The organism is Tepidamorphus sp. 3E244 (assembly GCF_046159835.1).
In the GTDB taxonomy this organism is placed as follows: domain Bacteria; phylum Pseudomonadota; class Alphaproteobacteria; order Rhizobiales; family Tepidamorphaceae; genus JACKJK01.
Map to the genome: position 1 here is coordinate 579,024 of NZ_JBJXCY010000001.1, position 57,671 is coordinate 636,694.

39 protein-coding genes, 1 pseudogene and 1 riboswitch (2 of these 41 cut by a window edge) are annotated in these 57,671 nt (G+C 65.0%); of the genes and pseudogenes, 30 read left to right on the forward strand and 10 right to left on the reverse strand.

Annotated features, from left to right (window positions below; all coding sequences use genetic code 11):
• The 3 genes in view from ACKTEK_RS02740 to ACKTEK_RS02750 are tightly spaced (at most 14 nt apart) and all read left to right on the forward strand, a layout consistent with a single transcriptional unit that may run on beyond the window.
• Window positions 1-18, forward strand: the end of a protein-coding gene (locus ACKTEK_RS02740; RefSeq protein ID WP_409163704.1) for a TAXI family TRAP transporter solute-binding subunit. 981 nt of this gene lie to the left of the window's left edge; only the last 18 of its 999 coding nucleotides appear in the window; its start codon lies beyond the left edge, outside the window; the stop codon is at window positions 16-18.
• A 14-nt stretch (window positions 19-32) separates the two neighbouring features.
• Window positions 33-1,955 (forward strand): TRAP transporter permease, encoded by a 1,923-nt coding sequence (locus ACKTEK_RS02745; RefSeq protein WP_409163705.1) that lies wholly within the window; start codon window positions 33-35, stop codon window positions 1,953-1,955.
• 1 nt (window position 1,956) lies between these two features.
• Window positions 1,957-2,457 carry a TIGR02444 family protein gene (locus tag ACKTEK_RS02750; RefSeq protein ID WP_409163706.1) on the forward strand — a complete coding sequence of 167 codons (501 nt, stop codon included), beginning with the start codon at window positions 1,957-1,959 and terminating at the stop codon, window positions 2,455-2,457.
• On the opposite strand, the gene ACKTEK_RS02755 is transcribed toward ACKTEK_RS02750, so the two are convergent.
• Entirely contained in the window at window positions 2,454-3,038 is a 585-nt protein-coding gene (locus ACKTEK_RS02755; protein ID WP_409163707.1) for a UbiX family flavin prenyltransferase, read from the reverse strand. The genes ACKTEK_RS02750 and ACKTEK_RS02755 overlap by 4 nt on opposite strands.
• Window positions 3,039-3,136: 98 nt before the next feature.
• Window positions 3,137-4,063, reverse strand: a complete 927-nt coding sequence (locus ACKTEK_RS02760) for a LysR family transcriptional regulator (protein ID WP_409163708.1) — start codon at window positions 4,061-4,063, stop codon at window positions 3,137-3,139.
• A gap of 260 nt (window positions 4,064-4,323) precedes the next feature.
• Between ACKTEK_RS02760 and metH the strand changes: the two are divergent.
• Window positions 4,324-8,098: pseudogene (gene metH / locus ACKTEK_RS02765) on the forward strand (methionine synthase).
• A 20-nt stretch (window positions 8,099-8,118) separates the two neighbouring features.
• Here metH and ACKTEK_RS02770 read toward each other — a convergent pair.
• A complete protein-coding gene (locus tag ACKTEK_RS02770; RefSeq protein ID WP_409163709.1) occupies window positions 8,119-8,430 on the reverse strand; it encodes a hypothetical protein in 312 nt (103 codons plus the stop codon).
• 117 nt (window positions 8,431-8,547) lie between these two features.
• Window positions 8,548-8,754: riboswitch (cobalamin riboswitch) on the reverse strand.
• Window positions 8,755-8,951: 197 nt separating this feature from the next.
• On the opposite strand from ACKTEK_RS02770, the gene ACKTEK_RS02775 reads away from it, so the two are divergent.
• Together ACKTEK_RS02775 and ACKTEK_RS02780 are read left to right on the forward strand one after the other, a co-directional pair.
• A complete protein-coding gene (locus ACKTEK_RS02775) occupies window positions 8,952-11,156 on the forward strand; it encodes a cytochrome P450 (protein ID WP_409163710.1) in 2,205 nt (734 codons plus the stop codon).
• 90 nt (window positions 11,157-11,246) lie between these two features.
• The gene (locus ACKTEK_RS02780) at window positions 11,247-11,957 is read left to right on the forward strand and encodes a GntR family transcriptional regulator (protein WP_409163711.1); all 711 of its coding nucleotides are present in this window, start codon (window positions 11,247-11,249) and stop codon (window positions 11,955-11,957) included.
• Between the two features lie 3 nt (window positions 11,958-11,960).
• On the opposite strand, the gene ACKTEK_RS02785 is transcribed toward ACKTEK_RS02780, so the two are convergent.
• A complete protein-coding gene (locus tag ACKTEK_RS02785) occupies window positions 11,961-12,383 on the reverse strand; it encodes a nuclear transport factor 2 family protein (RefSeq protein ID WP_409163712.1) in 423 nt (140 codons plus the stop codon).
• A 229-nt stretch (window positions 12,384-12,612) separates the two neighbouring features.
• Between ACKTEK_RS02785 and ACKTEK_RS02790 the strand changes: the two genes are divergently transcribed.
• The 8 genes from ACKTEK_RS02790 (at window position 12,613) to ACKTEK_RS02825 (ending at window position 24,649) form a co-directional block, all read left to right on the forward strand.
• On the forward strand, window positions 12,613-13,791 hold the full coding sequence (locus tag ACKTEK_RS02790; RefSeq protein ID WP_409164877.1) for an ABC transporter substrate-binding protein: 1,179 nt from the start codon (window positions 12,613-12,615) through the stop codon (window positions 13,789-13,791).
• A 105-nt stretch (window positions 13,792-13,896) separates the two neighbouring features.
• Entirely contained in the window at window positions 13,897-14,766 is an 870-nt protein-coding gene (locus ACKTEK_RS02795) for a branched-chain amino acid ABC transporter permease (RefSeq protein ID WP_409164878.1), read from the forward strand.
• Window positions 14,767-14,772: 6 nt separating this feature from the next.
• A complete protein-coding gene (locus tag ACKTEK_RS02800; protein ID WP_409163713.1) occupies window positions 14,773-17,304 on the forward strand; it encodes an ATP-binding cassette domain-containing protein in 2,532 nt (843 codons plus the stop codon).
• A 3-nt stretch (window positions 17,305-17,307) separates the two neighbouring features.
• Window positions 17,308-18,558 (forward strand): amidohydrolase family protein, encoded by a 1,251-nt coding sequence (locus ACKTEK_RS02805; protein WP_409163714.1) that lies wholly within the window; start codon window positions 17,308-17,310, stop codon window positions 18,556-18,558.
• Window positions 18,559-19,140: 582 nt separating this feature from the next.
• Window positions 19,141-20,751, forward strand: a complete 1,611-nt coding sequence (locus tag ACKTEK_RS02810; RefSeq protein WP_409163715.1) for an ABC transporter substrate-binding protein — start codon at window positions 19,141-19,143, stop codon at window positions 20,749-20,751.
• A gap of 194 nt (window positions 20,752-20,945) precedes the next feature.
• Window positions 20,946-21,902 (forward strand): ABC transporter permease, encoded by a 957-nt coding sequence (locus ACKTEK_RS02815; protein ID WP_409163716.1) that lies wholly within the window; start codon window positions 20,946-20,948, stop codon window positions 21,900-21,902.
• A 12-nt stretch (window positions 21,903-21,914) separates the two neighbouring features.
• Window positions 21,915-22,976, forward strand: a complete 1,062-nt coding sequence (locus ACKTEK_RS02820; RefSeq protein ID WP_409163717.1) for an ABC transporter permease — start codon at window positions 21,915-21,917, stop codon at window positions 22,974-22,976.
• A gap of 5 nt (window positions 22,977-22,981) precedes the next feature.
• Window positions 22,982-24,649, forward strand: coding sequence for an ABC transporter ATP-binding protein (locus ACKTEK_RS02825; RefSeq protein WP_409163718.1), 1,668 nt, complete (start codon window positions 22,982-22,984; stop codon window positions 24,647-24,649).
• Between the two features lie 411 nt (window positions 24,650-25,060).
• On the opposite strand, the gene ACKTEK_RS02830 is transcribed toward ACKTEK_RS02825, so the two are convergent.
• The 3 genes from ACKTEK_RS02830 to ACKTEK_RS02840 are packed head-to-tail and all read right to left on the reverse strand — an operon-like array spanning window position 25,061 to window position 27,911.
• Window positions 25,061-25,942 carry a DMT family transporter gene (locus ACKTEK_RS02830; RefSeq protein ID WP_409163719.1) on the reverse strand — a complete coding sequence of 294 codons (882 nt, stop codon included), beginning with the start codon at window positions 25,940-25,942 and terminating at the stop codon, window positions 25,061-25,063.
• Window positions 25,939-27,003 (reverse strand): 3-hydroxyacyl-CoA dehydrogenase NAD-binding domain-containing protein, encoded by a 1,065-nt coding sequence (locus tag ACKTEK_RS02835; RefSeq protein WP_409163720.1) that lies wholly within the window; start codon window positions 27,001-27,003, stop codon window positions 25,939-25,941. Before ACKTEK_RS02835 ends, ACKTEK_RS02830 begins: the two co-directional genes overlap by 4 nt.
• Window positions 27,000-27,911 (reverse strand): 3-keto-5-aminohexanoate cleavage protein, encoded by a 912-nt coding sequence (locus ACKTEK_RS02840; RefSeq protein WP_409163721.1) that lies wholly within the window; start codon window positions 27,909-27,911, stop codon window positions 27,000-27,002. The genes ACKTEK_RS02835 and ACKTEK_RS02840 overlap by 4 nt, the downstream gene beginning before the upstream one ends.
• 227 nt (window positions 27,912-28,138) lie before the next feature.
• Here ACKTEK_RS02840 and ACKTEK_RS02845 point away from each other — a divergent pair, with 227 nt between their 5' ends.
• The 7 genes from ACKTEK_RS02845 to ACKTEK_RS02875 all read left to right on the forward strand — a co-directional run bounded on the left by ACKTEK_RS02845 (window position 28,139) and on the right by ACKTEK_RS02875 (window position 33,761).
• Complete coding sequence (locus tag ACKTEK_RS02845) at window positions 28,139-29,410, forward strand: flavin-containing monooxygenase (protein ID WP_409163722.1); 1,272 nt, start codon at window positions 28,139-28,141, stop codon at window positions 29,408-29,410.
• A gap of 12 nt (window positions 29,411-29,422) precedes the next feature.
• A complete protein-coding gene (locus tag ACKTEK_RS02850; protein WP_409163723.1) occupies window positions 29,423-29,842 on the forward strand; it encodes a RidA family protein in 420 nt (139 codons plus the stop codon).
• A gap of 9 nt (window positions 29,843-29,851) precedes the next feature.
• On the forward strand, window positions 29,852-30,523 hold the full coding sequence (locus tag ACKTEK_RS02855; RefSeq protein WP_409163724.1) for a DUF1028 domain-containing protein: 672 nt from the start codon (window positions 29,852-29,854) through the stop codon (window positions 30,521-30,523).
• Complete coding sequence (gene argE / locus ACKTEK_RS02860) at window positions 30,520-31,698, forward strand: acetylornithine deacetylase (RefSeq protein WP_409163725.1); 1,179 nt, start codon at window positions 30,520-30,522, stop codon at window positions 31,696-31,698. Before ACKTEK_RS02855 ends, argE begins: the two co-directional genes overlap by 4 nt.
• A 107-nt stretch (window positions 31,699-31,805) precedes the next feature.
• Window positions 31,806-32,960 carry an iron-containing alcohol dehydrogenase gene (locus ACKTEK_RS02865; RefSeq protein WP_409163726.1) on the forward strand — a complete coding sequence of 385 codons (1,155 nt, stop codon included), beginning with the start codon at window positions 31,806-31,808 and terminating at the stop codon, window positions 32,958-32,960.
• A complete protein-coding gene (locus ACKTEK_RS02870) occupies window positions 32,960-33,400 on the forward strand; it encodes an acyl-CoA thioesterase (protein WP_409163727.1) in 441 nt (146 codons plus the stop codon). The genes ACKTEK_RS02865 and ACKTEK_RS02870 overlap by 1 nt, the downstream gene beginning before the upstream one ends.
• Window positions 33,401-33,464: 64 nt before the next feature.
• Window positions 33,465-33,761: a TM2 domain-containing protein gene (locus ACKTEK_RS02875; protein WP_409163728.1), complete on the forward strand. Its 297-nt coding sequence runs from the start codon at window positions 33,465-33,467 to the stop codon at window positions 33,759-33,761.
• A 9-nt stretch (window positions 33,762-33,770) separates the two neighbouring features.
• On the opposite strand, the gene ACKTEK_RS02880 is transcribed toward ACKTEK_RS02875, so the two are convergent.
• Window positions 33,771-35,999, reverse strand: coding sequence for a CHASE2 domain-containing protein (locus ACKTEK_RS02880; RefSeq protein ID WP_409163729.1), 2,229 nt, complete (start codon window positions 35,997-35,999; stop codon window positions 33,771-33,773).
• 32 nt (window positions 36,000-36,031) lie between these two features.
• A complete protein-coding gene (locus ACKTEK_RS02885) occupies window positions 36,032-46,225 on the reverse strand; it encodes a LamG-like jellyroll fold domain-containing protein (RefSeq protein ID WP_409163730.1) in 10,194 nt (3,397 codons plus the stop codon).
• Window positions 46,226-46,744: 519 nt separating this feature from the next.
• On the opposite strand from ACKTEK_RS02885, the gene ACKTEK_RS02890 reads away from it, so the two are divergent.
• The 7 genes from ACKTEK_RS02890 (at window position 46,745) to ACKTEK_RS02920 (ending at window position 55,895) form a co-directional block, all read left to right on the forward strand.
• Window positions 46,745-48,133 (forward strand): TolC family outer membrane protein, encoded by a 1,389-nt coding sequence (locus ACKTEK_RS02890; RefSeq protein WP_409163731.1) that lies wholly within the window; start codon window positions 46,745-46,747, stop codon window positions 48,131-48,133.
• A gap of 130 nt (window positions 48,134-48,263) precedes the next feature.
• The gene (locus ACKTEK_RS02895) at window positions 48,264-50,492 is read left to right on the forward strand and encodes a type I secretion system permease/ATPase (RefSeq protein ID WP_409163732.1); all 2,229 of its coding nucleotides are present in this window, start codon (window positions 48,264-48,266) and stop codon (window positions 50,490-50,492) included.
• Window positions 50,489-51,808: an HlyD family type I secretion periplasmic adaptor subunit gene (locus tag ACKTEK_RS02900; RefSeq protein WP_409163733.1), complete on the forward strand. Its 1,320-nt coding sequence runs from the start codon at window positions 50,489-50,491 to the stop codon at window positions 51,806-51,808. Before ACKTEK_RS02895 ends, ACKTEK_RS02900 begins: the two co-directional genes overlap by 4 nt.
• A 78-nt stretch (window positions 51,809-51,886) precedes the next feature.
• Window positions 51,887-53,533, forward strand: coding sequence for a thiamine pyrophosphate-binding protein (locus ACKTEK_RS02905; protein ID WP_409163734.1), 1,647 nt, complete (start codon window positions 51,887-51,889; stop codon window positions 53,531-53,533).
• Between the two features lie 54 nt (window positions 53,534-53,587).
• The gene (locus ACKTEK_RS02910; RefSeq protein WP_409163735.1) at window positions 53,588-54,352 is read left to right on the forward strand and encodes a hypothetical protein; all 765 of its coding nucleotides are present in this window, start codon (window positions 53,588-53,590) and stop codon (window positions 54,350-54,352) included.
• 62 nt (window positions 54,353-54,414) lie between these two features.
• Complete coding sequence (locus tag ACKTEK_RS02915) at window positions 54,415-54,813, forward strand: hypothetical protein (RefSeq protein WP_409163736.1); 399 nt, start codon at window positions 54,415-54,417, stop codon at window positions 54,811-54,813.
• 59 nt (window positions 54,814-54,872) lie between these two features.
• Window positions 54,873-55,895 carry an asparaginase gene (locus tag ACKTEK_RS02920; protein WP_409163737.1) on the forward strand — a complete coding sequence of 341 codons (1,023 nt, stop codon included), beginning with the start codon at window positions 54,873-54,875 and terminating at the stop codon, window positions 55,893-55,895.
• 4 nt (window positions 55,896-55,899) lie between these two features.
• Here the strand turns inward: ACKTEK_RS02920 and ACKTEK_RS02925 are convergent, their stop codons facing one another.
• Complete coding sequence (locus ACKTEK_RS02925) at window positions 55,900-56,274, reverse strand: hypothetical protein (RefSeq protein WP_409163738.1); 375 nt, start codon at window positions 56,272-56,274, stop codon at window positions 55,900-55,902.
• A gap of 86 nt (window positions 56,275-56,360) precedes the next feature.
• On the opposite strand from ACKTEK_RS02925, the gene ACKTEK_RS02930 reads away from it, so the two are divergent.
• Entirely contained in the window at window positions 56,361-56,927 is a 567-nt protein-coding gene (locus tag ACKTEK_RS02930) for a hypothetical protein (RefSeq protein WP_409163739.1), read from the forward strand.
• A 109-nt stretch (window positions 56,928-57,036) separates the two neighbouring features.
• Window positions 57,037-57,671: the 5' portion of an acetyl-CoA acetyltransferase gene (locus ACKTEK_RS02935; RefSeq protein ID WP_409163740.1), read on the forward strand. It continues 532 nt past the right edge of the window; the window shows 635 of its 1,167 coding nt (coding positions 1-635); it begins with the start codon at window positions 57,037-57,039; the stop codon falls past the right edge of the window.

A 57,671-nucleotide genomic window follows, 5' to 3' on the forward strand; every position in this document is an offset into this window, starting at 1 on the left:
CGTGGCTGGATCGAGTAAGGCTCCAGTCCAACATGAGTGAAGCCGTGGAACCCTTGCAGTCCGCGCCGAAAAGCGTTCGGGAACGGTGGGTTGATCTCGCCGTTCCCGTCGCGATTCTGGCCATCGCCTGGAGCCTTCTCCAGGTTGCCTTCTCGCTGTACCCGTCCATTGACACGATGACCCAGCGCGCCACGCACGTGGTGTTCGCGATTTCCGTCGGCCTTGCGGGCCTTGCGGCGCGCGAGCAGGGCATCCGCAAATGGGTTGACTACCTGCTCTGTGTGGTTGCGCTGGCGCCCGGCATCTTCATCGCGTTCAACGCCGACTTCCTGATGCAGGACCGCATCGTTGGCCTCGATGACGTGCGCCCGCAGGACTATGCCTTCGGCCTGCTGCTGCTGGCGCTGCTGTTCTATGCCGCCTACCGCCTTCTGGGCGTGGGTCTCGCCGTCTTTGCGGCCATCTTCGTCGTCTATTTCTTCGCCGGCCCCTACCTGCCCGGCGACCTTGCCCATCGCTACACCGGCATCGAGCGTTTTATCGACGCGCAGTTCCTCTCGCTCAACGGCATCTTCGGCGTGCCGGTCGGCGTTTCGGTCACGACCGTCTTCTATTTCATCCTCTTTGCCGCGATCTATGACGTGTTCGGCGGAGGCCGCATGATCATCGACCTGGCGCTGGCGCTGACCGGCCGTCGTGTTGGCGGTCCGGCCAAGTCCGCCGTGCTCGCCTCCGGCCTGCTTGGCAGCGTGTCGGGCAGCGCGGTCGCCAATGTCATGAGCACCGGCATCTTCACAATCCCGCTCATGCGCCAGAGCGGCTACAACGCGCGGTTCGCAGGCGGTGTCGAGGCAGCGGCCTCCACCGGTGCGCAGCTCGTGCCGCCGGTCATGGGGGCTGCGGCCTTCATCATGGCCGACTTCCTGCGCATCCCGTACCAGACCATCGTGTTCGCAGCGATTGCGCCTGCCATCGCCTACTACTTCGCGCTGCTGCTGATGGTGGACCTTGAAGCACGCCGACGCGGTGTCTCCGTCGACAACATCGCGCAGGTCCCCGTCCGCCAGGTGTTGCTGGAGCGCGGCCATCTCTTGCTGCCGCTCGGCTGGCTGGCGTTTCGCATCGTCGGCGGATTCCCGGTCGAGATCGCAGCCATCGAGGCATCCGCCGGAACCATCGTGCTGGGCATGCTGCGCGGCGTCACCCGGCAACCAATCGTCGCGCTTTTCGAGGCACTCGCCGTCACCGCGCAACGCGCCGTCACCGTGGCACTGCCCTGCGCGCTGGCCGGTGTCGTCGTCGCCGTGATTTCCTTCACGGGACTGGGTACGAAGTTCACCAGCCTGATGATCGCGATCTCCGGCGGCAGCGTGCCGATCCTGCTGGTTCTCACCATGCTGGCGAGCCTTGTGCTTGGCGCCGGGATGCCCACCACCTCGGCCTACATCATGGCCGCCGTGCTGCTTGTCCCGAGCCTCTCGGCCCTGAATGTGGAGCCGCTGGTCGCGCACTTCTTCGTGTTCTACTTCGCCATCCTCTCCATGGTGACGCCGCCCGTTGCGCTTGCGGCCTACGCGGCCGCGGCGATCACCGGAGAGTCGGCCTCCGAAACCGGCTGGCGGGCCTTCGCGCTGTCGCTGCCCGGGTTCATCATTCCCTTCGTCGCCATCGTGCATCCGGGCATCCTGCTGCTCGGCACACCGCTCGACACGGTGACGGGCATGGTCAACATCTGCGCCGGGCTGTTCGGTGTCGCGGTCGCCGTCATCGGCTGGCTGTTGCGCCCGCTCGGCAAGCTGGAGCGTCTCGGCTTCGCGGCCATCGGCATCTTCAACGTGCTGCCGGGCTTGTGGGTCACCATCGCGGGAATGGCTGTGCTGGTGCTCGCCATCGCGGCCGTGTGGGCAACACGCGGCAACACCGAGCCGGCGCGCGAAGCAGGCGCGGGCGAGTGAGATGAGCGCAGCGGACCTGTGGCGCTTTTCACTCGACCGCTACGGGCGCGATGGCGTACAGCCGCTCTGTCTCAGGCTGCAGGACGAGCACCGCGCCGACATCAATCTCGTGCTGTTTGCACTGTGGACGGGCAGCCAGCAACTGGCCATTTCCGGGCAGCAGGCGGCTGGCGAGATCACGGAAGCGGTCGCTGACTGGCACGCGCAAGCGGTTGTACCGCTGCGCGGTGTGCGCCGCTCGCTAAAGAACCGGGACTTCCCCGATCCAGAAGCGCGTGACGCCCTGCGCGCCGCAATCCAGAAGAGCGAGATCGAGGCCGAACGGCTCGAACAAGTGCTGCTGCAAGCGCTGTTCGATGCGCAGCGCGACCGGCTCTTCACGGCTTCGACGGCCGACCCCGATGCGGTGATGGCAGCGAATGCGATGCTATTCTGCAAGCCGGACCCTGACGGCAACGACGCTGAAAGCCTCGTCGCCGATCTCGTGACGCGCTGCCGCTAGGCGTTCGTCCCGCCGTCGTCCTTCCAACGGTGGACGGTGCCGGTATCCAGCCCGAACTGGTCCATGGCGCGGCCAAGCGTGTGACCGATCATGTCGTCGAGCGATTGCGGGTTGGCATAGAAGGCCGGGACGGGCGGCGCGATGACCGCCCCCATTTCTGACAGGTTCGCCAGCGTGCGCAGGTGGCCCAGGTGCAGCGGCGATTCCCGCACCATCAGCAGCAGCTTGCGCTGCTCCTTCAGCACCACGTCGGCGGCGCGCGTCAGCAGCGTCGAGGTGACGCCCGTCGCGATTTCCGATGCGGTGCGTATCGAGCAGGGCGCGATGATCATGCCGCGCGTGACGAACGACCCGCTGGAGATCGACGCGCCGATGTCCTCCTGTTTGTAGCAGGTGTCGGCCAGCGCCTTGATGTCGGCGATCTTCCAGCGCGTCTCGTGGGCGACGGTGATCTCCGCCGAACGCGACATGACGAGATGCGTCTCGATATCCAAGCCTTTGAGGAGTTCGAGAAGCCGGATTCCGTAGATCACGCCGGAGGCGCCGGATATGCCCACGATGATGCGGTCGGGTTTCGTCATTCGGACCTCTGGTTGCAGCTCACAATGTCCGCCGCCTGGAGCCGGTGCACAAGAAACATGACGCGATGCCCGCTATCGCGTGTCGCTATGGACAAGCGTCATCGCGCAGCGCCTTCGAGGCTCATGCCGAGGTCATGCAGCGCGTCGATCATCCGCTCGCGCACTTCGTCCACGAGCAACTGCGCGGCTGTCGTCAGCGGCCGGTTCGGGTGGGTGACGTAGACGAGCCGGCGGGGAATGCGCGGTGTGATCTGGCGGGCGGTGAGCTGCCCCTTGGCCAGCATCCGGTGCATGGCGATGGGCGGCAGGATCGTGAAGTATTCGGTCGAGCGCACGAGGTCCTCGATGGTCTTGATCTCGTCGACCTCGATCTGGGGCGAAAGCGACACCTGCTGGGCAGCGGCTGCCCGGTCGATGATGTGCCGCAGCCCGTGGCGCTGGGTCGGCATCACGAGGGAGACCTCGCCGAGCGCCTCCAGCGTGACCGGGCCGCGAAACCGTTTCGCGTTCTTCGTCGAACCGATCAGCGCCAGGTCTTCCGTCACGATGTCGGTCATGTCGCGCTTGTTCACCTGCGGCGCGGCGTTGACGATGACCACGTCGAGTTCGCCGCTGTTGAGCATGTCGGTCAACTCGGTCGTGTATCCGCCGGTCGCGCGCACGGTGACCTCGGGAAACTTGCGCGAGAAGCTGCGTAGCGTTTCGCCCAGCGCGTTGTGGACCACGGAGGACACGACGCCGATGGCCACGCTGCCGCTGACGACACCGGACTCGTTCATGATGTTGCGGCGCGCCGTTTCCATGTCCTGGAGGATCGTCGAGAAGTAGCCATAGGCTTCCTCGCCGGCGCGCGTTGCGACCATGCCCTTGGGCGTGCGCTGGAACAGCTTCCGGCCAAGCTCATCCTCGAGCTTCGACACCTGCTGGCTCAACGCCGGCTGCACGACGTTCAGTCGCTGCGCCGCCCTGGTGACCGAACCCTGTTCGTAGACGGCGACGAAATACTGGATCTGCCGCAATTCCATGACCGGCCTCCCTTGGATGAAGCCATAACGGATCGCAATAGGTTTGAGCAAGTGGGGAAGCGCCGCGCAATGCCTAAGCGGATACGGCACGTGCCGGAAGGCAAGAGGCGACGGGAAGCCAGCTTCTCGCATAAGGATATAAACATTTCTTTATATAGATGTTGACATGACGCGCGGCGGTGCGATTTGGTGCCGTACCGATCGTACATTCAGCAAGATCAACGGGACGCCCGGCCGGATGCGGACGTGGCGAAAGGCACATGCAGCAACGAAACCTGCCCAAAAGCCCCGCCTTCGAGGCGCTGGGCAAGGCAGCCGCCGAGCGGATACTGGTCCTCGACGGCGCGATGGGCACGCAGATCCAGAACCTCGCGCTCGACGAGGAGGCGTTCCAGGGCAAGGGCGGGCGCGAATGCGAGCACAAGTCCGACTTGCCCCAGAAGGGCAACAACGACCTGCTGATCCTGACGCAGCCCGACGCGGTTGAGGAAATCCACTACAACTACGCCATCGCCGGGTCCGACATCGTGGAGACGAACACGTTCTCCTCCACCGTCATCGCGCAGGCCGACTACGGGCTGGAAGCCGCCGTGCACGACCTCAACGTGGAAGGCGCGCGCGTCGCCCGCCGTGCCATGGACCGGGCCACGAAGGAAGATGGCCGGCAGCGCTGGGTCGCGGGCGCCGTCGGGCCGACGAACCGCACCGCCTCCATCAGCCCCGACGTCAACGATCCGGGCTACCGCGCCGTGACCTTCGACCAGTTGCGCGAGGCCTATGGCCAGCAGGTGCGCGGTCTGATCGAGGGCGGGTCCGACCTGATCCTGATCGAGACCATCTTCGATACCCTGAACGCAAAAGCTGCGCTGTTTGCCTGTTTCGAAGCCTTCGAGAACGCCGGCCAGCGCCTTCCCATCATGATTTCCGGCACCATCACGGATGCCTCGGGCCGCACGCTGTCGGGCCAGACGCCGACCGCCTTCTGGTACTCGGTGCGCCATGCGCGCCCCTTCACCATCGGGCTGAACTGCGCGCTGGGGGCGAGCGCCATGCGCCCGCATCTGGCCGAACTCGCCAGCGTCGCAGATACGCTCGTCTGCGCCTATCCCAATGCCGGGCTGCCCAATGCCTTCGGCGCCTATGACGAGGGGCCGGAAGAAACGGCGAAGCAGGTGGAGACCTTTGCGCGCGAAGGGCTGGTCAATGTCGTTGGCGGCTGCTGCGGCACCACGCCGGAACACATCCGCGCCATTGCCGAACATGTCGAGGGCCACGCACCGCGCCGCATATCGGCGGGCGAGGAACGGGAGGCGGCCAATGCGTAAACCGCTGCTTCGCCTCTCCGGCCTTGAACCCTTCGTCCTGACGCAGGACATCCCCTTTGTGAATGTCGGCGAGCGGACGAACGTCACCGGCTCGGCGCGCTTCCGCAAGCTGATCACCAACCGCGACTATGCAGCCGCCCTCGACGTCGCCCGCGACCAGGTCGAGAACGGCGCGCAGATCATCGACGTCAACATGGACGAGGGGTTGATCGACTCCGCCCAGGCCATGGTCGAGTTCCTCAACCTCGTCGCCGTCGAACCCGATATCGCGCGCGTCCCGGTCATGATCGACAGTTCCAAGTGGGAAGTGATCGAGGCCGGCCTTCGGTGCGTGCAGGGCAAGTCGGTGGTGAACTCCATCTCGATGAAGGAAGGCGAGGAAGCCTTCCTGCACCAAGCCGGGCTTTGCCTCGCCTATGGTGCGGCGGTGGTCGTCATGGCGTTCGACGAGCAGGGGCAGGCCGACAGCTTCGAGCGCAAGACGGAAATCTGCGCCCGCGCCTACAAGATCCTGACCGAGCAGGTCGGCTTCCCGCCCGAGGACATCATCTTCGATCCCAATATCTTCGCGGTCGCGACCGGTATCGAGGAACACGACAATTACGGCGTGGACTTCATCGAGGCGACGCGCTGGATCCGCGAGAACCTGCCGCACTGCCACGTGTCGGGTGGTGTCTCGAACCTGTCCTTCAGCTTTCGTGGCAACGATCCCGTGCGCGAGGCGATGCACGCGGTGTTCCTCTACCACGCCATCAATGCCGGCATGGACATGGGCATCGTCAACGCTGGTCAGCTTGCGGTCTACGACCAGATAGACCCGGACCTGCGCGAGGCCTGCGAGGACGTCGTCCTCAATCGGCAGCCGAAATCCGGCGGCACCGCCACCGAGAACCTGCTGGAACTGGCCGAGCGGTTTCGCGGCGACAAGCGCGAGGAAAAGAAGCGCGATCTCAAGTGGCGCGAATGGCCGGTCGAGAAGCGTCTGGAGCATGCGCTCGTCAACGGCATCACCGAATTCGTGGAGGCAGACACCGAGGAAGCGCGGCTTGCCGCCGACAAGCCGCTGGAGGTCATCGAAGGCCCGCTGATGGCGGGCATGAACGTGGTCGGCGACCTGTTCGGCGCGGGCAAGATGTTCCTGCCGCAGGTGGTGAAATCCGCCCGCGTGATGAAGCAGGCGGTCAGCGTGCTGCTGCCATACATGGAAGCGGAAAAGAGCGGCGGGCGCGATACCGCGGGCCGCGTCCTGATGGCGACCGTGAAGGGCGACGTCCACGATATCGGCAAGAACATCGTCGGCGTCGTGCTGGCCTGCAACAACTACGAGATCATCGACCTTGGCGTCATGGTTCCGCCGCAGAAGATCCTCGAGGAAGCCAAGGCGCAGAACGTCGACGTGATCGGTCTCTCCGGTCTCATCACGCCCTCGCTCGACGAGATGGCGCATCTGGCCGCAGAGATGGAGCGCGAGGGCTTCGACATTCCGCTGCTGATCGGCGGTGCGACGACCTCGAAGGTCCACACGGCGGTGAAGATCGCGCCGCGCTATACCCGCAGCCAGGCGGTCTACGTCACAGATGCCAGTCGCGCGGTGGGTGTGGTGTCCTCGCTGATGAGTGCCAACCAGCGCGTCACCTATATCGAGAATATCCGCAAGGAATACGCGGAAGTCGCTGACCGCCACGAGCGCAACGAGCAGGCCAAGTCGCGTCTGCCGCTTGCGGCTGCTCGCAAGAATGCCTTTCAGGCCGACTGGAGCGACTACGAGGCGAAGGAGCCTGCCTTCACAGGCACCCGCGTCATCGAGGACTGGGACCTCGCCGAGATCGCGCGCTACATCGACTGGACGCCGTTCTTCCGCACCTGGGAACTGAAGGGCGTCTATCCGCGCATCCTCGAAGACGAGAAGTATGGTGAGGCCGCGCGCAACCTGTTCTCCGACGCTCGCTCCATGCTTCAGCGCATCATCGGGGAGAAGTGGTTCGGGCCGCGTGCGGTGGCAGGCTTCTGGCCCGCCAACCGGGTGGGGGACGATATCCGCCTCTACAAGGATGCCTCGCGAGCCGAGACGCTGGAAACGCTCCACACGCTTCGCCAGCAGACCTCCAAGCGCAAGAACAGCCCCAATGTCGCGCTGGCCGATTTCCTCGCGCCTGAAGGCACGCCGGACTGGATCGGCGGCTTCGTCGTCACGGCAGGGCCGGAAGAAATCGGGATCGCCGAAAAGTTCGAGAAGGCTGGCAACGACTACGACTCGATCATGGTCAAGGCGCTGGCCGACCGCTTCGCCGAGGCGATGGCGGAGATGTTGCACCAGCGCGTGCGCCGCGAGTTCTGGGGTTACGCGCCGGACGAGCGCTTCACGCCGGAGGAACTGATCGCCGAACCCTACCGCGGCATTCGCCCGGCACCGGGCTACCCGGCCCAGCCGGACCACACCGAGAAGACGACGCTGTTCCGCCTGCTCGATGCCAAGGCGAAGACCGGAGTCGAACTGACCGAGAGCATGGCCATGTGGCCGGGGTCATCGGTGTCCGGCCTCTATATCGGCCACCCGGATGCGTACTATTTCGGCGTCGCCAAGGTGGAGCGCGACCAGGTTGAGGACTATGCCGCCCGCAAGGGCATGGACGTGGAAGAAGCCGAGCGCTGGCTTGCCCCCATCCTCAACTATCGGCCCGACGGCGGCACCAAGGCCGCCGCCGAGTAGGTTTCACGTCGACGTCTGAACTAATGGCAGCTTCGCCAGGCGCGGCGCGCCTGTGCGCCGCCGCGCCGTTGGCGTGTCGGCAGCCGGATCGGCAGCCCGTACACCGGCGTCTTCGTCGCGGCGAGAAGCAGGTCGCAGAACGCAGCGATGGCCGGTGAGCCTTGCGCCAGCGGTCGCGCGACCGCGTAGGCATCGAGCGCCTCGCTGCGGTGATCGGCCTTTGCCGGGCGTCCGGCGAGCCATTGCAGGAACCCCAGTTGCGCCATCTCCTGAGCGCGCTCCGGCGTAACCGGGCCTATGTCGAGTTGTGAGATCGTGCGTCGTAGAAACATCGCGCCCTCCGCGCTTGCGGCGGGGCTTGCAGGAAACGGCGATGTCGGCAGGCCGGTCAGGTCCATCCGCGTCTCCGCTCCGGGGGCACCCCGCCCGGTTCAAGGTGACTGCGGCGCGAGGCTCGCGCCGGAGATGGCAGGTCTCCTGACTTGCGGGTCGCAGCTTTCCTGAACCTTCCCGGGCTTGTGGCCCAGTGGTGAATATCAGGATCGCTCACCGCTCACAGTTGCGGGGGCAGTCACGGAATTGGGCATGTCGCCCGCACCGCGTTCCCTTTTCAGCCGGCTCAACAAGAACCGGACACCATCGCCGGTGAAGCTCTCACGATTCAGCGACGATTGTCCACGTCAATCCGCCGATGGGCAGAGGGTGGTTGCGTCAAATGCAACTGGTGCCGTTCCGACACTTCCACTAGTGTCCCGGCCCGGCAGGGCATGCGGCCGTGAACCGCGATCAGTGCTGCGTGTCACAAGTTGCGTTCTCCAGGTCTTGCAAGGGTGCCGATCGCGTGTCGCCGGAATTGCCCCCCTGTTCTGTGGTCATCATCACCCACAACTACGGCCAGTACCTTCGCCGGGCGATCGACTCGGTCCTGTCGCAGGACTTCGACGGCTTCGAGCTGATCGTCGTGGACGATGGCTCACAGGACGACACCGCCGTGATTGCCGCGTCCTATGGCGAGCGGATCCGCTTTCATCGCCAGGACCATGCCGGCCCGTTTGCCGCGGCCCGCGCCGGTGTCCACATGGCGCACGCACCGTGGATCGTCTTCGTTGATGCCGATGACCGGCTGCGCCCCGGGGCGCTGGCCAACCTGCACGAGACCGCACAAGCCAACCCCGACTGCGCTCTCGTTCTCGGGCGCATTTGCGCGATTGACGAACGGTCGGGGACCTCTGCCGAAGAACCGACACCGCGACTGTCCGGTGACCCGCTCACCGATTTCGCGAACTTCGCCTCTGGGCGGTTGCGGGCACCCGTCGCCGGCGGACTGATCGATGCGGAGCTGCTGAAAGCCTTCGACCGGAGCGACGACGACTTCCCCACCAGCATGGACCTCGCGATCCTCGGGCTCGGCCTGCTGCGCGGCGCCGTGCTTTGCCCGCACGTCACGCTCGACGTCTTCGCGCATGAAGGACGGCTGCGGGAGAACGTCGACTACATTCACGCGTCCGGCCTCAAACTTGCGGACGTGCTGTTCGATCCGGCCATTCTGCCGCCCGAGGCGATGGCTCGGCGCGACGACTTTGTCGGCTTCCTGGAGCGTGAGCGCAGCCGCGCCTACCACCGAGCCGGTTGGCATTCGCTCGCCTGGCGCAGCTACCTGCGGGCAGTGCGCGCCACACCGCGCATTTTGCTGTCGTGGCGCCAGTTGCGCCGCTTTCTCGTCAGCCTCGCGCGTGCAGCCATGGGCGCGGGCGAGGGGCCGGTGACGCATCTGCCCCGGCATCCATTCTTGGGACACATGCGCGCGTTCCACGCGAACCCGGTTCGCTTCAGCGGCAAGTCGCTGGCGAATTCCAATCGCGCCGTGCGTCTCGACCTGCAACGGCGCAGCTACCTGTTGAAACGGCCGAGCGACATCCGCCACGTGCTGGCGAACGAGACGAAGGCTTTCCAGCCCGCCGGCATCACGTCGACCACCTTTGCAGGCGCGTTGCTGGGCACCGGCTATCCGCGACGCGATACGGTTCGCGCGCAACTCGCTTCGGCCTTTGCGCCGCGCGATATCGCGGGCTACGGCACGCTCGTCGAAGACGTGTTGATGGACCACTTCGGGGGCTTTGCGGGCGGTGACGTGGCGGACGTCGTGACGCGCATTCGCGCGGCCAATATCGCGATTGCCGGCGGCATTGTCTTCGGCAGCCGGTCCGCGGAGAAGCTCGCGCGGCTTGATGACCTGACGTCGAAATCGAACAGTTACGGCGTGCGCATTCTCCGGTCGGCGATTCCTCTGCCGCATTGGATACCGACGCGGGCGCGCCGTGTGATCGCAGCCAACGAACGCCAGTTGGACCGGCTGTTTGAAAGCTTCGCCGAGGAAGCTGACGGCTCGCAACCGCTTTCGTTCATGGAGCGCATGATTGCCCAGGCGGATGAGGGCGGGGCACTGAGCCGGCGTGATATCGGCCGGGAATGCGTGATGCTGTATCAGGCAGCCTGCGAGCCGGTGGCGGTCACGATGGCAATCGCGCTGCACAGGCTGGGAACGAACCCCGATCTGCAGGCGCAGATCGTGGAGGAGATCGAAAACGCCGGGACGCCGGGTGAATACGGCGGCCGCGACACCAAGACCCTGACGCGGCTGAACCGTTTCCTCGAAGAGGTCCACCGCCTGCATCCAGCGGAGTGGATGCTGACCCGCTCGGCCCGCAGCGATGAACGCCTGCCGAGCGGCCTGCTCGTGCGCTCCGGCGACCATGTGCTGATCGACCTGATCTCGCTGCATACGGACCCGGATAATTTCGAAGACCCGCTGCGGTTCGATCCGGACCGCTTCGAACATGGCGGTATCCGATCCGGCGGCAGTTACATGCCCTTCGGTGGCGGGCCGTCGAAATGTCTCGGCCAGGCGCTCGCCCGGATCATCCTGTCACGCGCGCTGGTGTTCATCCTGCGGCGCTGGAAGCTCGAGTCGCTCACAGATGACATCGACGTGGGCAGCCCGAACTGTTTCTCGACGGCGATCCTCTCGCCGGTGCCGATGCGCTGGCACGCACGCTAGGTCGCGTTTGCGAAGCGCCCAATGTTTGTGCGCCACCGCGGGCCAACCAACAGGTGCGAAGCGGGGCAAGTCTCGTCTATAAGGCGATTCATGAACCCCGCGCCTGCCAGCCAGAACCGATCCGAGAAGATTTGCTCCGCCCTTCGCTCGGCGATCCTCGAGCGTGTGCTTCTGCCGGGCATGAAGTTGCCGGAGGATTCGCTCGGCGAACGCTTCGGCGCGAGCCGCACGCTGGTTCGCCAGGCGCTGGAGCGACTCGCCGCCGAAGGGCTGGTGGAGCTGCGCCGCAACCGGGGTGCGTCGGTTGCCACGCCGAGCATGGAAGAAGCCCGGGACCTGTTCGAATTGCGCTGCCAGATCGAGGATCTCGTGGTGATCCGTATTGCGGAGAGCTTCTCGGCCGAACAGAAGGCCGAACTGGAAGCCCACATCGCCCGCGAGATTGCCGCCGAAGGGCAAAGCGAGCCGGTGTCGATCCGGCTGGCCACCGAGTTCCATATTCTCATGGCGAAGTTGACCGGAAGCCCGGTGCTGCTGCGTTATGTCGAGGAGATCGCCTATCGCTGCGGGCTGACGCTGGCGATGTTCGCGCGGCCGCATTCCACTGATTGCGGTATCCAGGAGCACAAGGAAATCGTTGCGGCGCTGGAATCCGGCAACACGGCCAAGGCGCAGAAGCTGATGCGCTCGCACTTGGCGGCCGTTGCCGACCGCGCGCTCATCAAGCAGGCGGAGGCCAGCGCGCATGTCTATCTCGATGCGCTGGAGCCCTACGCCCGTCCGATCCGGCTGGACGAGTAGCGCCTAGGCCACGATCCCGCGCATTTCCAGGATGCGTTCGGCGCTGTCGTTCCACACGTCCATCTCGACGATCTTGCCGTCCTGCACGAGAAACCGGTCGATGTACCGGTTGCCCTCGAAGGGGGTGCCGTCCGGCCATTCGCCGTAGAGCGTGCCGACGCTGTAGACGACGGTGCCGTCGTCGCAATGAGCGACGTCGAAGCGGTCCATCCGCTTCTTGACCCACTTGTAGCGCATGCCGTTAAACTGTGCGGGTCCGGTGGGATGGCTGAAGACGCGCCCGCCGGTGAAGGTGATCTTCACGCCCTGCGCCATGTAGGTCGCGGCTCGTTCCGGGTCCGGCACCATGGACGCTTCAAGGTAGGCGCGCACGGTTTCCGCGTCCGGGGAAAGTTCGCTCGCCGTCACGGCTGTATCCACGGCCATGTTCATACCTCCGCATCTTGATTGACTGTCGTCTCAGAAAGCACGCCGGGCACAAGATTGCATGCAATTATTTTATGCAATAATTGCATGCAATCTGGTCAATGCCGTGGGATGATGGTGGCGCGCAAATAGTCAAACCATTGAACGGACAAGACTTTTGATTCTGGCACGGCCATTGCAGCGAAGAACTCGCCGCTTGGACCCACCGCAGATCCTCAAGGAGACGCAGATGCTAGAACTTGCCCGCACCCGAAACGTCACACGGCGCCTTGTGCTTGCCGCCGCGATGACGCTTCCCTTCGCAGCCTCCATCCCCGCCCATGCCCAGGAGACCGTCAAGATCGGTCTCGTCGCAGCCCTCAGCGGCCAGTCCGCGAAGTCGGGCGAGGCCATCACGCGCGGCCTGACGCTCGCCATCGACAAGATCAATGCCGAGGGCGGTGTTCTCGGAAAGCAAGTCGAACTCGTCAGCCGTGACGACGAGAGCAACCCGGGCAAGGGCCTTGTCGCTGCCCGCGAACTGGTACAGCGCGAAGGCGTCGCTGCCCTGATCGGTGGTCTCGACACGCCGGTTTCGCTCGCAATCGTCCCCTTCGTGAACCAGGAAAAGGTCGTTTTCGTCGGTCCGTGGGCCGCCGGTACGCCGATCACCAAGAACGGCGCCGAGGAGAACTACGTCTTCCGCGTCTCCGCCGTGGACGAGTATGTCGACGAAGCCATCACCGAGTATCTCGTCACCAAGTACGGTGCGAAGAAGCCGGGCCTCATCCTCATCAACAACCCGTGGGGTGAATCCAATGAGCGCGGCCTGACCAAGGCGCTCGAAAAGCGCGGCATGGAACATGCCGGCATCGAGAAGTTCGAGAGCAACGATGTCGATGTCGTCCCGCAGCTAACTCGCCTGAAGGAAGCCGGCGCGGACTCGCTCTTTCTCGTCGCCAACGTCGCCCCGTCCGCGCAGGTCGTGAAGTCGCTCGACCGCATGGGTTGGGACGTGCCGATCTCCTCGCATTGGGGTCCTGCCGGTGGCCGCTTTACCGAGCTGGCCGGCCCGAGTGGCGAGAAGGTGCACTTCATCCAGACCTTCCTCTTCACAGAGGAAAGCGACCCGCTCTTCGTGACGCTCAAGGAGAAGTTCCCGGAGATCAAGACGCTCGCCGACGTGACGCCCGCGACCGGCATCGCCAATGCCTATGACGCCATGTTGCTTCTGGCGGCCGCCATCGAAAAGGCCGGTTCAACCGACGGCCCGGCCATACGCGAGGCCATGTATGAGGTCTCCGGCATCGAAGGCGTCATCAAGACCTACGACAAGCCGTTCACCCCGGACGACCAGGATGCGCTTGGACCGGAAGACTACACCTTCGCCCACTTCGTGGACGGCCAGATCATCCCGCTCGGCGAGTAACCGCGCCTGACACAAGACACTGCGGCGGCCGCGCGCCGCCGCAGACCCTATTTTGAAGTCTCGATTTTTGAAGCCTCACGCAGGAAGCCGGAACGCCCCATGACCCTGCTCGTCGTCGCGATCATCACAGGCATCGGCCTTGGAAGCATGTACGGGCTCATCGCGCTCGGTTTCCAGATCACCTATTCGGTGTCCTCCACCGTCAACTTCGCGCAGGGTAGCGTTGTCATGCTCGGCGCGGTGCTGGGCTTCATCTTCTGCCAGCGCTGGGGCCTGCCGGTCATCGTCGGCTACCCGCTGGCGATCCTGTGCTGCGGACTGTTCGGCGTGCTGGTCGAACTCGTGCTCGTGCGCCCCTTCGTCATGCGCGGCTCGGAAGCCTGGCTGATGGCGACGGTCGCCGGCGGCATCTTCCTCGACAACGCCGCGCTGTTCACCTTCGGCAACGAACCGCGCAGCCTGTCCTCGCCGCTGACGGGCACCACCTGGAACATCCTCGGCACCGGCGTCTATCCCCAGCAGGTGCTCATCCCCTTCGCGGCCATCGGCGTCGCCGTGCTGCTGCACCTGCTGTTCCGCCACACCCGGCAGGGCAGGGCGCTGCTCGCCGTGGTGCAGAACCGGCAGGCCGCGCGCCTCATGGGCATCAACACCAACCTCATGGTCTCCGGCTCCTTCGCCATTTCCTCCATGCTGGCGGGATTCGCCGGGCTGCTGATCGCGCCGCTCTTTTCCGTGCACTCCGACATGGGAACCCTGTTCGGCTTGAAGGCCTTCGCGGTCGCCATCCTCGGCGGCATGACGTCGGCCTCCGGCGTGATGATCGCGGGCTTTCTCTATGGTTTGGTGGAAGCCTTCGTGACGACCTATCTCGGCTCGTCCTTCACCTATATCGCCGTCTTCGCGCTGGTGATCGTCGTGCTCACCATCAAGCCCGGCGGCCTGTTCGGCCGGCCCGGCCTGAAGAAGGTCTGACGCGCCGTGGCAAAGCTTCTCTCCAATCGCGCCCGGCTGGTCGACCTCGTCATCCTTCTCGGCACCCTCGCCGGCATCTGGCTTGTGCTGACGACCGGCGGCTACACCCACTTCATCATTGGGCTGGTGGCCATCACCGCCATCGCCTGCATCGGCCTCAACGTACTTTACGGCCTCACCGGGCTGATCTCGCTGGGCCAGGTCGGCTTCCTTGCCATCGGGGCCTACGCGACCGCCATCCTGACGCTGAACGGTGTGTCCTACTGGCTGGCCGCGCCCATCGCGGTGCTGCTGTCGGCGTTCGCCGGCTGCCTGCTGGCGGTGCCTGCGGTGCGCATGGCGGGGCCGTTCCTTGCCATGGTGACCATCGCCTTCGCCTTCATCGTGGAGCACACGGCCATCGAGTGGCGCTCGCTCACCGGCGGGCAGAACGGGCTGATGGGGTTCTCCAATCCGAGCATCGGCGGCTACACTTTCTCCGAAGCCGACCTCGTGATGATGGCCGTCGTGCTGTGCGGGCTGCTGACGCTTGGCTATCGCTGGGTTTCGGACAGCGGCTGGGGCTTTGCCATGAAGTCGCTGCGCGATGCGGAAATCGCGGCCCAGTCGGTCGGCTACAAGCCCTTCACGATCAAGCTCATCGCCTTCGCCATTGCAGCCGCAACCGCCGGGCTGGCGGGCACGCTGTTCGCCCCGCTCATGGGCTTCATCGCGCCGAGCAACTTTCCGTTCTCGCAATCGATCCTCTACCTCTTCGCCGTCATCCTCGGCGGGGCGGGCACGGTTCTCGGGCCGGTCGTCGGCGCGCTCGTCACCGTGCTGCTGCCGGAGTTCCTGTCCTCGCTTGCCGAATACCGCCTGCTGTTCTTCGGCGGCCTGCTGGTCACGGTCCTGCTGCTGGCCCCGCGCGGCATCGTCGGCACAATCGCAAGCTTCGTCCCGTCACGCCCGCGCGACACCGCAGCACGGCCTGAAGCCGAGATCGCCAGAATGATCGAGGGCTTTGCCGGTGACACCGAGCTTGCGGTCGAGAACATCGCCATCGCGTTCGGCGGCGTGCGCGCCGTGGACGGCGTGTCCTTCACCGCAATGCCAGGCGAGGTGACGTCGATCATCGGTCCCAACGGTGCAGGCAAGACGACGGTCCTCAACATCGTGTCGGGGTTCTATTCGCCCGATACCGGCTCTGTCCGGGTCGGCACGCTGGACATCGCGGGCAAGCCGCCGGAATTCGCCGCAGCTCATGGCGTCGCGCGCACCTACCAGACGACGCGGCTGTTCGAGAGCCTGTCGGTGGTGGACAACGTTGTCGCCGCACTGCCCAACGGCGCCCTTGGCCACCCGTTCGCGGCCCTTGCCAACGCGGAGCGCCGCGCGCTCGCCGCAGGCCTCTTGCGCTATTGCGGCTATGCCGGCGAGATCGACCGCCGCGCCGGCGACCTGCCGCATGTGGATCGCAGGCTCGTGGAAGTCGCCCGCTCGCTGGCAACCAAGCCCCGCGTTCTGCTGCTGGATGAACCTGCGGCCGGGCTGATGCGTGCCGACAAGGAGGCGCTGTCGGGGCTGCTGCGGCGGCTGGCGGATGCAGGCCTCGCGGTGATCCTCGTCGAGCACGATATGGACATGGTGATGGGCATCTCCGACAAGATCCTCGCGGTCGATGCGGGCAGTCCCATCGCGACCGGGACGGCGAGCGAGGTGCGCAAGGACCCGGCCGTCGTCGCTGCGTATCTCGGCGAAGGGATCAGCGCAGACAATTCGCGCGCGCAACCGCTGGAGACCAAGGCCGATGCGGTGCTGGAAACCGTGAACCTGACGGCGGGTTACGGTGCAGCGCCGGTGCTGAAATCCGTGTCGCTACGCGTGCGGCCCGGCGAGATGGTCACGCTGCTGGGGGCCAACGGCGCTGGCAAATCGACCTTTCTCTCCACGCTGTCGGGCCTGCTGCGCCCGGTGGAAGGCAACATCATTCTCGACGACAAGCAGATCCAGAATCTGCCCACCCACGCAATCGTCGATCGTGGACTGGTTCTGGTGCCGGAAGGCCGCCAGGTCTTCCCCGAGTTGACCGTGCTTGAGAACATCGAGCTTGGAAAATACCGCCGGGGCGAAGCGCTAACGGCCGAGGAGCGCGACAAGGTCTTTGCGCGCTTTCCCCGTCTGAAAGAGCGCATGAACCAGCCGGCCGGGCTGCTGTCCGGCGGCGAGCAGCAGATGATGGCGATTGCCCGCGGCCTCGTCGCCAACCCGCGCGTGCTGCTGCTGGATGAACCCTCGCTGGGCCTTGCGCCCGCGCTGATCGAGGAGCTCTACGACATCCTCGCCGAACTGCGCGACGCCGGAATCACCATCCTGCTCGTCGACCAGATGGCGACGCTGGCGCTGTCCGTTGCCGACTATGCCTACGTGATCGAGCAGGGCGAAATCGTCATGGAAGGCTCCGCCAGCGAGCTTGCCCGCGACGAGGGACTCATAAAGGCCTATCTCGGCGAGGCCGAAATTGCAGAGCCTGCGCAAGACAACAACAGCGCGGCCTGACCCATGTCCACAATCTACCTGATGCCCACCCTCATCCGGAACGCGCGCCTGCATGGCCGCGATGGCACCGTCGATATCGCGATTGCCGACGGGATCATCCGCGAGATCGCGCCGCGCATCGAGACGTCGGCTCCCGGCCTCGATGCCGGCGGCAATCTGTTGTTCAGCGGCTTTGCCGAAAGCCATATCCACCTCGACAAGGCCTGCATCCTCGATTACGCGGTGAACGAAACCGGCACGCTGGAAGGCGCGATTGCAGCCGTCAGCGCCGCCAAGGCCGCTTTCAGTGCCGAGGACATCTATGCGCGCGGGCGCAAGGTGATCGAAAAAGCGCTGGTGCAGGGCACCACCGCCATGCGCACGCATGTCGAAATCGATCCGGGCATCGGCCTCATCGGCTTTTCCGCCATCCGCCAGCTCAAGCAGGATTTCGCCTGGGCGATGGATATCGATATCTGCGTCTTCCCGCAGGAAGGCCTCATCAACAATCCGGGCACCGACGAACTGCTGGTGCGCGCGCTGGAACTCGGCGCCGACCTCCTGGGCGGATGCCCCTACACGGACAGCGATCCGGATGGGCAAATCGAGTGGCTGTTCAAGACCGCGCGGGAGTTTGACGTCGACCTCGACTTCCATCTCGATTTCGACCTCGACACGTCGTGGCGCCATCTCGACAAGGTTGCCGCCGAGGCCATCCGGCATGGCTGGCAGGGCAGGGTGGCCATCGGCCATGTCTCCAAGCTGTCGATGCTGCCGGAAAAGGAACTGGTCGAGACGGCGGCGATCCTGCGCGATGCCGGCATCGCCGTGACGGTGTTGCCCGCCACCGACCTGTTCCTCATGGGCCGCGACCACGACCACGGCATTCCGCGCGGCGTTGCGCCTGCGCACCGGCTGGACGCCGCAGGTGTTGCCTGCACGCTTGCCACCAACAACGTGCTCAACCCCTTCACGCCGTTCGGCGATTGCTCTCTGGCGCGCATGGCGAACCTCTTCGCCAATGTCAGCCAGCTTGGAACGTCGGAAGACCTAGAACGATGCTTTGCGTTCGTGTCGGACGTGCCGCGCGGCCTCATGCACCGGGATAGCGCCATCGAGGTCGGCAAGCCGGCAGACCTTGTCCTTGTCGATGCAGGCAGCCGCGCCGATGCGGTGGCCGAAATCGCCCAGCCCCTGTGGGGCATGAAAGCAGGCCAGATGACCTTTCAGCGACCCTTGCCTGTCATTTTCCGGGCGGACGAAACGGACGACTGATCGCCGTCGATGTTCGTCGGGTGTCGTCGCCACGCTTTCTCGCCGTAGCGTCAATTTTCGAGTTCGCTCAAGTCGGCCTCCGTGTTGGGGCACGCCGGACCGTGCCAATCGCGCTGAAATTTTCCGCTACGGGAAAAATCATGTATCAAGACCGTCATGTGCTTGACGGTCACGGCCCACGAAGCGCGATCAATCGTATTTATGTTGGGACTGGAAATTTATTTATAGGTTAATCTTCGTATTGGTTTGTCAGACGGCATTTGAATTCATCCGACATAAGCTGTTTTTACATTGATATGTAGCCCATTCGAGGTCGAATTACGCTAAGCCGGGTCGCGAATAGCCTATTTGAGGTGCGGCAAATTTTCCGCAGAAAACAGCCGTTACTCACTGGTACCGCCCGCCCGTTCGTGTTTTGCTAGGCGAATGTCGCATTTGGACAATCGGCGCACCCCGCGACGGGGGGAACATCAGAACCGATAAACGATGTTCCGCCCAAGCAGGCGGACACGCCAGAGGTTGGAACAGAGGCCCGGACGAGCCGGGCCCGACATGCAATTCAAAGACAGTGGAGGAGAATCCATGAAGGACGAAAAACAGGTCCTTATTGATCGTATCGCTACAGCTGCCCGCGAAGGCCGGCTGAACCGCCGCGATTTCATGCACTACTCGATGGCAGCCGGCGTCACCGCCTCGGCAGCCACCGGCCTGTGGACCACCAAGGTTGCAGCCCAGACGCCCAAGCAGGGCGGCGCGTTCCGCTGGGGCATCCATGACGGCAACACGTCGGACACCCACGATCCGGGCACCTATCTCACCCGGACCATGATCTATCTCGCCCATACCCACCGATCCTACCTGACGATGATCAATGGCGATGGCTCGCTCGGGCCTGACCTGGCAGACAGCTGGGAAGCCAGTGAGGATGCCTCGGAATGGACGTTCAAGCTGACCGAGAACGCCAGCTTCCACAAGGCTGGCAAGGTCACCGCTGATGACGTCATCGCCTCGCTCAACCATCACCGTGGCGAGAAGTCGACCTCTGCTGCGAAGGCGCTGCTGACCGACGTCGAGGACATCACCAAGGACGGCGACTACACCGTCGTGATCAAGCTGTCGCGCGGCAATGCCGACCTGCCCTGGCTGATGACCGACTACCACCTCGCCATCTGCCCGGCCAACGACGACGGCACCATCGACTGGCAGTCCGGCGACGGCTCCGGCCCCTACAAGATCGACAGCGGTGAGTTCGGTGTGCGCTTTACGCTGTCGCGCCACGATGGCTGGCACCGCGAAGGCGCCTATTTCGACAGCATCGAGATGATCACCCTGAACGACCCGAACGCGCGCCAGACGGCGCTGGTGACCGGGGACGTGGATGCGGTCTCGCTGATCGAACTGAAGACGATGGCGCTGCTGCAGCGCGATCCCAACATCACGATCCACAACATCCCGTCGGCGGGTGCCATCACGCTGCCGATGTTCTGCGATACCGCGCCGTTCGACAATGTCGACGTTCGCAACGCGCTGAAGCTGTCGATGAACCGCGAGGAGATCATCCAGAAGATCGCCTTCGGTGCCGCGACGATTGGCAACGACTTCCATCATTCCCCGGCCCAGCCCTACTGGCCCGAGGACATTCCACAGCGCGAGTACGATCCCGACCAGGCCAAGTCGCTGCTCAAGAAGGCCGGTGCGGAAGGCTTGACCGTCAATCTTTCCACCGCCGACAGCGTCTATGCCGGTGCGGTGGACATGGCGGTGCTCTATGCCGAGCACGCAAAGGCTGCGGGCATTACCATCAACGTCGTCCGCGAGCCGAACGATGGCTACTACTCCGATGTGTGGTTGAAGAAGCCGTTCTGCCTCGTGTCCTGGGGTGCGCGTCCGACGCCGGACGTCATGTACACCCTGGCCTACAAGGACGACGCAGCCTGGAACGAAAGCCATTGGCAGAACGAGCGGTTCAACGAACTGCTGCTTCAGGCCAAGGCCGAGCTCGACGAGCCGCGCCGCAAGGAGATGTACCACGAGATGGCGATGCTGGCGCGTGACGATGGCGGGACGGTCATCCCGTTCTTCAACAACTTCGTCTACGCCAACCGCTCCAACGTGGGCACACCGGAAAACCTGGCCGCGAGCTGGGAGTGCGACGGTGCCCGCGCTGCAAGCCGCTGGTGGTTCACCGGATAATCGGTGCATGATGAACAATGTATACGGCGCCCCGCTCGGGGCGCCGTATATCGCAGTCCGCACCTGAGGCGGCTGCAAGTCCAAGTTTCTGCTTGGCTGTTCCTTTCCGCAGCACGGTCGTTGGGGTGACCGTTGCGGCAAGGAACAGGCGTTGTGGCCGCAGCATGCGGCCCGACTGACCTGGAGGGGGGTAAATGCAGGATATTTTCAGGCTCGTGGCAAAGCGCCTCGGGCTGGGGCTGATCACACTGCTGGTGATTTCGCTCCTGATCTTCTTTGCGGTCGAACTGCTGCCGGGCGACATCGCCCAAGCGGTTCTCGGCCAGGGTGCAACGGACGAAACCGTCGCCGCGCTGCGCGAGAGAATGGGGCTCAACGATCCCTGGTTCATTCGCTACTTCGAGTGGCTCCTTGGCGCGATCCAGCTGGATTTCGGCGTCTCGCTCATCTCCGGTGACCCGGTGTCCTCCGCCATTTCCCAGCGCTTCGCCAACACGCTGTTCCTGGCCGCCTACGCAGCCGTTATCGCGGTTCCGATCTCCATTGTTCTCGGTGTCATCGTCGCCCTGCTGCGCAACACGATCTTCGACCGTGTCGCCAACGTCCTGACGCTGACCTCGATCTCCTCGCCGGAATTCTTTCTCGGCTACATCCTGATCCTTTACCTGTCGGTGAAGACGGGCATGTTCCCCGCGATTTCGAGCCTTCGCGGTGACATGAGCTTCGGCGATCTGCTCTACCGCACCTTCCTACCGGCGCTGACGCTGGTTCTTGTCGTCACGGCGCACATGATGCGCATGACCCGCGCGGCGATCATCTCGCTGCTGGCTTCGCCCTACATCGAGATGGCGCGGCTCAAGGGTGTTCCGCCCTGGAAGGTCATCGTGCGCCACGCCCTGCCGAACGCATGGGCCCCGATCATCAACGTTATCGCCCTGAACCTCGCCTACCTCATAACGGGCGTCGTCCTGGTCGAGGTGGTGTTCGTGTACCCGGGCATCGGCCAGTTGCTGGTGGATGCGGTGTCCAAGCGCGACTTCCCCGTGGTGCAGGCCTGCTGCCTGATCTTTGCGGCAACCTTCATCCTGTTGAACCTCGCAGCGGACGTGATGTCGATCCTCACCAATCCGCGCCTGCGGCATCCGAAGTAAGGGGGGCGGACAATGAACAGCTTCGTTATCGGCTACTACGCCCTTCTCATTGGCGCTTCGTGCCTTGCAGCTTTTTACGGAAAGCGTTCCGTCTTCCTGCTGCTGTTTTCACTCACGCTGGTGTCCTTCCTGATGGGCATTCTGGGCGGCGTTCCCGCCTTGCGTTTCATCACCACTGCAGCCGCAGCGCTGGCACTGGCAGCCGGTGTCTCCTATGCCTTCCGAGAGTTCCTCGTGGCTGTGCTGCCGACGGGCCTTTCCAAGGAAATCGCCACGGCACCGCTGACTGCGGCCTTCGGGATGTTCGTGATCTTCACCTATGCGGTGGCCGGCATCTTCGCCCCGATCATCGCACCGCACGGCGAGGCGCAGATCATCTCGACGGCTTTTGCACCGCCCGATGAAAACATGCTGCTGGGGGCCGACCAGCTCGGTCGCGACATCTTCAGCCGCATCGTCTACGGCGCGCGCAACTCGGTCGGCCTCGCGCTGGTCGCCACCGCACTCGCCTTTACGCTCGGTGCGCTTACCGGCCTGCTGGCAGCGACCAAGGGCGGCTGGATCGACCAGATTCTCGGGCGCGTGGCGGATGTCTTCATGTCCATCCCCTCGCTCATCTTCGCCCTGCTGATGCTGTCGATCTTCGGCACGTCGCTGCTGGTGATTGTCATCGTCGTTGGCCTCATCTACGCACCGCGCGTCTTCCGCCTCACGCGGGCGGTCGCCGGCAACGTGGTGGTGATGGACTACATCGAGGCGGCGCGCCTGCGCGGTGAAGGCACCTGGTACCTGATCCGCAGGGAAATCCTGCCCAACTCGACAGCACCGCTCATTGCCGAGTTCGGTCTGGAATTCTGCTTCGTGTTCCTGCTGATCGCCGGTCTCTCGTTCCTCGGCCTCGGCATCCAGCCGCCCACGGCGGACTGGGGCTCGATGGTGCGCGAGAACGCAACGCTGATCTCGTTCGGCGACCTGACACCGCTCATCCCCGCGGCAGCCATTGCGCTGCTCACGGTCGCGGTCAACTTCGTGGTTGACTGGATGCTGTACCGCTCGTCCGGCTTGAAGGAGTAGTCGACATGCCTGCCAAGAAAGATGTCCTTCTCGATATCGAGGATCTTCACATCGAGGGCTTCACCGGCGACGAGTGGATCGAGATTGTCCACGGCGTCGACCTGAAGCTGCATCGCGGCGAGGTTCTTGGCCTCATCGGTGAATCCGGTGCCGGCAAGTCGACCATCGGCCTGGCCGCCATGGGCTTTGCCCGCGACGGCTGCAAGATTTCTGGTGGCTCGATCGAGTTCGACGGGATGGAACTGACGACGACGCCCGAAAGCGATCTGCGGGCGCTGCGCGGCTCGCGCATCGCCTATGTTGCGCAGTCGGCGGCAGCCTCCTTCAACCCGGCGCACAAGATCATCGACCAGCACACCGAGGCACCGGTCCAGTACCGCATCCAGAAGCGCATGGAGGCACAGGAAGACGCCATGGAGCTCTACGAGCGCCTGCGTCTGCCCAACCCCCAGGAGATCGGCTTCCGCTACCCGCACCAGGTGTCCGGCGGCCAGCTCCAGCGCGCGATGACGGCCATGGCCATGGCCTGCCGCCCCGACCTCATCATCTTCGATGAACCGACGACGGCGCTCGACGTGACGACCCAGATCGAGGTGCTGGCGGCGATCCGCGATATCGTCGACCAGTTCAACACCGCCGCGATCTACATCACCCATGACCTTGCCGTGGTTGCCCAGATGGCCGACACCATCAAGGTGCTGCTGAAGGGCAACGAGGTGGAGGAAGCGCCCACCGAACAGATGCTGGCGAGCCCGAAAGAGGATTACACCAAGAGCCTCTGGGCGGTGCGCAGCTTCCAGAAGGAGCAGAAGAGCCGGCCCGTCGGCCCCGATGCCGTCCCGGTCGTTTCGGTACAGGACATCGATGCCGCCTATGGACCAGTGAAGGTGCTGGAAGACGTCTCATTCGACGTCTTTGCGGGCATGACGGTCGCCGTCGTGGGTGAGTCCGGCTCGGGCAAATCGACCACTGCGCGCTGCATCACCGGTTTGCTGCCGCCCACCAAGGGCAAGATCATGTTCAACGGTGAGGAGCTTCCGCCCAGCTACAAGGACCGCACCAAGGATCAGTTGCGCCAGGCGCAGATGATCTACCAGATGGCGGATACCGCGCTGAACCCGAAGGTTCGCATCAGCGAGATCATCGGTCGGCCCGCGAAATTCTACAGCGGGTTGAGCGGCGCGGCACTGAAGGCGCGCGTCGATGAACTGCTCGACCTGATCGAATTGGAACCATCGAAATACTATGACCGCTATCCGCCGGAACTCTCAGGCGGGCAGAAGCAGCGTATCGGCATCGCCCGGGCACTGGCGGCCGAGCCGACCTTCATCATCTGCGACGAGGTGACGAGCGCGCTTGACCAGCTTGTGGCCGAGGGCATCCTGAAGCTGCTCGACAAGCTGCAGCGAGAGCTGAACCTAGCCTACATGTTCATCACCCACGATCTGGCGACGGTGCGTTCCATTGCCGACGAGGTGGTTGTCATGCGGCAGGGCCAGGTCGTGGAGCAGGGTCCGAAGGACGTCATGTTCAAGCCGCCCCATCATCCCTATACGGACCTGCTGCTGTCCTCGGTTCCGGAAATGGACCCGAACTGGCTCACCACGCTGCTCGAAGAGCGTGGCGTCGACAATGTTGGCGAGGCATCTGACGCATCCACCGGCGGCGAGTGATCGCTGCCGGTGACGGCCAAAGACACGCTCGACGTTTCATATCGCCAGCGCGTTCAGGTCATTGATGTCAGGGGGTCGTGCGGGCACGTGTCGAGGCCGCTGGCGCAAATGCGCCGGTGCCCAATCAGACGATGGCCATGCCCGAGAGCACCATGGCACCGACAATGCAAATATACACCCCCACAAGCGCCTGCCAGGAGCCGCTGCGGTTACGGAATTCGCGGATGAGATCGTCACGGTTCATGGTGTGACTCCACGGCCAGAGGTGTTTTCAAGGGTGTCGGTCGCAAGCGGTTTTTCGTCACCGCTTCCATTTCCGCCAATTGGCATTCTTCGTAGCCCGGCGCAAGGGGGCGCGGCACGAATTCTCATGCACAGGCTGCATATCAGCGAAAACCGGAAAACATAGCGTTAAGCGCGGGCTGTTTTCCGGCCATTCCGCTGGCTTTTCGCGACCGCCCACAGGTTGGACGCGAGCAGCGCGGTGAGGATGATCGCGCCGCCGACAAGCGTGCTTTGCCCCGGCACTTCATCGAGCACGTACCATGCGAGGATCGGGGCCAGCGTCGCCTCCAGCAGAAGCAGCAGCGAAACCTCCGCCGAGGAGATGTAGCGCGGTCCCAGCGTCAGCAGGCTGACGCCGAAGGGAATGAAGACGCAGCCCAGCAGCAGCGCGTAGCCGAAATCGGTCGCGTCCATCTCGCCGGGCGCGGCGAAGGGCAGGGTGATGAGCGAGGCGATCAGGTAGCCGAGCGCGGCGGACGGCACCATCGACATGTGCCGCGCCGCGCGCGCGATCGTCAGCGCGCTGGCAAGTGCGATGGCCGTGCACAGCGCGAACAGTTCGCCCAGCATGTCTCCGGTGAAGTCGCCGCCGCCAGTGATGATCGCGACGCCGCCGACGCAGACGGCAATCGTTCCAAGCTTGCGGGGCGTCAGCGGCTCACCGAGAAATATGCGGCTGATGAGGGCAGCGAAGATCGGTGTCGTCGCCACGATCATCACGGCGGACGCAATGGTCGTGTATTGCACCGCCAGCACGAAACAGCTGATGCCGCCCGACGACAGGATGCCGTAAGCGAGCCCGCGCCAGCCCATGCTGCGCAGCCTGGCGGGCAGGCGGCCGCGATAGTAGATTGCAAGCCCGATGAAGAGCGTGAGGGTCGTGAAGGCCGCGCGCCAGAAGACGACGGCAAGGTCCGGCGCATCGATCAGCCGGATCAGGATGCTGTCCGGCACGATGGCCAGCACGCCGAGGCTGGTCAGCAGGAAACCCTTGAGATGCTCGTTCACGCCGGGTCCGCCTGCGGTCCCGGTCTGGCCGCATCATCTTCGCTGCCTTCGGGTTTTGCGGCCCGCACGGCAAGGTGCGCCTTGTACTCGTTCATCAGCGCGCCCGCGCCCCACCCTTCGCCGCCACGTGCCGCACCCAGCGCGTCCATGATGGCGGTGAGGTTTTCGTCGCGGATGGATTCAAGCTCGCGGATCGACCACTTGTCCGACTGCGCGTCGGACTGCGAGGCTATGAGGTCGACCAGTTCGTCGTTGAACTCCGGCACGTCGGTCAGCTTCGACCAGGGCCACTGCAGGGCCGGGCCGAACTGCGCCATGAAGTGCCGCATGCCCGCTTCGCCTCCGGCGATCCGGTAGACCTGGAACAGGCCCATCTGCGCCCAGCGAAGCCCGAAGGAATAGCGCATGATGTCGTCGAGTTCTTCGACCGTGCAGATGCCGTCGCGGATAAGCCAGAGCGCCTCGCGCCAGACGGCCTCCAGCAGCCGGTCGCCGACGAAGGCCTCGATCTCCTTGCGGATGATGACGGGCTTCATGCCGATGGACGCGTAGGTCTTCTCAGCCCGCGCGACCGCCGAGGCCGCCGTCTGCCGTCCGCCAACGATTTCCACCAGCGGCAGCAGGTAGACCGGGTTGTAAGGGTGGGCGACAACGAGGCGCTCAGGCCGCGCCATGACGGACTGCATCTCGCTCGGCAGCAGGCCGGAGGTGGACGAGCCGATCACCGTTTCGGATGGCGCGTGCGCGTCGATTTCGGCCAGCACCTTGTGCTTGAGGTCCATGCGTTCCGGCACGCTCTCCTGCACGAGGTCGGCATCGCGGACCGCATCCTGCAGGCTGTTGCAGTAGGTGATCTTGCCCGGTGCGGGCAGGCCGCCGTCGCCCGCCAGCCGCTTGTAGGCCTTCTCCGCATTGGCCATGACCTCGCCGACCTTTCGCGAGGCCTGCGGGTCGGGGTCGAAGACATTGACGTCGACACCGTTGAGGACGAGGCGCGCGATCCAGCCAGCCCCGATGACGCCGCCGCCGATGCAGGCGGCCTTGCGCGGCAGCGCCCTCATTTCGGGGCCCGCTTGGTGAGCTTCAGCCGGTCGCGGACCTCCTGTGGGCCGATGACCTTCGCGCCGAGGTTCTCGATGATGGAGACCGCGCGTTCGACCAGTTGCGCGTTCGTGGCCAGCTGGCCCTTGCCGAGCCAGAGATTGTCCTCCAGTCCGACGCGAACATTGCCGCCGGCGAGCACCGAGGCCGCGACATACGGCATCTGGCTGCGGCCGAGCGAGAAGGCCGACCACGTCCAGTTGTCCGGCACCGCGTTGACCATCGCCATGAACGTGTTGAGGTCGTTGGGCGCGCCCCACGGCACGCCCATGCAAAGCTGGACGAGGGCGTCGTCGTCCAGCACCCCTTCCTCGACGAGGTTCTTGGCAAGCCACAGGTGGCCGGTGTCGAAGGCCTCGATTTCCGGCTTCACCCCAAGCCCGGTCATCATCTCGCCCATGGCGCGCAACATGCCCGGCGTGTTGGTCATCACGTAGTCGGCTTCGGCGAAGTTCATGGTGCCGCAGTCGAGCGTGCAGATTTCCGGCAGGCACTGCGCCACGTGCTCGACGCGGGCCGCGGCTCCGATCATGTCGGTCCCGGCCTCGTTCAGCGGCAGCGGCTTTTCACTGGAGCCGAACACCATGTCGCCACCCATCCCGGCGGTGAGGTTCAGCACCACGTCGACTTCGGCCTCGCGGATGCGCTGCGTCACCTCGCGGTAGAGTTCCAGCCGCCGGCTCGGCTTGCCTGTGTCGGGTTCGCGAACGTGGCAATGAACGATGGCCGCACCGGCCTTCGCCGCGTCGATGGCGCTGTTGGCGATCTCTTCGGTCGAGCGGGGCACGTGGGGCGAGCGGTCCTGCGTGCCGCCCGAGCCGGTGACGGCGCAGGTGACGAAGACCTCGGTATTCATGGCGAGCGGCATCGGTTTCCTCAAACTGTCGGTCCGGTTGCGAATGCCCGTGAAGTGAAGAGCATCCGGTCCGGACCCGGTATCTGGAAACCGACGTTAATCGCACTTCGCGCGCCCGCGCCACCGGGCAGGCGCAATTCTGCCATGCGGCCCAAAGCGCACTGTCGAAAGCGCTTTATCTGCGCCGCCGCCGGTGCTTGATTGCCGGTTCCATTTGCCTTCTTCCCGAACGGATGCCCATGTCGATAGAAACCACCCACACGCTCGTCGTCGGCGCCGGACAGGCCGGCATCGCCATGAGCGAACATTTGCGCGCCGATGGCATCGAGCATGTCGTGCTGGAAAAGGACCGGGTGGCCGAAAGCTGGCGCACCGCGCGCTGGGATTCACTGGTGGCAAACGGCCCCGCCTGGCACGACCGTTTCCCCAATCTGGAGTATCCGAAGAGCGGGCCGGACGAATTCCCCCCGAAGGAGGAGGTCGTCGATTACTTCACCCATTATGCGCAGCGCATCGATGCGCCGATCCGCACCGGTGTCGAGGTCACCTCCTGCGAGCGCCTGCACGGCAGGCCGGGCTTTCGCGTCGAGACGAGCCTCGGTGCGCTGGAGGTGCGCAACGTGGTTGCCGCGACCGGTGCCTTTCAGGTGCCGGTGATCCCGAAGCTGGTGCCGGAAGATACCGACATCGCGCAGCTTCACTCACACGACTACCGCAATCCCGACCAACTTGGCGAAGGCGCGGTGCTCGTCGTCGGGGCAGGGTCCTCCGGCACGCAGATTGCCGATGAATTGAACCGTGCAGGACGCACGGTCTACCTCTCCATCGGCCCGCATGACCGCCCGCCGCGCGCCTATCGCGGGCGCGACAATGTCTGGTGGCTGGGCGTGCTCGGCAAGTGGGATGCCGCGACGCCGCCTGGCGGCGCGGAGCACGTGACCATCGCCGTCTCCGGTGCGCGCGGCGGCGAGACCATCGACTTCCGCCGCATGGCGGGCCACGGCATCACGCTGCTCGGCAGGACCGACCGGTTCGAAGACGGCGTCATGCACTTCAACCCGGACCTTGCGACCAACATAGCGCGCGGAGACGCCAACTACCTTTCGCTGCTGGATGAAGCCGACGCCTACGTGCTGCGCAACGAGCTGGACCTGCCCGAAGAGATCGAGGCCCGCGAGATTGGCCCCGATCCCGACTGCATGACCAAACAGATTCTGGAACTTGACCTTGCCGAGGCCGGCATCGGCACCATTCTCTGGGCGACCGGATACGAGAACGACTACGGCTGGCTGAAAGTCGACAACGCGCTGGACGAGGCCGGGCGGCCAAACCACCGGCGCGGCGTCAGCGAGGAACCGGGCATCTACTTCCTCGGCCTGCCGTGGCAGTCGCGGCGCGGGTCGAGCTTCATCTGGGGCGTGTGGCACGACGCGAAGTACATTTCCGACCACATCGCCAAGCTGGACGGATACCTGTCCTACCGGCCCACCGCCCACGGCGACAGCGAATGAGGACGAGCCACCATGGCGCATGAGCGCATCCGCAAGTTCAACACGCGCGACACCTACCCGGAGCAGAAACTCGACAACGACCTGTCCCAGGCGGTGGTCGCGCGCGGGCGCACGGTCTTCCTGCGCGGGCAGATCGCGCAGGACCTCGACACGCGCGAGAGCCTGCATGTGGGTGATGCCGGCAAGCAGGCGGAAAAGGCCATGTCCAACATCGCCATGCTGATGGCGGAGGCCGGCGGCTCCATGGAGCATGTCTGCCGCGTGGTCGTGTACCTCACCGACATTCGCCACCGCGAGGCGGTCTACCGCGAGATGGGCAAGTGGCTGAAGGGCGTCTACCCGGTGTCCACCGGCCTTGTCGTCACCGCGCTGGCACGGCCCGAATGGCTGGTCGAGATCGAGGCCACCGCCGTCATCCCGGATGAGGCGTGAGGTGAAGCGGTGACCTTTTCCCTCGTCGCACGCTGCAGCGAAACCGGCATGTTCGGTGTCGCGGTGTCCTCGTCCTCGCCGGCTGTCGCGGCGCGCTGCGCCCATGCGCGCGCCGGCGTCGGCGCGGTCGCCAGCCAGAACGTCACTGATCCGGCTCTCGGCACCCGCGTGCTCGACATGCTGGAGGCCGGCCGCAGCGCCAACGAGGCGGTCACCTCGCTGAAGGGTCGCGAGCATATCGAGTACAGGCAGGTGCTGGCCGTGGACCGCGACGGCGAAACCGCGATCCACTCGGGTACCAACGTGCTCGGCAAGTGGGGGCAGGCGGCAGCGCAGGACGTTGCATCCGGCGGCAATCTGCTGGCGAACGAAGTCGTGCCGCAAGCCATCGTCGACGGGTTTCTCTCCGCGCGCGGTCACATCGGCGACCGGCTGCTGGAGGCGATGCGCGCCGGGCTGGAGGCGGGCGGCGAGGCCGGGCCGGTCCATTCCGCCGGGATGCTGATCGTCGATGAACTGGCCTGGCCGCTGGCCGAATTGCGCTGCGACTGGACCGACGATTGTCCCATCGCGGCAATCGAGGCCGCGTGGGCCATCTACAAGCCGCAAATGGCGGACTATGTTCAACGTGCGCTCGACCCGAGCGGGGCACCGTCCTACGGCGTGCCCGGCGACCAATGAACCACAGGCAAGGTCTTACCCACGCTATGCGCGAAAGCCGCGACATACTCGAAAAGCTGATTGCGTTCCCCACTGTGAGCGAGCGCTCCAACCACGATATCATCGCGTGGGTCGAAGAGTTGCTGTCCGGCGCAGGCTTCACCTGCAGACGCGTCGAGAGCCTGTCGGGCGAAAAGTCAGGGCTCTATGCCACGCTCGGACCGGAAGGTCCGGGCGGATTGCTGATGTCGTCCCACAGCGACGTGGTGCCCGTCGAAGGGCAGGCGTGGACGCGCGATGCGTTCGAGATGATCGAGGACGACGGCAAGCTCTACGGGCGCGGCACCACCGACATGAAGGGCTTTCTCGCCTGCTCGCTGGCAGCCGCCCTGCGCCACGCGGACAGGCCGCTGAAGACACCGCTGAAGCTGTCGGTCTCCTATGATGAGGAAATCGGCTGTGTCGGCATCCGCGAGATGAATGGCGATCTGGAACCGTCGATCGGCTTGCCGGATTGCTGCATCGTCGGCGAGCCGACTTCGCTCGCTGTTGCCACCGGCCACAAGGGCAAGCTGTTCCTGCGCGCCACCTGCCGGGGCACGCCCGGGCATACGGCCATGGCACCGGACTTCCTCAATGCGCTGCATCTGGCGACCGACCTCGTGACCGGCCTGCGCGGCATGCAGGAGAAATTCGCAACGAGCGGCGCGCGCGACGAGGGCTACGAGGTGCCCTACACGACCATTCACGTGGCGAAAATCGCCGGCGGCATCGCCGCCAACATCGTGCCGGAGCATGCGTTGGTCGAGTTCGAGGTACGCCATCTGGCCGCTGACGATCCAAGACAGATCGTCTCCGATCTGCGCAAGCTCGCGGACGCCATCGCCGCGCCGCACCGCGCGCGCTTTCCCGCCGCTGCGGTGGAGATCGAGGAACTGAAATCGTATCCAGGCCTTGATATCGACCGCGACCACGAATTCGTCGCCACCGTGCTGGATGCCTCGCACGGCGCGAAGACGACCAAGGTCGCCTACGGGACGGAGGCCGGGTTCTTCTCCGCGCTCGGCATCCCGACCGTCGTCTGCGGGCCGGGCAACATGGACCAGGGCCACAGGCCCGACGAGTTCATTGCGCGCTCGCAGCTCGATGCCTGTGACGCGATGCTGGACGCACTCATCGCGCGGGTATGCCTCTAGCGGGATGCTCGCTTGTGCGCTGATCCCTTGGCGCGGGCGCGCAAGGGTGATGAAATCCCGCCCAACCAATGACAACACGAAATTCCGGGACGGGAGCTCCACCTGACATGACGCCATTCACCTTCAACACCACGCCGGGCATCGTATTCGAACCGGGCGCGGCGCGGCGGCTCGCCGAAATCGTCGGCAAGAAGCTCGGGGGCAATATCCTCTTCGTCACCGATCCCGGCCTGCGCAAGCTGGGTCTCGTCGACCCGGCCCTGCAATCGCTGAAGGACGCCGGGATCGAGGTGACGGTCTTTGACGCGGTCGAGGCAGACCCCTCCCGCGCGACGCTGGAAAAGGCGGTGGAAGCAGGCGCCGGGTCGACCGGCGTCATCGGCTTCGGCGGCGGATCGTCCATGGACGTGGCGAAGCTCGCAGCCCTCCTGCTCGGCTCGAACGAAGATCTCGACGAAGCTTGGGGCGTCGCGCAGGCCAAGGGTCCGCGCCTGCCGATGGCGCTGATCCCGACGACGGCGGGCACCGGCTCGGAAGTCACCCCGGTTTCCATCATCACCGTCGGCGAGGAAGAAAAGCGCGGCGTCTCGTCGCCCGTCATCCTACCGGATATCGCGGTGCTGGACGCGGAACTGACGCTCGGCCTGCCGGCACACATCACGGCGGCAACCGGCGTCGATGCCATGGTCCACGCTATCGAGGCCTATGCCTCCAGGAGCGCCAACAACAACCCGCTCTCGAAGATGCTGGCGAAGCAGGCGCTGCAGCTTCTCGGCGCCAACATCGAGGCGGCGGTCTTCAACGGCAAGGACACCGATGCGCGCGGCGCGATGCTGCTCGGCTCCATGCTGGCGGGGCAGGCCTTCGCCAATTCGCCGGTCGCTGCCGTCCACGCGCTGGCCTACCCGATCGGCGGCACGTTCCACGTGCCGCACGGCCTGTCTAACGCGCTGGTGCTGCCGCACGTGCTGCGCTTCAACGCACCCGACGCCGCCCATCTCTACGCGGAGATCGCCTGCGATGCCTTCCCGGCACTGTCGAAGGAAGAGGGCAGCCAGGCCCGCTGCGCCGCCTTCATCGAGAGCCTTGCCGACCTGTCGAAGAAGCTCGGCATGGAAACGCGGCTGCAGGAGGTCGGCATCGGCAAGGACGCCCTGCCGAAGATGGCGGCGGACGCCATGAAGCAGACGCGCCTGTTGGTGAACAATCCGCGCGGTGTGTCGGAAGCCGACGCGCTGTCGATCTACACGGCGGCGTGGTGATGGCGAAACCCGATCCCGGCAAGCGCGACGCCTACCGCGCCTTCTATCCGATTACCACCCGCTGGTCGGACAACGACGTCTATGGCCACATGAACAACGTGGTCCACTACGCGCTGTTCGACACCTCGGTGAATGGCTGGCTGATCGCGCAGGGCGCGCTCGACATCCACGGAGGCGAACAGATCGGACTGGTGGTGGAAACCGGCTGCCGCTACTTCGCGGAAATGGCCTACCCGGACGTGGTGACGGCGGGGCTTCGCGTGGGCCGGATCGGCACGTCCTCGGTGCGCTACGAGGTAGGCCTGTTCCGCAACGACGATGAGGTCGCTGCCGCCGAAGGGTTCTTCATCCACGTTTACGTGGACAAGGCCTCGCGCAAGCCCGCCCCGCTGAACGACAGGTTGCGCACCGCGCTGGAGCAGATCGTGGTTCAGGCCTGAGACCTTTCATACAGGCTGCTTCGACCCCATATGTCGGGGGAACGCATTTTCCCCCGGAGAACCGATGAGCCTGACCACCGAACAAGAAATCCTGATCGAAAGCCGCGTGTCCAACGAGCGCAAGAGCGCGGGCGCGGCCTACCTGCTGTGGTTCTTTCTCGGCATCTTCTCCGCGCACCGATTCTATCTGGGCCGTCCCATCTCGGCGATCCTGCAGGTGCTGAGCTACTTCATCCTGGTGGGGTTCATCTGGTGGGTCATCGACCTGTTCCTGATCCCCGGCATCATCCAGGAAGATGCCGACGAGGTCCGTCGCGACCTCGTTGCCCGCTACCGGAACGAAGCGCTGCCACGGCGCTGAGGCGCGCGCCTACTTCGACGTTGCGACGAACACACCGTCCCAGTTCGGTGGCGGCGGTGCCTCGCGGAAGACCGCGATGCGCTGGGAATAGATGTTCAGGAAACCGCTGAGCCCGAAAGCGTCCGAGCGCTGGCGCGCGGCGCGGATGGCGGCTTCCGCGCCGTCCCAGTCCTGCGCGCGATAGCATTCCAGCATCTTCATCAGATCGGCTTTCAGCGAGCAGAATTCCGCGTCGTTTGCAGCCTCTTTCCCGCCAACGACCGTGAAGACCCGCTCCGGCTCCGCCTTGCCCTTGACCGCGATCAGATCGACTTCCACGATCCCGAAGTCATCGCCTGCAAGTTCTGCGGTGCGCGCCCCGAACAAAATGCCGACGCCGTAGCCCTTGGTCTGGCCTTCCAGCCGCGAAGCGAGGTTCACGTTGTCGCCCAGCACCGTGTAGTCGAAGCGCAGGTCGGACCCCATGTTGCCGACGACGTTGACGCCGGTGTTGAGCCCGACACCGATGGCGAACGGCTTGGCCGGGCTGCCGTCCGGCGCGGTCTCCGTCTCCAGCTGCCTGTTGAGCGCATGTTGCGCCTCGATCATCGCCAGCGCCGCCGTCAGCGAACGTCGGGCGTGATCGGGGTCATCGAGAGGCGCATTCCAGAACGCCATGATGTTGTCGCCCATGTACTTGTCGATGGTGCCGCCATTGTCGACGACGACCTGCGATAGCGGCGTCAGCAGTCGGTTGATGAGGTGTGTCAGCTCTTGCGGATAGGCCTTGTAGGCTTCCGAGATGGAGGTGAACCCGCGCACGTCCGAAAACAGGATCGTCATTTCCTTGGTCTCACCGCCGAGCACCAGCTTGGAGGGGTCTGAAGCAAGCTGCTCCACCACGTCGGGCGAGAGGTACTGGCTGAAGGCGCTGCGGATTTCCCGGCGCTGCGATTCTTCCTGCAGGTAGTTGAAGATGACGAGTGACCCAAAGACGAGGAACGCCGTCATCAGAGGGAAGGTCGCGTCCAGCAGCAGAGATTCCTCGACGAAGAAATAGTAGGACGCGCCGATGATCGCGCCGTTGATGAGGGCGCCCGCGATGACGGTCGCGAGCGCCGGCATGATCGGCACCGCGATGATGACGAACAGCCCGACGAGCGTCGCCACCAGCAGTTCGGCCGCGATGGAGTAATTCGGTCGGAAGATGTGCTGGCGCGTGATGATATTCTCGATGAGCTGCGCGTGAACCTCCACCCCCGGCATGACCGGGTTCAGCGGCGTCGCCTTGATGTCGTAGAGGCCCAGCGCCGACGTGCCGATCAGCACCACCGAACGCTCGATGCGCTTCATGGCTTCCGGGTCGCCGGCCAGTATGTCCTTCGCAGAAACGTAGCGGGCGGGGTCGCTCTCGGAAAAGCGCACCCAGAGCCGCCCGAGCCGGTCGGTCGGCACGTCGATGCCCGAGACGCCGACACTCGTTATGCCCGCCTCGTTGGTGCGGATCACAAGCGGGCGGAAACCGCCGACCACGCGCAGCATTTCCACCGACAATGTCGGGAAGACGGTGTCGCGCGCGATGACCACCAGCGGTACCCGGCGCACGATTCCGTCCACGTCCGGGTTGGTGGTGAGGATGCCGCGGCTGGCCGCAGCGTTCTGCAGTACGTCGATGTTGCGCAGGAGGTCGGCATATTTCAGCAGGTATGGCTTGGGGTCGCCGCCCAGCGTTGCCAGCGGTGGCCCCTTGGTCTCGCCCTGGTCGCGGCCAAGGTCGCGGTGGTAGCCCGATTGGCCCAGCACCACCATGCGCGCCCGCGCCAGCGCATCGGCCAGCACCGCGTCGTTGCTCGGCAGCGCCTCCAGCGTCGCCTTGGTGCCGGCATCCAGCCCCACGGCGAAATTCGCGAAGTTTTTCGGCGAGGTGCGGTCTTCCTCGGCGAAGATGATGTCGACGCCGACGGAAAGCGCATTGGCCCTGGCGATGTTGTCGATCAGCTTTGCGACGATGGTACGCGGCCACGGCCACTGACCGTACTCGGTGAGGGATTCCTCGTCGATATCGACGATCTTGGCGGGCCGCATCGGGTTCTGGTTCGGCGAGATGCGCTGGAGGATGTCAAAACCCTTCAGCCGCAGCACCTCGACAGGTACCGGGTCCCAGATGCGCAGCGTCAGCATGGCCCCGAGCAGGCACAGGCCGACAAGGCGCACCATGCGCGACCGCCCGAACAGGGCGTGGACGATACGGCCGAACATGAACCCCCCGGTCAGGCTGAACGTCTTCTTCTTTAAGCTATGGCGACCGTACTCGTATTGGACGCATCGTTATAGACGAACGTGATATTGCCCGCGCTGACACCACTCAGAACTGCCACGTCGACAAAGCCGAATGCCGATCCGGTCCCGTCGAAATCGACGCTGACGGTGGTGTCACCACCCGATTGTAGGGCCTGCACGTAGTCCGCCGTGTTGCCCGGAAGGAAGGCCGCATCGAGCAGGCCTGCGAGGTCCAGCATGTCGTCGCCGAGATCGAAATCGGTGATCGTGTCGACGTCACCGGTCTCCACGTCGCCGGAGGCATAGGCGAAGGTGTCGAGGCCGGTGCCGCCGGTCAGCGTGTCGGAGCCGGTGCCGCCCTGGATGGTGTCGTCGCCACCCAGCCCGTCGATGTCATCGTCACCGGCTTCGCCGCGCAGGCGGTTGCCCTGACTGTTGCCGATGATCGTGTCGCCGAAGATCGAGCCGCGAATGTTCTCGATATTGTTGGCCGCATCGGTGTCTCCGAACGTGTCGGTGATCTCGAAATTGCCGGGGACGGTGTCCGCGACGACTGTGATGCCCTGGAAGCCGCCGTGGTTGTGTTCGTTGTGGTAGCTGGCCTCGTCGATGCCGTCCCGCCCGTCGAACGTGTCGTTGCCGGCAAGGCCCACGAACCGCTCCACCAGACCGCCTGTGTTGTCGCTGCCCATCAGCGAGTCGTTGCCGCCGGTGCCACGCAGGTCGTTGATGTTCTGGAACGTGGTCTGCGCAACTGCGCTGCCGGGGCTGGCCATCTGGAACAGGTCGGCGGTGCCGAGCGCGATGTCGATGTTCACGAAGTGGATGTTGTCGTACTGGGCGTAGTCCAGCCGGTCCCACCCCGTGCCGCCATCCACGAAATCGTTGCCAGAGAAGGTGCGGAAGCTCTCGAACTCGTTATTGCCGCCGCCGATCAGGATATCGTCCCACTGGGTGCCGTAGACCACTTCGATCCCGACGAGGAAGTCGATCATGCCGAACGTGTCGTAGGCCACGGCCGCGCCGAGATCGACGATCACGCCTTGCGGGTTACCGATCGGCAGATCGAGGTAGACGTCGGCGTAGAGCACCGTCTCGGCATAGTAGTTGACGGTATCGAAGTTGCTACCGCCATCGCCGCCGCTGAGAATGTCGTTGCCGTAGCCGCCGACGAGCACGTCCTCGTCGTCCCCGCCATACAGACGGTCGTCGCCGTCACCACCGCGCAACTCGTCGTTGCCCGCGCCACCGCTGAGAATGTCGTTGCCACCGAAATAGCCGTCATTGGCCTGGTTGTGCGAATCGCCGACCAGCAGGTCGTTGCCGCCGCCGCCCGACAGCTCGTCGTCGCCGCCAAGGCCGTAAAGTTCATTGTGGCCGCTGTCACCGGTGATCGCGTCGTCCCAGATGGAGCCGACGACATTCTCGATGTTGCGCACCTGGTCGGTGCCGCCGTCGCCGTCGTCGGCAACCGTGCCGGTCGACAGGTCCACGTCGACGCCGTTGCTGGAGGAGGTGAACTCGATGCGGTCGATGCCGCCCCTGCCGTCGATGAAGTCGTTGCCGCCAAGCCCGCGGAACCGGTCGTTGCCGGACGAGCCGAGCAACTGGTCGTTGTACTGCGAGCCGGCGAGGCGGGTTGCGCCGAGGAAGAAATCCACGCCGCTTTCGCCGAAAATGTCGTTGTCGGTGGAAATGTTGAAGTTGGACGTCAGCGCGGTGGTGAACAGCGAGTTGTTGCTGTCGATGAGGCTATCAACCAGCCCGACGGCCGCGCCCGCATCGAGATCGCCGTGGATGCCCGTGGTGCCGTCGCCGCCATGATCGGCGAACTGGTAGCGGATCGAAACGAACGCGCCGCCGGAAATGCTCACCGTGTCGTCGCCACCTGACAGCCGCAGGTCGATGGAATTGCCGTAGAGACCCGAGAACGTGTTGTCGATGAAGAACTGGTCGTCGTAGTCGCTGTCGATGATGGTCGAGAAGTTTGTTGCCTGATCTAGGTTCACACCACCGTTCTGGATGTGGAAGAGGCTCGTCTCGGCCGTGCCACCGTTGACGCCGGCATTGACCGATCCCTGATTGCTTGTGGTCAGGTTCGCGACGATCGCTTGCGTCTGGTCGCGGTAGTCCAGCTGGAACCCGTCGAACCAGTTCTCCGAACCGGTGAGGGTTTCGCTGTCGGTGTAGACGAACGTGTCGGCCCCGGACCCGCCCTGCGCGCGCACGAAGCCGCCCGACGCGATGATCGTGTCGTTGCCGGTCCCGCCATAGGCAAGGTCGATGGCGTCCCACAGGGCTTCCGTGCCGCCGGTGTCGATGTTGTCGTTGCCATCGCCGCCATAGATCGTGTCGCTGCCGCGGAAGGTGCCCAGGCCATCGCCCAGAAGCGTGTCGTCGTTGCTGCCGCCGTCGATCACGTCATCGCCGCCGGACCCCACGATGGTATTGGCGTTGCCATCGCCGGTCAGGGTGTCGTCGAAGTGCGAGCCGAAGAGGCCTTCGATGTTCGTCAGCGTGTCGGTGCCACCGAACCCGTCGCTGGCGCTGCTGGTCGATAGATCGGCGACCACGGAGCCTGTCGAATATTCGTAGCTTGCGACGTCCAGCGTGCCGGCGCCGCCATCCAGTGTGTCATCGCCGCCGAGACCCTGCAGGACGTTGTCACCATTGTCGCCCGTCAGGCTGTCGGCCATGTGCGTGCCGGTCGCGTTGTGGACGCCGCTCAGCGCGTCGGCGGTTGCGGCGGTGTTACCGGTGTCGCTACCGGTGACAGCCAGCAGATCGACGGTCACGCCCTGGTCGTGGAACTCGTAAGAGACCGTGATGTTCATCGCGCTGTTGACCACGGTCAGCGAGTCCTGTCCGCCGGTGAGCCCGATGGTTACGTCATCGAACCCGACCTCGAACATGTCGTCGAACTGGCTGTCGAGGACCATGTCGGGGATGCCCGCAAGTGCGTCCTGGTCGCCGAAGCCATCCAAAACGCGCTCCTCCTGCAGGAAGAAGCCAAGTGCAGTGCCAAAGTTGCTTGACCCGGAACTGACCCGCGCAAAGATGCCGGCGGGGTCATCCTGATAGCTGACGATGGAGCGGTCGTACCCCTCGTCGGCGGGCCGGTCGTCGAAGAAGATGTCGACGCCCGCGCCACCGGTCATGATGACGTTGCCGCCCTCGTAGTGGAAGTTGTCGTCACCGGTGCCGCCATCCAGCAGTTCCGGTCCCGCGATCCATTCGTCGATGCGCGAGGCAGGCCCGCTGCCGCTCTCGTTGCTGCCGCTGTAGAGGGTGTCGTTGCCCGCGTCACCATAGATGCGGTCGCTGCCCGAACCGCCGATCAGGGTGTCGTCGTTGTCGCCACCATGGATTTCATCGTGGCCGTCGCCACCGCGGATCGTGTCGTTGCCCCCGTCACCGAACAGACGGTCGTTTCCGCCGAAGCCGCCGTCGTTGAAATCGGCGTCCTCGTTGTCGCCGATGATCGTGTCCGCGCCGTCGCCGCCATGGATTTCGTCGCCACCGGCAAGGCCGATCAGGGTGTTGTTGTTGCTGTCGCCGGTGATGACATCGTCATGCAGGCTCCCGGAGACCTGCTCGATGTTGAGCAGAATGTCCTGTCCCCCATCGCCATCGTCGCTGGCCGCGTTGGCAGATAGGTCGACCGTCACGCCCGAGGCCGCGGACGTGTATTCCGCGCGGTCGCCGCTACCGCCGGCGCCGTCGAGATAGTCGTCTCCCGAAGCGCCGCGCAGCCGGTTGTTGTTGGCGTCCCCGAGCAGCTGGTCGTCGAAATTGCTGCCGACAAGTCGCTGTGCACCGGTAAACGTGTCGTTTCCGATGTGGCTGAAATCGGTGTCGAGATCGCCAACGGTGACCAGCGTGTTGCCGGCAATGTGGTTGCTGCTCGTCAGCCCGGTCGCGGTGCTGGTGGAAAGATCCGCGTGGACGCCGGCATTGCCGGTGCCGGACCCGGCCGAGGTGTAGCGGATGCGGCCCGTCACGCCGGATTCAAACGTCACCGTGTCGTCGCCCGCCGTCAGGCGCACCTCGAACCAGTTGCCGAAGCTGTTGGTATAGTCCGCGGCGACGTAGATCACGTCGTCGTTGACGCTGTCGATCAGGCCGTGGACACCGGCGACGAAGTCCACGCCGCCTAGGCCGTCATGGATGGTTCCGGCTTCGACCTGCGTCGAGGCGAGCGTCTGCGCCGAGCCGACGAACGGGTCGGACAGGTTGGCGAGGATGCCGAGCGAGGAACTCTGATAGCTGACCAGCGCGAAATCGGACCATGAGCCTTCGCCGCCGGCGATCATGCTGTCGTCGCCCGCGCCGCCGACCATGAGCACGCTGCCGCGCGGCGAGACGATGGCGTCGTCCCCGCCTTCGCCGGCCAGCAGTTCGCGCTGTGCGCCGAAGTCGCCAAACGGCGTGCCGCCGCCCCAGATCAGGTCGCGACCGTCGCTGCCGGTAATGTCGTTGTAGCCGCCATTGCCGATCAGCACGTCATCGCCCGTCGTGCCGGACAGGTCGAAATTGCTGAACGCGCCCGGCTCCACGGTGATCGCTGCAACGCCGGAATCCTCGTCACCCGCGGCGTTGGTCACGGCGTAGGAAATGAGATCCGTGCCCGGACCGTCGTGGAGCGCGCTGTAGGTCGCATCGCCAGTCGTCGCGTCGATCTCGACGAGGTTCCCGTTCTCGCTCCAGAAGCGGATATCACTGGTGAAGGAGAACGCGACACCGGTGCCGACATCGTTGGCCAGCACGTCCACGCTGCCCTTGTCGCCGAGCGAAACCTGCGCAGTGTCGGTGATCGCCTCGACGCCGTTTGCGGTGCCGTTGATCGTGATGGTGATCGTGTCGTTGTCGGTGCCGCTGGCACCGTCCTCCGCCTGCACCTCGTACGCAAGCGTGACCGACTGGCCAGCCTCCAGGTAGGTGAACAGCGCGGCGGCTGCGGTGAATATCCACGTGGTGGAAAAGGCCGCAGGCGATCCCGTCTGCCCGCTGAAGCTCAGCATGGATTTCAGCGTGTTGTCGTCGACGCCGGACAGGCCCGCCGTCGTGCCGCCGCGCACCACGTTGAGCACGCTCAGCGTATGGGCGGTCTCGTCGGTGTCGGCATCGGACGTCACGAATGTGCCGGTCGCATCCACCGTGTCGCCGGGCGCGTCGGTCTCGGCATCGCTGCCGGTGAAGTCACTGGTCAGTTCGATGACGGGGTCGTCGTTCACCGGCGTCACGTCCACGGTGCTGGTCACGCCAAGCCCGTCGCGGTCGCCGTCATTGACGAGGAACGTCACCGTGCGGCTCGTCCCATCCGGCGTGTCGGATGTGTTCTCGTAGGTGACCGCGCGCAACGCGGCCTGGTAGTTCGCCAGCGTGTCGCTGCCGGTCAGCGTCAGCACGCCGGTGGTCGCGTTGTAGCTGCCTGTGATGTTGGCCGTGTCGGTGAAACCGAGCACGTCCTCGCCGGTGACGAAGCCGCCGGTGATCGAGACGGTCGCGCTTTCGATGTTCGTGTCGTCGGGATCGTTGACCGTGATCGTGGAATCGATCGCAGCCGGCGCATCGTTCTCGGAATAGGCCAGCGTCGCGCCCGCGCTCAACACGGGAGCATTCAGCGGGTTGCCGGGGAACACTTCATTGCCCGCGCCGCCGTTCCACTGGTTCTCGACATCGGTCGCGGTCCATGCGCCGTCATAGATCGCGACGTTGTCGATGGTGCCGTCGACGGTGAAGTTGCGCCCGTCGCCGCCATTGCGCGCGCCGATGTGCAGCGGATTGACAGACGTGCCGATCGCTTCCGTGCTCGTGAACGTGCCGAGGGAGGCCCCGTTCTGGAAGATTTCGAAGGTATCGCCATCGCGGGTGACGACGAATTGCTGCCACTGGCCAATGGCCAGGTTCGGATCGGTCGCGGCCTGGAAGCCGAAGGGCGTGCCCGTATCGAAGTTGCCGCCGAAGACGATGGAATCGCCGAAATAGGTCAGCGTCCATCCGAAGTCGCCGGGCGATCCGTCACCGTCTAGCTTTTCAGCGAGCACCTGCTCGCCGTAGCCGGTTCCTGTGCCGCCTGCGGTGTTGAACGCGTCGAGGTTCACCCAGACCTGCAATGTGAAGTCGTTGGCGCCGAAATCGAACACCGAGTTGTTGCTGTTGACGGTCGCCGAACTGCCGAGGCTGCCGTCCAGAGACATGCCTCCGTCCACGAGCCCGGTGCTGTTGACCACCGGCTGCGTGCCGCCGTTGAGTGTCAGGTCACGGCTGTTGCCGGAACTGTCGGTCGTATCGTCGAACAGCCACAGGCCGAGAACGGACCCCGAAGAGATCACGTCGAGGTTGAGCGTCTCGATCGTCTGCGCCGTGTCGCCCTGGTCCTCTGTCGCGGTCGCGGTGAGGCTGAGCGACAGCGCGCCGGTGAACCCGCTGGTCGGCGTGAGGACGAGATTGGCCAGCGTGAACCCGGTGATATCGACCGGATTGGTGCCGTCGGACGTGGCGAGGTTCGTGCCGTCGCCTACGGTGAAGCCGTTGGGCAGGCCGCTGAGCGCGAGGTCCAGCGTCTCCGATCCATCGGTATCGGTCAGGGCGGAACTGACGGTCAGGTTGATCGGGGTGTCGCTCGGCACGGTCGATCCGTCATCCGACACGATCGAGGCGGTCGGCGCGTCGGCGACTGCATCGATGGCGATCCCGACGGTGGCGGTCTCGGTCTGCGCGCCGCCGCTGCCCGATGCGCCCTGATCGTCGAGCGTGACATCAAGCGCGTCCGTGCCGCTGTAGTTGCCGTCCGGGGTGTATTGAAGGTTGTCCAGAGCGGTGTTGATGTCGTCCTGCGATCCGGAGAAGGCGAGCGTGCCGTCGCTCCCGTCACTGTCGGTGAAGGTCAGGCCGGTCGTTGCACCGGTAAAGGCCAAGGCACCATAGGTGACGGTAAGTGTCATCAGGATCGGGTCGGTGCCCGCATCGACATCGGCGACCGAGAGTCCCGTGAACAATGCACTCGTGTCTTCATCGAGCGTGAGGCCGACAGAACTTGCCGTGACCGTGACCTCGTATCCCGGATTGCCGCCGAATGACGCGTAGATGTTGTAGCGCAGCGACGTGTCATCGCCCCCCGTCACCGTGTAGCTGTCGATGATCTGGTCGGGGTAGCTGCTGGGCGCGATCCGCATGATGACGCCGTCGAAGGGCGCGAGCGAGCCGTTGGCGCCATCCAGCAGGGTGAAGGTGAATCCGCCCTGGGGCAGCGCGGTAATGTCGAATTCGACGACATCGCCGGCTTGGAAGCCGGAAATGGTCTGCGAGGTAAATCCGTTGCCAGACCCGAACACCACCGGGCCTGCATCGAGCGCGCCGGAATTCACGGCTGTGACACCGGCAGACTCTGCGCCGAGGAATGTGGGGCCGTCGTTCACCGGCGTGACGTTGACGGTCGAGACCACCGCGTTGCTGTCGAGGCCGGTCGGCGCGACCGTTGCACCGTCATTGACCGAGAACGACACGCTGCGCGAATCCGCACTCGGGTCGTCCGAGGTGTTCTCGTAGGTCACCGTCCGCAGCGCGGCCTGGAAATCGGCGACCGTCGCATTGGTGCCGGTCAGCGTCAGGGTGCCGGTCAGCGCATCGAACAAGCCTGTGATGTTGGCGGTGTCGACAAAGCCGAGAATATCCTCGCCCTGCACGTAGTTGGCGGTGATCTGCACGGAGGCGGTGGCTAGCGTCGTGTTGTCCACGTCGCTCAGCGTGATGGTGCTGTCGATTGCCGTGGCCGCATCGTTCTCGGTGTAGCCGAGCGTCGCGCCACCACTGGCGACCGGTGCATCGTTCACCGGAGTCACGTTGACGGTCGAGGTGATGGTGTTGCTGTCGAGCGCCGGCCCGTATTCCGTTTCGCCGTCATTGACGGTGAAGGACACGGTGCGCGGTGCAGCACTCGGGTCTTCGGAGGTGTTCTCGTAGGTCACGGCGCGCAGCGCGGCTTGGAAGTCTGCAACGCTCGCATTCGTACCCGTCAGCATCAGCGTGCCGGTCAGCGCATCGAACGAACCGGTGATGTTGGCGGTGTCGACAAAGCCGAGAATATCCTCGCCCTGCACGTAGTTGGCGGTGATCTGCACGGAGGCGGTGGCAAGCGTCGTGTTGTCCACGTCGCTCAGCGTGATGGTGCTGTCGATTGCCGTGGCCGCATCGTTCTCGGTGTAGCCGAGCGTCGCCCCGCCACTCGCGACTGGCGCATCGTTCACCGGCGTCACATTGATGAAGCTCGTCACCGCCGCGCTGTCGAGCTGGATCGGGTCGACGATCGGCTCGCCGTCATTGACGATGATCGTCACGGTTCGCTGCGCATCGCTCGGGTCGTCGGACGTGTTCTCGTATGTCACCGAACGCAGCGCAGCCTGGTAGGCCGCCAGCGTGCCGGTACCGCTCAGCGTCAGCGCGCCGGTCGGCGCATCGAAGCTCGCAGTGATGCCCGACGTGTCGTGCCCGCCGATGCTCGCCTGGTAGGTATAGTTGAGGACGTCCTCGCCCTGCACGTAGTTCGACGTGATCTGGACGCGCGCCTCGTCGATGACAGGGTTGTCGACGTCGGTCACGGTGATCGTGTTGTCGATGACGCTCGCCGGATCGTTCTCGGTGTAGTCGAGGGTCGCGCCCGCCGTGGCGGTCGGGGAGTCGTTCGTCTCCGGGTTGTCGTTCACCGGCGTGATGTCGATGGGGATCTCGCCGCTGACCGCCTGCCCGTTGCCGGATGCCTCGAACGTGATCAACCCGTCCGTGTCGTTATTCAGGACCGGTGTGTATTCAAGCCCGTTGAGCGCCGCGCGCACAGCAGGCGTCGGGCCGGAAAACGTGACGCTGTTGAACGACTGGGTCGACAGGATCACCGTGCCGGGCGTCACCGCGACGCCGTCGATGGTGATGAATTGCAGCTGCGCAATGGACCCGAGCGTGAAAGTGCCGTCGGTCGTGATGGTCATCGTCACGGAGCTGGGTCCGGTGACCGAGATGCCCGTGAAGCTGATCGGGGTATCTTCCAGGATCGTCGGCGGGGCGGGCAGGGTCAGCTGCGGGGCAGGCAGTGCCGCGCCCTCTTCGCCGCCGCCATCTTCCTCCGTTCCGCCGCCGGGGCCGCCATCACCGTCGTCCGGACCGCCGTTCCCGCCATCTCCCCCAAGACCGCCATCGGTGTTGATGCCGTTGGGGTCGCCGCTGCCGCTGCCAGGCGTCGCGTTCGCGTCCGGCTGGTTCTGCGCCTGGTTGTAGCTGGTGGTCAGCGAACTCACGGTCTGCGAGATGAGCTGCTGCTCCGCCGCCGTCAGCACCGTGAGAGAGAAGTCCTCCGACCCGCTGAGCAGGGTCGCAATCTGGCCGATCTGGCTTTCCGTCAGCGACAGGACCAGTTCGTTCGTCACGTTGTTGTAAATCTGGATCAGGCCGCCCTGACCGTCCTTGACGTCGGTGACCAGCGCGACGCGCAGGCTGACATTCTCAAGCTGGATGACGGCGGACGTTCCGCGAATGCCGAGCGTGGCGACCGGGGTGGAAACCTCCATGTCGCCATTGGGCGCGATCTGCCCGGAAACCACCGCCAGCGTGCCCTGAAGCAGGCCGACGAGCATGTTCGATTCCTGCCCGTCCGGGTTGTAGATGTAGCGGTCGAGCGTCATCCGCGCGTTTTCGGAGAGCGACAGCAGGCTTTCGTCGGTGAACGCGATCGCGACTTCCGAACCCGCCCCGGTGATGATCACGTCATAGATGTAGACCGGGTCACCTTCGGCGAGCGTGTCGGTGGTTCCGTCCGGGTGCTGCACCGTGACGGCACCCTTGGCCGTCACCACCTTGCCGATGGCTTCCGAACCCGGCGTCACGTCGCGGCCCATCTGGGCCTGCGCCAGTTGCAGGCCGCCGCCGGCCTGCGCCAGTGCGCTCACCAGTTCGGGGCGCAGCGACACGCCTTCGGTGCCGATCAGAATCGGTTTGGTGGCGGCGAGAAAATAGCCTTCGACGATGAACGTGCTGCCGTCCTGAAGGGTGATGGACAGGTCCGCGCCGTCCCGGTCGAATTCTGCGTGGGCCAGCGCGATGCCTGCAGACAGGTGTGCCGCGCCATCGGCGATCTCGACCGTGTGGAGTGGGCCACTGGAGCCTTGCGGCGCGCCGCCGGCGGAAAGGTCGGTGGAGTGAGGCCGTGCAACCATCTGGTTCGTCCCAACGCACTGCGACCGGCAGGGCCGGCCTGTTCCCTGTCTTGCCGCAAGCCAACCCCTTGGAGGGCTTGGGCAATTCTCTGGCGAGGCACACCTTCTGCCGGGTGCATTTCACATATCCGGTTGGTACGTGCCCACACCGGATGGCGGAATCAAGACCGAAAACTAACCTTCCGTCATTCCGCTTATTTTTCGGGCATTCGCATCCTGCGTGGGCCCTGAGCCACCGTGGACGCGACATTTTTGCCACGCAATTTAAATTCCGTAACGGCAGGCAGACTGTTTATAGCCCATAGGCTGGATCGCATGGTAGTACTTTGTTAGCGATTTTATCGCAGCGCAGCGTATGCGCGAGAATCGCCGCAGCGTCAAAAACGACGTGCAAAAGGGCGGTCAATGCCGTGGGGGCGTAGACGAGTGGGTGTGTCCAAGACCAAGGCGGAATGCGCCTGGGGCCGGGCTGTTTGCCGGGCCGCGAAACGCTTGGCCGCGCCTCGATTGACTGCCCGCATGGCTGTCGCGCGTGTCGCGTGCGCCCTCGTTTCAGCTTCTCTCTTCATCGCGCTCGCACCGGCGACGTCCACGCCGGCACTCTCCATGAGCCTGAAGGAAGCCGTGTCGCAGGCGGTGATGACCCATCCCACCGTCAATGCCGCGCGGGCCGGTCGCCGGGCGTCCGGCTACGAGTTGAAGGTTTCGCAAGGCGCGCTCTATCCCACCGTCGGCCTGTCGGCCGATGCCGGTCAGCAATATGTCGACCGTCCCAACAGCCTTGATGCGGAAGACAACCAGAAATGGCGCCCCCGCCGCCAGGCGACGCTGTCGGTGCGCCAGGTGCTGTTCAACGGCCACCAGCGCGCCAATGAAATCTACCGGGCTGCCGCGGTCCTCGATTCCGCCGCCATCCGCGTGCTGTCCACCGCAGAGCTTCTCGCGCTCGATGCCGTCGAGGCCTATATCGACTATCGCCGCCACGCGATGTTGCTGGCGCTGGCGCGCGCCAACGTGGATCGCCACATCGAGATTCGCGGGCTGGTGCAGGAACTCGTCTCCGGCGGCAAGGCCCCGGATTCCGACGGCAACCAGGCGATCGAGCGGGTCGCCGCCGCCAACGCGGTGCGCGCGCAGGTCGAGAAGGCGTTTCTGGATGCCCGCGCCAAGTTCAAGCGCGTGATCGGCATCCATCCGGGCCGCACCTCGCCGGTGCCGTTCCCCGCCAACCTGCCGCCGTCCGCCCGCGTGGCGGTCGAGATCGGCGTCAGCAACAATCCCGCGATCGAGGCGGCGCGCATCCGTGCCGAGGCGACCCAGTTCGAACTGGAAAAGGCCAAGGGCACGATGCTTCCGACCATCGCGCTGGAGGGCCTCGCGACCTATGGCGAGAACGTCAACGGCATCGACGGCCGCAACCTCGACGTGACCGGCCAGGTGACGCTCAACTGGAGCATCTTCGACGGTCACATCCGCCGCAACCGCGAGCGTGCGCTGAGCGAGCGCGTGACCCAGCACCAGCTTGAGGCCGACGCCCGCACCCGCGAGATTGCCGAAGCCATTGAGCGTGCCTTCGCCGGCTATGTCACCGGGGGCACACGTGTCGCCTCGCTGCAGGAGCAGGTGCAGGCCAACAACCGCACCGTCACCGCCTACCGCGAGGAATACCAGCTCGGAAAGCGCAGCCTGCTAGACCTGCTGGACGGCGAGAACAGCCGCTTCAACGCCGAGTTCCAGTACCAGAGCGCTGCGGCGGTTCGTTATTTCGCCGCCTACCAGTTGCTCGCCCACATGGGCCGCCTGCTGAGCACGCTTGGTGTCGCGCCGCCGCCTGAAGCGCTGGCCGACCACCTGCAGCAGTCGCGCGAGAGCCTTTTCCACATCAACATCGAGCCGCTGCGCCAGTAACCCTTGGCGCATGTCGGACGTGCCGCGCAGGGGATTTTCCCGCGCGCCTGTGCCATTGTGGCTTGAAGAGAGTGCGCGCGGCGTCACCGGACCGGTTCCGCTGTCGCGCATGCAGGGGGTGGGCGCTTTCGTGGACGCCAAGGTTCACAGTGATGATCGGGACGCGGACGATGCCGTCGCGGAGAACCGCGCCGGCGCGGTCGCAGACCCGCTGCTCGATTGCCTCGCCTTCGTCGCACGGCGCTTTGGTATGCCGTTCTCGCCAGCCGGCGCGCTCTCCGGCCTGCCGCTGGAGAATGGCCGCTTAGACGAGGCGAGCTTCCCCCGTGCTGCTGCCCGCTTCGGCTTTTCCGCGCGCACCGTCGCGCGCAGCATCTACAAGATCCCCGACATGGTGCTTCCGGCCATCGTCCTGCTTCAGGATGGTGAAGCCTGCGTGGTGACCGCCTTCGACAAGCGCCGCCGCCGCGCCAAGGTCTATTACCCTGAAAACGGCGAGCGCGAACGCACCGTCGATGTGAAAAAGCTCGCTGCCGCCACCATCGGCGCGGTGATCTACATCACGCCGGAATCCGCCCCGCACGGCGAGAGTTTCTACACCGACACCGACCCGGCCCAGCGGCGCGGACACTGGTTCTTCGCCCCCGTGCGCCAGGCGTGGGGATCGTGGCTGCAGGTCGTCTTCGCCGCGCTGATGGTGAACCTGCTCGGCCTCGCCGTGCCGTTCTTCATCATGAACGTCTACGACCGCGTGATCCCGAACCTCGCAATTCCGACGCTGTTTGCCCTGTCCGGCGGTGTCGTCATCGCGCTCGTGTTCGACCTGCTGCTGCGGCAGGTGCGCGCCTCCGTGCTGGACCGCGCGGGCCGCCGCCTCGACATGGGGCTTGCCGCGCACCTGTTCGACAACCTCATGCGGCTGCGCATGAGCGAGCACCGCGCCGGTGCCGGCGTGCTGGCAAGCCAGGTCCGCGAGTTCGACACGGTGCGCGAGGTGTTCACCTCGCAGACCGTCATCGCGATCACCGACTTCTTATTTATCGGCATCTTCGTCTTCGCCATCTGGACCATCGTCGGGCCGATCGCGTGGGTGCCGATCCTCGCCATCCCGGTGGTGCTGGTGCTGACGCTGCTGATCCGCATTCCGCTGGCCCGCGCCATCGCGCTGACACAGGACGAGAGCAACCGCCGCCACGGCGTGCTGGTGGAAAGCCTGACAGGGGTGGAGGCGATCCGCGCCGCCAATGCCGAGGGCGTCATGCAGCGGCGCTGGGAGGATGCCGTCGCCGGCAGCGCGCGCGCCGGCGCCTCGATCCGCATGTGGTCGGCGCTGGTCATGCACCTCACCACGCTCGTGCAGCAGTCGGTCGGCATCCTCATCATCGTGTGGGGCGTGTTCCTCGTCGCCGATGGCGAGATCACGGTCGGCGCGCTGATCGCGACGAACATTCTCGCCGGCCGTGTACTCGGCCCGCTCGCCAACATCGCCATGACGCTGGTGCGCGCGCAGCAGGGCCTCTCCGCCCTGCGCAGCCTCAACAAGGTGATGAAGCTGCCGACCGAAAATGCCGGACGCGCGCAGGCGCGCCAGGACGGCGATACGGCAGTGGAACTGCGCGACGTGGCCTTTGCCTATCCCGGTGCCGCCGCACCGGCCCTGCGCGACCTGAACCTCAAGATCCAGCCGGGCGAGCGCATGGCCATCATCGGGCGCATCGGCTCGGGCAAGAGCACCATCGGCAAGCTGTTCTGCGGCTTCTACGAGCCGACCGAAGGCTCCGTCATCGTCGGCGGCAGCGATACCCGCGCCCACAACCCCGCCGACCTGCGGTCCATCGTCGGTTATGTCGGACAGTCGGCGGAACTCTTCTCCGGCACGCTGCGCGATAACATCGTCATGGGCCGCCCGCAGGCGAGCGACGAGGAAATCGCCAACGTGGTGCAGCTGACCGGCATCGACCGCTTCTCCTCCGCCCATCCGTTGGGGTTGATGATGCCCATCGGCGAGCGCGGGCTGGGGTTGTCCGGCGGCCAGAAGCAGGCGGTCGCCATGGCGCGGGTGCTGATCCGCGACCCGGCGGTGCTGTTTCTCGATGAACCGTCTTCTGCGCTGGATACGTCTGCCGAGCAGGCGCTCGTCAACGAATTGAAGAAAATCGCAGACACCGGCCGCACGCTCATCGTTTGCACACATTCCGGCGCATTGCTTTCGATCGTCGATCGCGTCGTGCTGCTGGAGCAGGGCAAGATCGTCGCCGACGGACCCCGTGACGAGGTGATTGCATTGCTGAGAGACCAGGCCGCCAAGCGCCAGAACGAAACCAAGCGCAAGGCGCCGGTTGGGGCAGGCAATCCATGAGCGCGCGCGAGGATTTCGCCTACGCCAACGACGTTCGCGCGGCGATGAAGTCACGGCGCGGCGACCGGGCCTGGACGCAGCTTCTGGTTATCGCCTTGCTGATCGCCGCTGCCGTCGCGTGGGCCAATGTCGCGGTGGTGGAGGAAGTCACCACCGGGCAGGGCCGCATCATCCCGTCATCACAGGTGCAGGTCGTGCAGACGCTGGAAGGCGGCATCGTTCGCGAGATCATGGTCTCGGAAGGCGATATCGTCGAGGCCGGACAGGTGCTGATCGAGGTCGACGACACGAGCCTGGCTTCGCGGCTTGGCGAGTTGCGCTCGCGCAAGAACGCGGTCGAAGCGGAGATCATCCGCCTAACTGCGGAAGCGCATGGCGAGGACGAGGTCACCTTTCCCGACGAACTGCGCGAGGCCGCCCCGCGCGAGGTCGCAGCCCAGCAGGATGCCTTCGCCGCCCGCCGGACCCAGCTGCGCGGCGAACGCGACATCCTTAACCAGCAATTGCTCCAGCGCCGGCAGGAACTAACGGAGATGCAGGCGACGCAGGCCAAGCTGAAGGCGACGCTCGCCCCGCTCCAGCGCGAGCTGGAACTGACCAGCCGCCTGTCGAGCCGTGGCGTGGTGCCGGAAGTCGACCTGCTGCGCCTCCAGCGCCAGCATGCTGAGGCCGAGGGTAGCCTCGCGGTGCTGGAAGCCTCGCTGCCACGCGCCGAGGCCGCCATTTCCGAGAGCGAAACGCGGCTGGAAACCGTCGCCGCCCGCTTCCGCGCCGAGGCGCGCGAACGGCTCGCCAAGGTGATCGGCGAGCGCTCGATTTTGGAAGAATCCGAAGTCGCCGCCGCAGACCTCGTGCGCCGCACGCAACTGGCTGCGCCGGTGCGCGGCATCGTCAACAAAATCAATGTCTCCTCCATCGGCGCGGTGGTGCAGCCGGCGGTGGACATCGTCGAGATCGTGCCGCTGGATGATGCTCTTCTCGTGGAGGCGCAGATCCGCCCGCAGGACGTCGCTTTCATCCATCCCGGACAGGATGCCAGCATCAAGCTCACGGCCTACGACTATTCCGTCTATGGCGATCTGGCCGGCAAGGTCGAGCGCATCGGCGCCGATACCCAGAGCGACGAGCGCGGCAACACCTTCTACCGCGTGATCCTCAAGACAGATGAAAACGGCCTGACCCGCAACGGGCGGCAGCTGGAGATCATCCCCGGCATGGTGGCATCCGTCGATATCCAGACCGGCTCCAAGACCGTGTGGGACTACGTGATGAAGCCGGTCCTCAAGATCCGCGACGAGGCCCTACGCGAGCGCTGAGCCGTATCCCGTTTCCGTGGTTCCGAAATCAGGCCTGCTGGGCTAGAGATGGCGGAAACAGGGGAGGGCGTTCCAGCCATGAAATCTGCCGGACATCTCATCGTCGATTGCCTGCGCGCGCAGGGCGTGGACCGCGTCTTCTGTGTGCCCGGCGAAAGCTACCTGGAAGTTCTCGACGGGCTGCACGAGTCCGGCATCGACGTCGTCGTGGCCCGGCAGGAGGGCGGCGCGGCCATGATGGCGGAAGCCGACGGCAAGCTGACGGGCCGGCCCGGCGTCGCCATGGTCACGCGTGGCCCCGGCGCGACGAATGCCTCCTCCGGCGTGCACGTGGCGGCACAGGATTCAACGCCGATGGTGCTGCTCGTCGGGCAGATCGGCCGCGACATGGATGGCCGCGAGGCCTTTCAAGAGGTCGACTACCGCGCCTTCTACGGCTCCATGGCCAAGTGGGTGACGCAGATCGACCGCCCCGAGCGCATCCCCGAAATCATCTCCCACGCGTGGCACGTCGCCATGTCCGGGCGGCCGGGACCGGTCGTGATCGCGCTGCCGGAAGACATGCTGCGCGACGAGGTCGACCGGGTGGCCGGTCCCCGCGTCGAGGTCGCAAGCCCAGCTCCGGCGCGCCCGGATGTGGCCCGCGCGCTGGTGATGCTGGAGCAGGCGGAACGCCCCATCCTGATCGTCGGCGGTTCGCGCTGGAGTGCGGCCGACACGCAGCGTCTTGCGGAATTCGCCGAGCGGTGGGACCTGCCCGTTGCATGTTCGTTCCGCCGCCAGTCGCTGTTTCGTGCCGACCACCCGAACTATGCCGGCGATGTCGGGCTTGGCATCAACCCGAAGTTGCGCGACGCCATCGAGCGCTCCGACCTCGTGCTGCTGCTGGGCGCGCGCTTTTCGGAAAACCCGAGCCAGGGTTTTGAACTGTTCGCCATTCCCGACCCCCGACAGCAGCTTCTTCACGTCCATCCCGGACCGGAGGAGCTTGGCCGCATCTACGTGCCGGAACTGGCGATCAACGCGACGCCCGGCACGTTTCTCTCGGCGATGATCGAGGCCTCGCCCCGGCAGGTTTCTGGCGCGCACTGGCCGTGGGCGAAGCGCACCGCCCAGCTGAACGAGAATTACCGCGCCTGGAGCGAGAAGCCGCCCGCAGGCGTGGGGCAGGTCACCATGTCGGCGACGGTCTCGCATTTGCGCGAGGCGCTGCCGCGCGACTGCGTCATCACCAACGGTGCGGGCAACTACGCGATCTGGCTGCACCGGTTTTATCGATACCGCGCGCATCTTTCGCAGCTTGCGCCGACCTCCGGCTCCATGGGCTACGGCCTGCCGGCGGCCATCGCGGCGTCCCTGCGCGAACCCTCGCGCCCCGTGGTCTGCCTTGCGGGCGATGGCTGCTTCCAGATGACGATGCAGGAACTCGGCACCGCCGTGCAGGCGCAGGCAAACCTGACGCTCATCATCTGCGACAACACCATGTACGGCACCATCCGCATGCACCAGGAGCGCCGCTTCCCGGGCCGGGTGGAAGCGACCGGCCTCGCCAACCCGGATTTCGCAGCACTCGCCCGGTCCTATGGCATCACCGCCATGACGGTCGCCAATGACGGCGAGTTTCCCGCAGCACTCGCGGAAGCCCAGACGAAGTCGGGCGTTTGCGTCATCCACCTGCTGCTCGACCCGCGCGACGTCACGCCGACGATGCAACTTTCCGGATAGTCTTCGCGCGCCTGCAACCCGTGCTATTCTCCCCCAGCGGAAAGGGGGGAGGCCATGCGCGATACCTACGTGACACCGATTGCGCTTGCGACGCACGAGTTTCGCAAGGCGCTGCGCGTGACGGGCGATCTCGTTCCGCCGTTCGACGCGTTGAAGATGCTGGTCGCCGAGCGCGGCAAGTGCGTGAAGCTCGCCATCTCGATGATGTTCGTGTGCATCGTGGCGTCGTACTGGCTGAAGATGGGCAACGGCAACATATCGCTGAAGATCCCGGTCTTCGCCGACATCCCGATCTCGTATTATTTCGTGCTGTTCGTTTCCGCCGCAGCGCTGGCTTTCTCGACCATCCAGATCATCAACTACTTCTTTCTGGAGGCGTTCACGCAGGCGCTGGTGCGCCAGCGTATCGGCAAGGCGAACCCCTCCGCGCTCGTGACGCTGCTCGACGGCAATTCCGCCTGGACCATCGCCGTGGCGCCGAAATTCGGCTTCCTGCAGTCGGGGTCCGTGCACAAGTCGTTCAGCACCGCCTTCGTGCTGCTTTTGGCGATCCCCTTCGTGCTCGTCTACCTCTACTGCTACTGGATCAACGTCGTGCTGCTCTTCCAGTACCTCACCGACCCGGCGCTCGGCTGGATGCGCAAGGCGCTGTCGATCCCGCTGCTGTTGATCGTTGTCCTCTCGCTGCTGCTGCTGGTTTCGATCTTCGTTCCGTTCCGCTTCGAGAAGAACACGCAGTTCATCCGCTGGATGTTCCTGCACAGGCTCTATGCGCGCGCCGGCTTGCTGCATCCGCGCGGCGCTGCGTGGTTGTCCTGACGCGGGTGCCACGTGCGAGTGCTAGAGTGATGGCTGGTTGAAACGGATTTGAGGAGGCTCACATGGCTTCGCAGTTCGGTACCACACAGGCCATCGCCCTGTTCTTCTCGCTCTACCTGCTGGCCGCCGGCATCCGCGTGATGTCGGATCGCGGCATGGTGGCTGAAATCTTCGCAGACCTGCGCGCCAGCCCGCTCGTCACCTACCTGTGCGGTCTCGTCGCCTTCGTGACCGGCGCGGCCGTGGTCGCGGTTCACAACGTCTGGAACACGCCGCTTGAGATCATTGTCTCGCTCGTCGGCTGGGCGGCGCTGGTCGAGGGCGTGCTGCTCGTCGCAATCCCGCAGACCTTTCTCGGCTGGTTTTCGGCCATCGCCGACAATCGCGGCCTGCACAAGGTGTTCGGCGGCGTCACGCTGGCGTTCGGCGTTCTGCTGTTGTTGCTGATTTTCGCAATCTGAAGCTATGCCTCGGCAGGGGCTGGCTGTAGCGTTCCCCCTTCGGATTCGCGGGGGAAATCATGGCGCTGCCGGTATTGGTCGAGGTAACGCGGGGAGACATGGTCGAGAGCCGCCATCGCGGCTCCTTCGCCATCGTGCATGCAGACAGCGGCTTGCTGTTTGCCGCCGGCGCGACGGAAGACCCGGTCTATCCGCGTTCCACGGTCAAGGTGATCCAGGCGCTGCCGCTGGTGGAAAGCGGCGCTGCGGACGACCTGAACCTCTCCGACTACGAACTCGCCCTGTGCTGCGCGTCCCATTCCGGCGAGCGCAGGCACGTGGAGACCGCAAATGCCCTGCTGGAACGCCTCGGTCTTGGCGAGAGCGCGCTTGCCTGCGGGCCGCATTGGCCGTCCGTTCCGACCGTCATCGCCGACATGGGCGAGGCTGGCGAAACGCCGACCAAGTGCCACAATAATTGTTCGGGAAAACATGCCGGCATGCTGGCGGTGGCCGGCCACATGGGCGAGCCGCAGGAAGGCTACGAGTCCTACGACCACCCCGTGCAGGCGCGCATACGGCAGGTCATGGCGGATGTCTTCGGGCGGCCCATGGACGATTTCCCGACCGGCATCGACGGCTGTTCGCTTCCGACAATCGCGGTGCCGCTGTCCATGCTGGCGCGCGGCTTTGCCCGCCTGACCGGCGACGGGTCCATCGCCATCGACCGGCGGGCCGCCGCCGACAGGCTGATGAAGGTCTGCATGGCCGAACCCCATGCCGTTGGCGGGGAAGGGCGGTTCGACACGCAGGTGATGCAGGCCTTCGGTGGCCGCGTCTTCGCTAAGGGCGGCGCGGAAGGCGTCCACGTGGTCGTCTTCCCGAAACTGAAGATCGCCGCTGCCATCAAGATGGAGGATGGCGCGGCGCGCGCGTCCGAAGTGGTGGCGGCTTCGATCATCTCGCGCTTCGCACTCCAGTCGGCGGAAGACCACGACTTTATCGAGGAGAAGATGGCGCCGCCGGTGAAGAACGCCGCCGGTGCGGTCTGCGGTCAGCTCCGGCCAGCCGTCCCGTTCCTGGAAGCCTTGCGGACGCTCTGACGCCTCACTGCTTCAGCGTGCGCGCGAAGGCGAGGATGGCGTCGACGTCGTTCACGTCGAAGACGATGGGCGCGACGATATAAGGTGAATCCTCGGGCCGCTCCACGTCCTCGATCTGCACGATCGAAGGGTGCGGGCGGCGCGTGTAGAAGGTCAGGAAGCGCTCCTCCCAGTCATCGATGTGGTTCACGAGCAACTGGAACGAGGGCGTCGACGACACGCCGCCGAACTTGTTGAAATCGCCGACCACATGGCAGCGGCTGCAATGGGTCTCGGCGATGACCTTGCCGCGTTCGGCGAGTGCATCGGCCCGCGTGGTATCGCCCGGCGATGCAAGCGCCGCGATAGCAACCACGACAGTGAGACAGGCATTCCTCATGGCGCGAGGCTAGCCGAGCGTGGCCTGCGGTGCCAAGCTGCGCTGCACAATGCGCGACTATTCCCAATGCGCGAGGAACCGACGCCATGCTGACACGCCTGATCGCCGCCGGACTGCTGCTCTTCGCCGGATCATTGGCCGCGCGTGCCGACGAGATCACCGCCCGCCAGCTGGATGCCGAGGAACAGATGTCGGGCCTGCCCAATGTCAGTGCGGGGATCGTCTTCCGTGTGCCCGGCAATTCACCGCTCTGGCTCGAAGATGGACCCGCGCTGGCGAGCGATCTCGCCGTCGTGCTGATTGCGCGTCCCGGCACGACGCTTCAGCAATTCTTCGATGCCGCGAGGTCCGCAGCCCCCGGCGAGGACGACGCGCCGCAGGCGATGGTGACGGCGATCATCGGCGATCTGCTCTATGCCGAGGTCGCGGGTTGCGGCGTTGCGGAGGCGAGCGGATCGGCCCTGCTGTGCACTGCGCAGGACGGTGGCAGCTTCGAGATCGACGGCGAGATCGCAAGCCCCGGCCTGGCTTTCACGATCCGGCAGAATTTCACCGTGACCGACGATCCGACCTACACCCGCGCCGGCAAGAAGGTGCTGGTTCCGGACGCCGACGGCTTCGGGTGGACGCTGGTCCTGCCGCACGTGCAGTGACGCGCGAATGACCCGCATGCGCGCCGTGGCGTTGCGGGGCAGGGTGCAAGGGCCTAGTTTTGAAACGGAACAAGATTGCGCGCAAGCGCGGCTCACGGAGAGAAACGTCATGACCGCATGTATCGTCGGCTGGGCGCACACGCCGTTCGGGAAGCACGACGCCGAGACCGTTGAAGGCCTGATCGTGCGCGTCGCGAACCAGGCGCTGGAAGATGCCGGCATCGGGCCGGAGGACGTGGACGAGATCGTCCTCGGGCATTTCAACGCCGGCTTCTCCGCGCAGGACTTCACCGCTTCGCTGGTGCTTCAGGCCGATGACCGGCTGCGCTTCAAGCGCGCCACCCGCGTCGAGAATGCCTGCGCGACCGGTTCTGCTGCCGTGCACCAGGGCATCCGCGCCATTGCCGCGAACGACGCCCGCGTGGTGCTGGTCGTCGGCGTCGAGCAGATGACCCGCACGCCGGGTCCGGAAATTGGCGAAATCCTCAAGAAGGCGTCCTACCTGGAAGAAGACGGCGACACGCCGGGCGGCTTCGCTGGCATCTTCGGCGTCATCGCCGACAAGTATTTCCAGCGCCACGGCGACCAGTCCGACGCGCTGGCGATGATCGCCGCCAAGAACCACGCCAACGGCGTCCACAACCCGTTCGCCCAGATGCGAAAGGACCTCGGCTACGACTTCTGCCGCGCCGAGAGCGAGAAAAACCCGAAGGTTGCCGGTCCGCTGAAGCGCACCGACTGTTC

Bases quoted from the DNA above. Each gene is read 5' to 3' on its own strand.
- ACKTEK_RS02890 (WP_409163731.1), top strand. From the start codon at position 46,745: ATGGCTGTCGCGCGTGTCGCGTGCGCCCTCGTTTCAGCTTCTCTCTTC.
- ACKTEK_RS02770 (WP_409163709.1), bottom strand. From the start codon at position 8,430: ATGTTTCTACGACGCACGATCTCACAACTCGACATAGGCCCGGTTACG.
- ACKTEK_RS02885 (WP_409163730.1), bottom strand. From the start codon at position 46,225: ATGGTTGCACGGCCTCACTCCACCGACCTTTCCGCCGGCGGCGCGCCG.
- ACKTEK_RS02930 (WP_409163739.1), top strand. From the start codon at position 56,361: ATGCTGACACGCCTGATCGCCGCCGGACTGCTGCTCTTCGCCGGATCA.
- ACKTEK_RS02905 (WP_409163734.1), top strand. From the start codon at position 51,887: ATGAAATCTGCCGGACATCTCATCGTCGATTGCCTGCGCGCGCAGGGC.
- ACKTEK_RS02760 (WP_409163708.1), bottom strand. From the start codon at position 4,063: ATGGAATTGCGGCAGATCCAGTATTTCGTCGCCGTCTACGAACAGGGT.
- ACKTEK_RS02815 (WP_409163716.1), top strand. From the start codon at position 20,946: ATGCAGGATATTTTCAGGCTCGTGGCAAAGCGCCTCGGGCTGGGGCTG.
- ACKTEK_RS02900 (WP_409163733.1), top strand. From the start codon at position 50,489: ATGAGCGCGCGCGAGGATTTCGCCTACGCCAACGACGTTCGCGCGGCG.
- ACKTEK_RS02920 (WP_409163737.1), top strand. From the start codon at position 54,873: ATGGCGCTGCCGGTATTGGTCGAGGTAACGCGGGGAGACATGGTCGAG.
- ACKTEK_RS02750 (WP_409163706.1), top strand. From the start codon at position 1,957: ATGAGCGCAGCGGACCTGTGGCGCTTTTCACTCGACCGCTACGGGCGC.
- ACKTEK_RS02835 (WP_409163720.1), bottom strand. From the start codon at position 27,003: ATGAGGGCGCTGCCGCGCAAGGCCGCCTGCATCGGCGGCGGCGTCATC.
- ACKTEK_RS02850 (WP_409163723.1), top strand. From the start codon at position 29,423: ATGGCGCATGAGCGCATCCGCAAGTTCAACACGCGCGACACCTACCCG.
- ACKTEK_RS02910 (WP_409163735.1), top strand. From the start codon at position 53,588: ATGCGCGATACCTACGTGACACCGATTGCGCTTGCGACGCACGAGTTT.
- ACKTEK_RS02780 (WP_409163711.1), top strand. From the start codon at position 11,247: ATGAACCCCGCGCCTGCCAGCCAGAACCGATCCGAGAAGATTTGCTCC.
- ACKTEK_RS02875 (WP_409163728.1), top strand. From the start codon at position 33,465: ATGAGCCTGACCACCGAACAAGAAATCCTGATCGAAAGCCGCGTGTCC.
- ACKTEK_RS02865 (WP_409163726.1), top strand. From the start codon at position 31,806: ATGACGCCATTCACCTTCAACACCACGCCGGGCATCGTATTCGAACCG.
- ACKTEK_RS02755 (WP_409163707.1), bottom strand. From the start codon at position 3,038: ATGACGAAACCCGACCGCATCATCGTGGGCATATCCGGCGCCTCCGGC.
- ACKTEK_RS02880 (WP_409163729.1), bottom strand. From the start codon at position 35,999: ATGTTCGGCCGTATCGTCCACGCCCTGTTCGGGCGGTCGCGCATGGTG.
- ACKTEK_RS02915 (WP_409163736.1), top strand. From the start codon at position 54,415: ATGGCTTCGCAGTTCGGTACCACACAGGCCATCGCCCTGTTCTTCTCG.
- argE (WP_409163725.1), top strand. From the start codon at position 30,520: ATGAACCACAGGCAAGGTCTTACCCACGCTATGCGCGAAAGCCGCGAC.
- ACKTEK_RS02805 (WP_409163714.1), top strand. From the start codon at position 17,308: ATGTCCACAATCTACCTGATGCCCACCCTCATCCGGAACGCGCGCCTG.
- ACKTEK_RS02790 (WP_409164877.1), top strand. From the start codon at position 12,613: ATGCTAGAACTTGCCCGCACCCGAAACGTCACACGGCGCCTTGTGCTT.
- ACKTEK_RS02870 (WP_409163727.1), top strand. From the start codon at position 32,960: ATGGCGAAACCCGATCCCGGCAAGCGCGACGCCTACCGCGCCTTCTAT.
- ACKTEK_RS02845 (WP_409163722.1), top strand. From the start codon at position 28,139: ATGTCGATAGAAACCACCCACACGCTCGTCGTCGGCGCCGGACAGGCC.
- ACKTEK_RS02745 (WP_409163705.1), top strand. From the start codon at position 33: ATGAGTGAAGCCGTGGAACCCTTGCAGTCCGCGCCGAAAAGCGTTCGG.
- ACKTEK_RS02785 (WP_409163712.1), bottom strand. From the start codon at position 12,383: ATGGCCGTGGATACAGCCGTGACGGCGAGCGAACTTTCCCCGGACGCG.
- ACKTEK_RS02810 (WP_409163715.1), top strand. From the start codon at position 19,141: ATGAAGGACGAAAAACAGGTCCTTATTGATCGTATCGCTACAGCTGCC.
- ACKTEK_RS02840 (WP_409163721.1), bottom strand. From the start codon at position 27,911: ATGCCGCTCGCCATGAATACCGAGGTCTTCGTCACCTGCGCCGTCACC.
- ACKTEK_RS02925 (WP_409163738.1), bottom strand. From the start codon at position 56,274: ATGAGGAATGCCTGTCTCACTGTCGTGGTTGCTATCGCGGCGCTTGCA.
- ACKTEK_RS02825 (WP_409163718.1), top strand. From the start codon at position 22,982: ATGCCTGCCAAGAAAGATGTCCTTCTCGATATCGAGGATCTTCACATC.
- ACKTEK_RS02820 (WP_409163717.1), top strand. From the start codon at position 21,915: ATGAACAGCTTCGTTATCGGCTACTACGCCCTTCTCATTGGCGCTTCG.